This window comes from Lyngbya sp. PCC 8106, assembly GCF_000169095.1.
In the GTDB taxonomy this organism is placed as follows: domain Bacteria; phylum Cyanobacteriota; class Cyanobacteriia; order Cyanobacteriales; family Microcoleaceae; genus Capilliphycus.
Window position 1 is genome coordinate 1 of record NZ_AAVU01000043.1, and the last position, 57,671, is coordinate 57,671.

Annotated in this window: 47 protein-coding genes (1 of these 47 running past the window's edge); 30 read left to right on the top strand and 17 right to left on the bottom strand. The window is 41.2% G+C overall.

What is annotated here, in order from left to right; all coding sequences use genetic code 11:
• The 4 genes from L8106_RS33180 to yidD all read left to right on the top strand — a co-directional run.
• On the top strand, positions 1-970 hold a 970-nt coding region (locus L8106_RS33180), incomplete at its 5' end, for an HMA2 domain-containing protein (protein ID WP_009786892.1).
• Between the two features lie 48 nt (positions 971-1,018).
• Positions 1,019-1,297, top strand: a complete 279-nt coding sequence (locus tag L8106_RS23080; protein WP_009786893.1) for a DUF5132 domain-containing protein — start codon at positions 1,019-1,021, stop codon at positions 1,295-1,297.
• Between the two features lie 168 nt (positions 1,298-1,465).
• Positions 1,466-2,683 (top strand): M20 family metallopeptidase, encoded by a 1,218-nt coding sequence (locus tag L8106_RS23085; RefSeq protein ID WP_009786894.1) that lies wholly within the window; start codon positions 1,466-1,468, stop codon positions 2,681-2,683.
• Entirely contained in the window at positions 2,680-2,919 is a 240-nt protein-coding gene (gene yidD / locus L8106_RS23090) for a membrane protein insertion efficiency factor YidD (RefSeq protein WP_009786895.1), read from the top strand. Before L8106_RS23085 ends, yidD begins: the two co-directional genes overlap by 4 nt.
• A 71-nt stretch (positions 2,920-2,990) precedes the next feature.
• Here yidD and L8106_RS23095 read toward each other — a convergent pair whose 3' ends face one another.
• Entirely contained in the window at positions 2,991-3,233 is a 243-nt protein-coding gene (locus L8106_RS23095; RefSeq protein ID WP_039897032.1) for a type II toxin-antitoxin system Phd/YefM family antitoxin, read from the bottom strand.
• Between the two features lie 329 nt (positions 3,234-3,562).
• Here L8106_RS23095 and L8106_RS23100 point away from each other — a divergent pair, with 329 nt between their 5' ends.
• The 4 genes from L8106_RS23100 to L8106_RS23115 all read left to right on the top strand — a co-directional run bounded on the left by L8106_RS23100 (position 3,563) and on the right by L8106_RS23115 (position 8,382).
• Positions 3,563-4,105 carry a lecithin retinol acyltransferase family protein gene (locus L8106_RS23100; RefSeq protein ID WP_009786897.1) on the top strand — a complete coding sequence of 181 codons (543 nt, stop codon included), beginning with the start codon at positions 3,563-3,565 and terminating at the stop codon, positions 4,103-4,105.
• 383 nt (positions 4,106-4,488) lie between these two features.
• Positions 4,489-5,139, top strand: coding sequence for a hypothetical protein (locus L8106_RS23105; RefSeq protein ID WP_009786899.1), 651 nt, complete (start codon positions 4,489-4,491; stop codon positions 5,137-5,139).
• A 100-nt stretch (positions 5,140-5,239) separates the two neighbouring features.
• Positions 5,240-6,298 (top strand): M23 family metallopeptidase, encoded by a 1,059-nt coding sequence (locus tag L8106_RS23110; RefSeq protein ID WP_009786900.1) that lies wholly within the window; start codon positions 5,240-5,242, stop codon positions 6,296-6,298.
• Positions 6,299-6,537: 239 nt separating this feature from the next.
• Positions 6,538-8,382 (top strand): alpha-amylase family glycosyl hydrolase, encoded by a 1,845-nt coding sequence (locus L8106_RS23115; RefSeq protein WP_232228560.1) that lies wholly within the window; start codon positions 6,538-6,540, stop codon positions 8,380-8,382.
• Positions 8,383-8,491: 109 nt separating this feature from the next.
• On the opposite strand, the gene L8106_RS23120 is transcribed toward L8106_RS23115, so the two are convergent.
• The gene (locus L8106_RS23120) at positions 8,492-9,220 is read right to left on the bottom strand and encodes a hypothetical protein (protein WP_156803795.1); all 729 of its coding nucleotides are present in this window, start codon (positions 9,218-9,220) and stop codon (positions 8,492-8,494) included.
• Positions 9,221-9,653: 433 nt separating this feature from the next.
• Here L8106_RS23120 and L8106_RS23125 point away from each other — a divergent pair, with 433 nt between their 5' ends.
• The 3 genes from L8106_RS23125 to L8106_RS34595 all read left to right on the top strand — a co-directional run bounded on the left by L8106_RS23125 (position 9,654) and on the right by L8106_RS34595 (position 12,479).
• Positions 9,654-11,078, top strand: coding sequence for an NADP-dependent isocitrate dehydrogenase (locus tag L8106_RS23125; protein ID WP_009786903.1), 1,425 nt, complete (start codon positions 9,654-9,656; stop codon positions 11,076-11,078).
• A gap of 164 nt (positions 11,079-11,242) precedes the next feature.
• Complete coding sequence (locus L8106_RS23130) at positions 11,243-12,073, top strand: RNA-guided endonuclease TnpB family protein (RefSeq protein WP_009786904.1); 831 nt, start codon at positions 11,243-11,245, stop codon at positions 12,071-12,073.
• A 10-nt stretch (positions 12,074-12,083) separates the two neighbouring features.
• Positions 12,084-12,479 carry a zinc ribbon domain-containing protein gene (locus L8106_RS34595; protein WP_009786797.1) on the top strand — a complete coding sequence of 132 codons (396 nt, stop codon included), beginning with the start codon at positions 12,084-12,086 and terminating at the stop codon, positions 12,477-12,479.
• Between the two features lie 50 nt (positions 12,480-12,529).
• On the opposite strand, the gene L8106_RS23135 is transcribed toward L8106_RS34595, so the two are convergent.
• Complete coding sequence (locus L8106_RS23135) at positions 12,530-14,404, bottom strand: GGDEF domain-containing phosphodiesterase (protein ID WP_009786905.1); 1,875 nt, start codon at positions 14,402-14,404, stop codon at positions 12,530-12,532.
• A 638-nt stretch (positions 14,405-15,042) separates the two neighbouring features.
• On the opposite strand from L8106_RS23135, the gene mgtE reads away from it, so the two are divergent.
• Together mgtE and L8106_RS23145 are read left to right on the top strand one after the other, a co-directional pair.
• The gene (gene mgtE, locus L8106_RS23140) at positions 15,043-16,407 is read left to right on the top strand and encodes a magnesium transporter (protein ID WP_009786906.1); all 1,365 of its coding nucleotides are present in this window, start codon (positions 15,043-15,045) and stop codon (positions 16,405-16,407) included.
• 8 nt (positions 16,408-16,415) lie between these two features.
• Complete coding sequence (locus L8106_RS23145) at positions 16,416-17,114, top strand: hypothetical protein (protein WP_009786907.1); 699 nt, start codon at positions 16,416-16,418, stop codon at positions 17,112-17,114.
• A 367-nt stretch (positions 17,115-17,481) separates the two neighbouring features.
• Here the strand turns inward: L8106_RS23145 and cas12k are convergent, their stop codons facing one another.
• Positions 17,482-18,306: a type V CRISPR-associated protein Cas12k gene (gene cas12k / locus L8106_RS23150; protein WP_156803796.1), complete on the bottom strand. Its 825-nt coding sequence runs from the start codon at positions 18,304-18,306 to the stop codon at positions 17,482-17,484.
• Between the two features lie 55 nt (positions 18,307-18,361).
• On the opposite strand from cas12k, the gene L8106_RS23155 reads away from it, so the two are divergent.
• On the top strand, positions 18,362-18,790 hold the full coding sequence (locus tag L8106_RS23155; protein ID WP_039897039.1) for a MerR family transcriptional regulator: 429 nt from the start codon (positions 18,362-18,364) through the stop codon (positions 18,788-18,790).
• Positions 18,791-18,842: 52 nt separating this feature from the next.
• Here L8106_RS23155 and L8106_RS23160 read toward each other — a convergent pair whose 3' ends face one another.
• From L8106_RS23160 to L8106_RS23185, 6 genes are all read right to left on the bottom strand, one after another.
• A complete protein-coding gene (locus tag L8106_RS23160) occupies positions 18,843-21,827 on the bottom strand; it encodes a type I restriction endonuclease subunit R (RefSeq protein ID WP_009786910.1) in 2,985 nt (994 codons plus the stop codon).
• A gap of 1 nt (position 21,828) precedes the next feature.
• On the bottom strand, positions 21,829-22,818 hold the full coding sequence (locus tag L8106_RS23165; protein WP_009786911.1) for a hypothetical protein: 990 nt from the start codon (positions 22,816-22,818) through the stop codon (positions 21,829-21,831).
• Positions 22,819-22,820: 2 nt separating this feature from the next.
• Positions 22,821-24,122, bottom strand: a complete 1,302-nt coding sequence (locus L8106_RS23170; RefSeq protein WP_009786912.1) for a restriction endonuclease subunit S — start codon at positions 24,120-24,122, stop codon at positions 22,821-22,823.
• Entirely contained in the window at positions 24,119-26,203 is a 2,085-nt protein-coding gene (locus L8106_RS23175) for a class I SAM-dependent DNA methyltransferase (protein ID WP_009786913.1), read from the bottom strand. The genes L8106_RS23170 and L8106_RS23175 overlap by 4 nt, the downstream gene beginning before the upstream one ends.
• 128 nt (positions 26,204-26,331) lie before the next feature.
• The gene (locus L8106_RS33190; protein WP_009786914.1) at positions 26,332-26,544 is read right to left on the bottom strand and encodes a hypothetical protein; all 213 of its coding nucleotides are present in this window, start codon (positions 26,542-26,544) and stop codon (positions 26,332-26,334) included.
• A gap of 431 nt (positions 26,545-26,975) precedes the next feature.
• Positions 26,976-28,757: a succinate dehydrogenase/fumarate reductase flavoprotein subunit gene (locus L8106_RS23185; protein WP_009786915.1), complete on the bottom strand. Its 1,782-nt coding sequence runs from the start codon at positions 28,755-28,757 to the stop codon at positions 26,976-26,978.
• A 273-nt stretch (positions 28,758-29,030) separates the two neighbouring features.
• Between L8106_RS23185 and L8106_RS34600 the strand changes: the two genes are divergently transcribed.
• Complete coding sequence (locus tag L8106_RS34600; protein WP_369749496.1) at positions 29,031-29,255, top strand: helix-turn-helix domain-containing protein; 225 nt, start codon at positions 29,031-29,033, stop codon at positions 29,253-29,255.
• 7 nt (positions 29,256-29,262) lie between these two features.
• On the top strand, positions 29,263-30,261 hold the full coding sequence (locus L8106_RS23190; protein ID WP_009786917.1) for an RNA-guided endonuclease TnpB family protein: 999 nt from the start codon (positions 29,263-29,265) through the stop codon (positions 30,259-30,261).
• A 128-nt stretch (positions 30,262-30,389) separates the two neighbouring features.
• Here L8106_RS23190 and L8106_RS23195 read toward each other — a convergent pair whose 3' ends face one another.
• The gene (locus L8106_RS23195; RefSeq protein WP_009786918.1) at positions 30,390-30,701 is read right to left on the bottom strand and encodes a hypothetical protein; all 312 of its coding nucleotides are present in this window, start codon (positions 30,699-30,701) and stop codon (positions 30,390-30,392) included.
• 446 nt (positions 30,702-31,147) lie between these two features.
• Positions 31,148-31,912 (bottom strand): CorA family divalent cation transporter, encoded by a 765-nt coding sequence (locus tag L8106_RS23200; RefSeq protein WP_009786919.1) that lies wholly within the window; start codon positions 31,910-31,912, stop codon positions 31,148-31,150.
• Between the two features lie 153 nt (positions 31,913-32,065).
• Here L8106_RS23200 and L8106_RS23205 point away from each other — a divergent pair, with 153 nt between their 5' ends.
• The 8 genes from L8106_RS23205 (at position 32,066) to L8106_RS23240 (ending at position 43,397) form a co-directional block, all read left to right on the top strand.
• Positions 32,066-32,311: a hypothetical protein gene (locus L8106_RS23205; protein WP_009786920.1), complete on the top strand. Its 246-nt coding sequence runs from the start codon at positions 32,066-32,068 to the stop codon at positions 32,309-32,311.
• Positions 32,312-32,782: 471 nt separating this feature from the next.
• On the top strand, positions 32,783-35,083 hold the full coding sequence (locus L8106_RS23210; protein ID WP_009786921.1) for an ATP-binding protein: 2,301 nt from the start codon (positions 32,783-32,785) through the stop codon (positions 35,081-35,083).
• Positions 35,037-35,483 carry a response regulator gene (locus L8106_RS23215; protein WP_009786922.1) on the top strand — a complete coding sequence of 149 codons (447 nt, stop codon included), beginning with the start codon at positions 35,037-35,039 and terminating at the stop codon, positions 35,481-35,483. The genes L8106_RS23210 and L8106_RS23215 overlap by 47 nt, the downstream gene beginning before the upstream one ends.
• 164 nt (positions 35,484-35,647) lie before the next feature.
• Entirely contained in the window at positions 35,648-36,841 is a 1,194-nt protein-coding gene (locus L8106_RS23220) for a hybrid sensor histidine kinase/response regulator (protein ID WP_009786923.1), read from the top strand.
• A 19-nt stretch (positions 36,842-36,860) separates the two neighbouring features.
• Positions 36,861-38,513: an apolipoprotein N-acyltransferase gene (gene lnt, locus L8106_RS23225; protein WP_009786924.1), complete on the top strand. Its 1,653-nt coding sequence runs from the start codon at positions 36,861-36,863 to the stop codon at positions 38,511-38,513.
• A gap of 61 nt (positions 38,514-38,574) precedes the next feature.
• Entirely contained in the window at positions 38,575-39,972 is a 1,398-nt protein-coding gene (locus L8106_RS23230; RefSeq protein WP_009786925.1) for an ABC transporter substrate-binding protein, read from the top strand.
• Positions 39,969-41,348, top strand: coding sequence for an ABC transporter substrate-binding protein (locus tag L8106_RS23235; protein WP_009786926.1), 1,380 nt, complete (start codon positions 39,969-39,971; stop codon positions 41,346-41,348). Before L8106_RS23230 ends, L8106_RS23235 begins: the two co-directional genes overlap by 4 nt.
• 18 nt (positions 41,349-41,366) lie before the next feature.
• The gene (locus L8106_RS23240) at positions 41,367-43,397 is read left to right on the top strand and encodes an ATP-binding protein (RefSeq protein ID WP_009786927.1); all 2,031 of its coding nucleotides are present in this window, start codon (positions 41,367-41,369) and stop codon (positions 43,395-43,397) included.
• A gap of 15 nt (positions 43,398-43,412) precedes the next feature.
• On the opposite strand, the gene L8106_RS23245 is transcribed toward L8106_RS23240, so the two are convergent.
• A complete protein-coding gene (locus L8106_RS23245; protein ID WP_009786928.1) occupies positions 43,413-43,826 on the bottom strand; it encodes a hypothetical protein in 414 nt (137 codons plus the stop codon).
• A gap of 231 nt (positions 43,827-44,057) precedes the next feature.
• Between L8106_RS23245 and L8106_RS23250 the strand changes: the two genes are divergently transcribed.
• The 4 genes from L8106_RS23250 to L8106_RS23265 all read left to right on the top strand — a co-directional run bounded on the left by L8106_RS23250 (position 44,058) and on the right by L8106_RS23265 (position 49,375).
• A complete protein-coding gene (locus tag L8106_RS23250; protein WP_009786929.1) occupies positions 44,058-45,506 on the top strand; it encodes a sensor histidine kinase in 1,449 nt (482 codons plus the stop codon).
• 58 nt (positions 45,507-45,564) lie between these two features.
• A complete protein-coding gene (locus L8106_RS23255) occupies positions 45,565-46,194 on the top strand; it encodes a class I SAM-dependent methyltransferase (protein ID WP_009786930.1) in 630 nt (209 codons plus the stop codon).
• Between the two features lie 16 nt (positions 46,195-46,210).
• The gene (locus L8106_RS23260) at positions 46,211-46,534 is read left to right on the top strand and encodes a cupin domain-containing protein (RefSeq protein WP_009786931.1); all 324 of its coding nucleotides are present in this window, start codon (positions 46,211-46,213) and stop codon (positions 46,532-46,534) included.
• A gap of 174 nt (positions 46,535-46,708) precedes the next feature.
• Positions 46,709-49,375, top strand: coding sequence for a tetratricopeptide repeat protein (locus tag L8106_RS23265; RefSeq protein ID WP_156803797.1), 2,667 nt, complete (start codon positions 46,709-46,711; stop codon positions 49,373-49,375).
• A 66-nt stretch (positions 49,376-49,441) separates the two neighbouring features.
• Here the strand turns inward: L8106_RS23265 and L8106_RS23270 are convergent, their stop codons facing one another.
• From L8106_RS23270 to L8106_RS23280, 3 genes are all read right to left on the bottom strand, one after another.
• Positions 49,442-51,991 carry an adenylate/guanylate cyclase domain-containing protein gene (locus L8106_RS23270; RefSeq protein WP_009786933.1) on the bottom strand — a complete coding sequence of 850 codons (2,550 nt, stop codon included), beginning with the start codon at positions 51,989-51,991 and terminating at the stop codon, positions 49,442-49,444.
• Between the two features lie 285 nt (positions 51,992-52,276).
• Positions 52,277-53,410 carry a glycosyltransferase gene (locus tag L8106_RS23275; protein WP_009786934.1) on the bottom strand — a complete coding sequence of 378 codons (1,134 nt, stop codon included), beginning with the start codon at positions 53,408-53,410 and terminating at the stop codon, positions 52,277-52,279.
• Between the two features lie 142 nt (positions 53,411-53,552).
• Positions 53,553-54,413, bottom strand: a complete 861-nt coding sequence (locus L8106_RS23280; protein WP_039897046.1) for a prohibitin family protein — start codon at positions 54,411-54,413, stop codon at positions 53,553-53,555.
• A 328-nt stretch (positions 54,414-54,741) separates the two neighbouring features.
• Here L8106_RS23280 and L8106_RS23285 point away from each other — a divergent pair, with 328 nt between their 5' ends.
• Together L8106_RS23285 and recF are read left to right on the top strand one after the other, a co-directional pair.
• The gene (locus L8106_RS23285; RefSeq protein ID WP_009786936.1) at positions 54,742-55,944 is read left to right on the top strand and encodes an RNA-guided endonuclease TnpB family protein; all 1,203 of its coding nucleotides are present in this window, start codon (positions 54,742-54,744) and stop codon (positions 55,942-55,944) included.
• 450 nt (positions 55,945-56,394) lie between these two features.
• Positions 56,395-57,567 carry a DNA replication/repair protein RecF gene (recF, locus tag L8106_RS23290; RefSeq protein WP_009786937.1) on the top strand — a complete coding sequence of 391 codons (1,173 nt, stop codon included), beginning with the start codon at positions 56,395-56,397 and terminating at the stop codon, positions 57,565-57,567.
• Positions 57,568-57,591: 24 nt separating this feature from the next.
• Here recF and L8106_RS23295 read toward each other — a convergent pair whose 3' ends face one another.
• Positions 57,592-57,671, bottom strand: partial view of a CHASE2 domain-containing protein gene (locus L8106_RS23295; protein WP_009786938.1) — the 3' end only. 1,840 nt of this gene lie beyond the right edge of the window; only the last 80 of its 1,920 coding nucleotides appear in the window; its start codon lies off the right edge, out of view; it ends in the stop codon at positions 57,592-57,594.

A 57,671-nucleotide genomic window follows, 5' to 3' on the forward strand; every position in this document is an offset into this window, starting at 1 on the left:
AGCGAGGAGTCACAAAGAAACAGTCGCCCAAAACCTGCGACAAATAGAAGGAGTCTACAGCGTTATTTTACATCCCAACACCGAGAGTTTGGTGTTAAAATTTGACACGCGAAAACTCTCGCTATCTCAACTTTTAGCACAGTTAACCGTTTCTCACTGTGCATTAGAAAATCAATTCAAAAATCAATCAGAAAGTCAGCACCTTTCTCCCGATGAAGCGGTTAAATTGACCTCAACATCCGAACCCTCAACAGAAGTGATTGAAACCTTAATTAGGATGATTGCAGCGATGCTATTAAACCGACATTTAGGACTTAGCGGTTGGGTATCGCTTCCAGTTTCCTACGCAACCAGTCAAGCCACAGCAAAAGTCATCAACGGCGTCAAACCCCAACTCAAAAATGCTGCATTATTAACCGCCAATTTGAATCCCAAAAATTCTAGCAATCTTCAAGACAAAAACTTAGAAATCAGCGTCATTCATTCAACACCCGGACGAATTCGGCTGAGAGTTCCGCAAGTCAGAGAAGATTCCCGTTACGCCAAACGCCTAGAAAGATTCGCCGAACAAAATTCGGGAATTCAAAAAATTAATATTAATCCCACAACCGCTTCGGTGACAATCATTCATCAATTTAATAGTGTTGTCAAACTGGAAAGTGAGTTAAACCGTTTATTTGAGAAAGTTGCAGAAAGCCAACCCAATCTTTCTGAAATATTAACCACTCCCGCAACGACTTCCGAAATACAAGTCGCCCCATCCATTGAAGAACCCCAACCGGAAGCCAGGGTTGAAAATCATGTTAAAAATGCGGCTAATCAAAAAGTAAAAACCGTTTCAGAAACCGCCGTCAATTCAACCCCAAACATTCCGGAGAAAAAAGGAAAATTTTCAGAATTTAAGTCTTCCATGCTGTCAATGTTTTTAAACTTTATGGCAGGTCGTCCCGCACCTCAGACGGTCGGCTAGTTCAACGCAAAACCTTTTCACCCTTTGAATAAAGCGAGGAAATTTATCATGGCACACCTTCATTTATTGAGAACCTTCAAACAAACATCAGTGACAACCGCAGCGGTTGGAGTCGGTGCATTAATCTTAGTTCCCTTACTGGTTCCCGTTGCCAAAACTGTCGCCAAAGCCAGTATTAAAAGCGGCGTTAAACTTTATCATAACGGACAAAAAGCGCTCGCCGAAGTCGGAGAACTTTGGGAAGATACAGTCGCCGAAGCCGAAGCCGAATTAGCCGCAGAAAATCCCGGTAAACAAACCGTCGATATTCAAGCTTCTGCCAACTAATTTACTCATTAGTGATTGTATGAATTCCCCCTTTCATTTCCGCAGAGGGAGTTGGGGGAAAGATTCAACAATTTGACAACAATACAACCCCCCGGCTTTTATTTGGGGTGTGAGAACAGTTATAATAAGAGATCATGTAATTAGAAAATTCCTAATCCCTAAAACTCTATGGTTTCAACTGTTCCTGCCCTCAACACCGATAACCTCTCTCAACTGCGACTAGAAATTCGTAATTTACAACCCCAATTAGTCGAATGGCGTCGCCGACTTCATCAACGTCCTGAATTGGGGTTTAAAGAACAGTTAACCGCAGAATTTATTTCAGAGAAATTAAAAGCTTGGGGAATCAAACATCAAACCCAAATTGCCAAAACCGGAATTGTCGCCACCATAGAAGGTCATCAGCCTGGGCCAGTTTTAGGCATTCGGGCGGATATAGATGCCTTACCCATTCAAGAAGAAAATCAAGTCTCTTACAAGTCCCAACATGACGGGATAATGCACGCTTGCGGACATGACGGACACACCGCCATTGCATTAGGAACTGCTTATTATTTAGCCAATCATCGTCAAGATTTTCAAGGAACAGTTAAAATCATCTTTCAACCCGCAGAAGAAGGCCCGGGCGGCGCTCAACCCATGATTGAAGCAGGAGTGTTAAAAAATCCTGATGTTGATGCGATAATCGGGCTACATTTATGGAATAATTTAAAGTTAGGAACAGTTGGGGTGAGAAGTGGGGCATTAATGGCGGCCGTAGAGTTGTTTGAATGCACCATTCAAGGCAAAGGCGGACACGGTGCGATGCCCAATCAAACCGTTGATTCTATTGTGGTTGCAGCCCAAATTGTTAATGCTCTACAAACCATTGTCGCTCGTAATGTTGACCCGTTAGAATCTGCGGTAGTAACAGTCGGTTCGCTTCATGCCGGACACGCCAATAACGTGATTGCAGACTCAGCCAAAATGACCGGAACAGTGCGATATTTTAACCCCGGTTATGCAGGCTTTTTTGGCAAACGTACCGAAGATATTATCGCTGGAATTTGTCAGGGTCAAGGGGCGAGTTATGATTTGAACTATTACTCGTTTTATCCCCCAGTTATTAACGATAGTCGCATAGCAGAGTTGGTCAGAAGTGTCGCGGAAACGGTGATAGAAACCCCCGTCGGAATTGTGCCAGAATGTCAAACAATGGGTGGCGAAGATATGTCTTACTTCCTGCAAGAAGTTCCCGGTTGTTATTTCTTTTTGGGTTCAGCCAATGCGGAAAAAGATTTAGCCTATCCCCATCATCATCCTCGGTTTGATTTCGATGAAACAGCGTTGGGAATGGGCGTAGAAATGTTTGTTCGTTGTGTCGAAAAGTTTAGTTCTGAGCAATGATCAAGAAAATTGTGGTAACATTAATTAAGGGATATAAAATGTTGATCTCTCCCTTATTACCCCCCAGTTGTCGATATCAACCCACCTGTTCAACCTACGCAATAGAAGCGGTTGAACGGTTTGGAGTTCTTCAAGGGGGATGGTTGGCAATTAAAAGAATACTCCGTTGTCATCCCTTTCATCCGGGCGGATATGACCCCGTTCCTCATAAACATTCCCCAAAACGTAAGAAGTAGCCGTTACATTTGAGTGGAAGTTGGGGTTAATTCAGTTTTGGGCGCCTTCAAGAGCGTCCCTACGTTTCATTTTAAAATGATGCCAAAATATCTTCGGGTAAAGGCTGATTAAAGTCTTCTGGTACAATAAATTTGCCTCGATCTCGCCCCAAACTTGCTCGTCGATTGGATGTGGGACGAAGCGGAACTAACTTGGCGATCGCAACACCTTGATTTGAAATAATGATCTCTTCTCCAAGTTCTACACGGGACAATAACTCAGAAAGGCTCATTTTGAAGTCGTGGGATAGGTTTTCAATCTGAAGTGTAGTCATCACCATTTCACAAATCACTTGATTGATTATATCAATATTTACTGACTTGTAAGTTTAAAAGGATAGAGTCTGATTGAAATTAGACCAAATTTAGTTTAGTTATAAGTGTTACCGTAACAACCAAATTCACTATCAAGTATCAATCTGATGTTATAACTAAAAGTAGTTTAATCCGTAAAAACACCGAATAAATTTTTGAGTTTATGGCTTGTAAGCTTTGACAAAATGTCAACAATAAATATCACAATTAGATATGATAATGGTCACAATCATCAACAGCCAAACCCCAATATAATCAGCGATAAGCAACATTATTTCAGGTGACAGCTATGGCTAAAGGCGACCATATTTATGTTGATAAGGGCTTGTTTGACCATCATGGAATAGACTGTGGTGATGGTACAGTTATTCACTATTCAGGCTCTATTAAGGGAGGTATGAATAAAATAATTAGAGTCTCTAAAAGTACGTTCGCTAAAGGAAAGCAAATTAGAACCAAGATTTATCAGAAAAAATATTCTCCTGATGAAATCGTTAACAGGGCAGAAAGAAGATTGAAAAAATATCATACCGAGGGATATGATGTTTTGTTTAACAATTGTGAACACTTTGCATACGACTGTACAACAGGTGAACCTGATAGTTGGCAAGTTATTAACGCAGGTGCAGGTGTTGCGGGTGCCGGTGTTGTAGTTGCTGCTTTAGGGACTGCAACTACACAAGTAGCTGCTGGTGGTATTTTAGGGCTTGTCGGATTTACCACTACAGTCGCAGCTTTTCCACTTGCAGCAGTTTTAGGTGGTGCTGCTGCTACAGGTCTAGCAGTTTACAAAGTAGCTAAATGGATAGACAATTCCGACTCAAAATCATAGGATGAGTAGCTTCAATTCAAACTTGAGGTAAAACAACGAAATAGTTAATAAATAATCCCCTATACTACTACTTACCATGAGTATAAGGGATTTTTATGACCTAGCTAATATTTCTACTTATAGTAGAGGGGTTAGGAATGAAATTAAGATGAATTAAATTATGAATTATGAATTATGAATTTTCCCTGTTCTCTGAAAACAGAAAAAACGGGTGACTGATCACTGATAACTGTTTTGAAGCCATCTCCTACAGGATTTCCCACAGAAAAATCAGGTGTTAACAACCGAGAATGTTATGCTAACACCTGGAAAAGTGAACCAATTTGAACAACTCTACGTCTTGAGAATTAAACAAATCGACTCGCATGAAGGACGCTCCGATCATGTTCACCTCTAAACTTGGCCGTTCCGGAACATCTCTATTAATTGCATTGGGGTTAACCGTTAGTGTGGCAACACCGATCATTTTCAGCCCAAACCCCGCCGTCGCCCAACGTTTCCCCGGTTCTCTCCGACGTGATGGGATTACCGCCGGCACCCTGATTCCGATTGAATACGAAACCGCCGAGAAAATAGTCCTTACCCCCGAGGAAACCGTCCCTGTAAGCTTCAAAGTCTCAAAAGAGGTTCGGACTACCTACGGACAAGTTTGGCTTCCCCAGGGGTCAGAAATTAACGGAGAATTGCGCCCAGCCTCTGGCGGTTCCCAATTTATTGCCGATGAAGTCATCCTTGCAAATGGTACACGCTATCGCCTCAACGCCAACTCTCAAGTCGTGACTCGCACCGAAACTATTCGTAAAGGGGCATCTGCGGGTGATATCCTCAAAGGGGCTGCAATTGGGGCAGCGGCGGCTACTGCTATTGCAGGAATTGTCGGAGATCAAGCCATCGCCACTGAAGAAGTCTTAGGGGGGGCCGGACTCGGTGCGATCGCGGGTGTATTCTTAGGACGGGAGAAAGTCGAAGTTCTGGTGATTCGTCCAGAAGAAGACCTTGATTTAAGATTACAATCAGATCTCGTTTTTCGTTAATCTCAAATCAGTAGACACTTAGAAACAAGTTGAGGGCGCAGCATTCGCGCCCCTAGAAATATTGAACAACATATCTAATAAAATATCTAATAAAATTCCTATGATTTTACGGTTTAAAAAATATCTCACTTTATTTAGTCTAATTCTAAGCTTAACAGTTATTATTAACGTTCTCAATCCCCAACTGGGTTTAACAGTCGAAACCTGGATCGCCCAAACCATACCGAGTCCTCGCTTTTCTCCCCCAATTCTTTGTAACATTGGTGAAGATTGTTTTATCTTACTGTATCCTGATCGCGATCCCTCGACCGCGGCCGTTGATTTTGGGTGCGGACGACAAACCTATAATGGTCATAAAGGAACTGATTTTGCCATATCAGATGCAGGAATAATGGCCTACGGTGTACCCGTTTTAGCCTCTGCCCCCGGAAAAGTTTTGCGTGTGCGAGATGGAGTCGAAGATCGTCGGGTTCAAGATGAATTTGACCGAAATGCTGTCGAAGGAAGTGAATGTGGGAACGGCGTTGTCATTGATCACAGTATCATTTCCAATGGTGTCGGCTGGGAAACTCAATATTGTCATCTCCGCCAGGGGAGTATTGAAGTGCAGCCCGGAGATATCGTAGACACGGGAAATGTTTTGGGACTGGTCGGGGCTTCCGGTTTGGCTTCATTTCCCCATGTTCATCTGAGTGTCCGGTATCAAGGTCAAGTGGTTGATCCATTTGTGGGGCCAAATGCGTCATCCGGTTGTAATGTCAGACAAAATTCCCTTTGGGATCGACCCCTTCCCTACACCCCAACCGGGTTAATTCGGGCTGGGTTTGCAACAGAAACCCCGAACTTAGATCAACTTTGGGATGGAGAATTTACCGAAACTCTATTTTATACTGACGATCCGGCTATTTTATTTTGGATACAAGCTTATGGTACACTCTCCGGCGATCGCGTCGAATATCAGCTTGATGATCCGCGAGGTCGAACTGTGGTTGAACACCAAGAACAGCTTGACTCTCCTAGTCGGACTTGGCTCGGTTATATTGGCAAGAGAAACAATCCTCAACAGCCTTTGATTCCTGGAACTTGGCATGGAAAATATCGCTTAATTCGGGATGGAAAAATCCTCATTGATGTCAACAGAGACGTTCAATTACAATAATCTGTTTTTTGGAACAAAATCTATCTTAGGGTGAGTTAACAAATCCTTTGTGTATCTTCTAGTATTAACTTTTATAAGGAAATTAACGAACTGACTTGATCCTAAACAAATTATGGTCTTAAATTATCTGAAGCAGACCATTACCCGAATCCCCTTGGCACTGGGGAACTTAACTTGGCAGTTTGAAGCATATTTCTTATATTACAGCTAGAACTTTAAACGTCTTCTAGCTGACAGAGATGAATATTAACCGTTTTTTTAAAGGCTTAAAAGCTATGTTACTAGATTCTCCTAGAAAGGCTCAGATTTATTCAGGAATGGGTGCTATTGTTCATTCCCAAGGGGTCGCATTTCGGGTCTGGGCGCCCAACGCCTCAAAGGTTTATGTTATGGGTAGTTTTAACAACTGGTCAGAGACAGCCGATCCCTTAGACAGTGAAGAAAATGGGTATTGGTATGGGGATTTTAAAGAAGTCAAAGTGGGTGACGAATATCGCTACATTATCGTTAATAAAGACACAGACGAAACTTATAAACGCAAAGACCCCTACTCTAGAGAAGTTACAAATTCCAATGGAAATTCAGTTGTTGTTTCTCCTGATTTTTCCTGGGCAGATGATGATTTTTCCCCTCCGAATTGGAATGAGTTAGTCATCTATGAAATGCACATCGGTACTTTCGCTGAGAAATCGGGTGATAGACCTGGAACATTTAGTAGTGCAACTCGGGCATTACCCTATTTACAAGAACTGGGTATTAATGCCATTGAAGTGATGCCCAGTGCCGAATTTGCAACCGATTATTCCTGGGGTTATAATCCTTCCGATATTTTTGCCGTTGAAAGTGCTTATGGTGGGATTCAAGCCTTTAAAGAATTTGTCAACGCCGCTCATCAAAATGGCATGACGGTGATTTTAGATGTGGTTTATAATCACTTTGGCCCCAGTGATTTAGATTTATGGCAATTTGATGGTTGGAGTGAAAATGAAGGCGGCGGAATATACTTCTATAATGACTGGCGAGCGAAAACAGCGTGGGGAGATACTCGTCCTGATTATGGTCGTCCTGAAGTGCGTCAATTCTTGCGTGATAATGTCTTAATGTGGTTGACAGAATATCACATTGATGGACTGCGTTGGGATTCAACTCTAAATATTCGCTCTATGGAGGAGGATGGAACAGAAATTCCCGAAGGTTGGAGTTTGATGCAGTGGATTAATGAGGAAGTTAAGAGTCGTTTTCCGAAGAAGATTAATATTGCAGAAGACCTCAGAAATCACGAATGGATTACGAAGGAGACAGGTACAGGTGGAGCCGGATTTGATGCTCAATGGGACCCACAATTTATTTATCCAGTTCGGAGTGCAATTAAAGCTTCTGATGATCATTCTCGTGATTTGAATGCGATTCGAGATGCTATTGATCATCAGTATAATTTTGATGTCTTTGAGCGGGTGATTTTTCTGGAAGCTCACGATGAGCCTCGACTTCCCGAAGAAATTTGGCCAGGAAATGCTGACAGTTGGTCTGCTCGTAAACGTTCAACGTTAGGTGCAGTTTTAGTTCTAACCTCTCCCGGTATTCCGATGATTTTTCAGGGTCAAGAATTACTGGAATGTAACGGGTTTAAAGACACTGATCCGTTAGATATGAAGGGCAGAGAAACCTTTGCGGGAATTTTTACTCTTTACCGTGATTTAATTAGTTTACGGCGAAATGTAGAGGGTTATACCTGTGGCTTACAAGGTCAAAATGTCAATGTTCATCATGTTAACAACACCGATAAACTTCTTGCCTTTCATCGTTGGCAAACAGGCGGTATCAAAGATGATGTCGTGATTGTGGTCAATATGGCTGACCGCAGCTATGATAGCTACAATTTAGGGTTTCCGAAAGCGGGTGGCTGGCGAGTACGCTTTAATAGTGACTCACAAGATTATAGTTCTGACTTTGGTAATTTTGGGGGGCATGATATGATTGCTGAAGAAGGTGAAAAAGATGGATTAGAGTATAACGGAAATATTGCCATCGGTCCCTACAGTGCGTTAATCTTATCTCAAGATCCTGAAGATGTTAATGATTAATCTCTCAGTTTTCAGGATTAGAAGTCAAGTTATTTTATTAGCTTTGTAAAAGATGAACCCCCTCACTTTCTAGACGAGGGGGAGCTTTTTTTAATCCAATTTAATCCGATTAAGGCATGGAAATGGGTTGAATAAACTGCTTATTCGCCCGCACATAACAACCTTGATTTGTTAACAACCAAGGACTCTTTCCAGGGCTTAACTCAAAAACATTAGCCCGGTCTTTGTTGACTTCAATTTGATCAACATTCATCTGATAAACCCGTTTAATTTTACCATTAGGTTTATCTCGACAATTGAGTTCACCATCACTCGATGTAACTTTCCATTTCGGCCATGTAGAATACCGCAAGGGTTGAGAAAGCCAAGTCCCGGAATTATTCCAGTTAAAATCTCCTTTTTTATCGGGAGAAGGTAGAGCTTCAACTAAGTCTAACACATAGGTTTTACCCACAGAAGTACAAGTCGGCCCACCCTTAACTTTCCAGGTGACTTTTGCACCCATTTTCCCAGAACGGTCAATCTGACGACGAAGGATGGTAATATCACCAATACATTCTCCTTTGCCATCTAAACCGCGATCAGAAAATGTACCTTGATAAATGTAAGAACCGGGAACGCCTTCCCCTGTGATAATGCGGATATCTCCGACAATTCTACGACTCTTAACCCTCGTGGAATAATGGCCGACAAATGGGCGGCTAGCATCCGGTTTCACCACTAGAGTTGTTGTTTTGTTGGTGGTTTTGTAAGTCGAAGCTAACGCCGGACTAGACATTAATAAAAAGCCAGCGGCTACGGATAATAAACTTAGCACTTTGAATTTAATATTTTTCATGGTTTGCTTCCCTGGTAAAGACATCTATAATAAGTCTCCCTTTCCTTTACAAACACCTAACCAATAATTCAGTACAGTTTGAAAAAATTTCACTAATCTGTACAGTAAGCATTTTCTATCTGACTCTCATTCACCTTCAATTCATCCCTTTGCTTTTTCATCCATGACGATTAATTTTTTAGAAAGATTGATTAACCCGTCTGGAGTTTATTGAAAATTATCTTAAAATTAGTGAATTTTGTATAACAAGATTCGGTAAACCCATCCGATTATATGTCTTGATTTTAACTGGATGCGCTCAACAATTCTAAAGAAATTGTAGATTTCTTGCCTATTCGTTGCAGTCGTCGTCAAAAATCGTGAAAAAGGTGAAACCGGATCAAAATTATAGGATCGGTTTTGCCCGGTAAATTTGATGTGATAGGATAACTCAATGTACGAAAAAATCACCCCTCCAACCACAGGCGAAAAAGTAACCTTCAACAGTGGTGAACCCGTTGTCCCCGATAATCCGATTATCCCCTTTATTCGCGGAGATGGAACGGGTATTGACCTGTGGCCAGCGAGTCAGCTAGTGTTAGATGCCGCAGTCGAAGCCGCTTATGGTGGTCAACGGAAAATCAGTTGGTTCAAGGTGTACGCCGGAGATGAAGCGTGTGAACAGTATGGTACCTACCAGTATCTCCCCCAAGATACCCTCACCGCTATCCAAGAATACGGAGTTGCCATTAAAGGCCCTCTAACAACCCCCATTGGTGGCGGAATTCGTTCGTTAAACGTCGCACTCCGTCAAATTAACGACCTTTACGCCTGTGTTCGTCCTTGTAAATATTATGCGGGTACGCCCTCCCCTCACAAAACCCCGGAAAAATTAGATGTGATTATCTACCGGGAAAATACAGAAGATATTTACTTGGGAATTGAATGGAAAGAAGGCAGTGAAATTGCTCAAAAACTGATTCATATCCTCAATAGTGACTTAATTCCAGCGACACCCGAACATGGTAAAAAAGAAATTCGCCTCGACTCGGGGATTGGCATAAAACCAATTAGTAAAACCGGTTCTCAACGGTTAGTGCGTCGGGCAATGCAACACGCTTTAAGGTTGCCCAAAGCTAAACAAATGGTGACTCTAGTGCATAAAGGGAATATTATGAAATATACCGAAGGTGCATTTAGAGACTGGGGTTATGAACTGGCAACGAGTGAGTTTCGCAACGACTGTATTACCGAGCGAGAATCTTGGATTTTGGGTAATAAAGAAGATAATCCTAATATTTCTAACGAAGATAATGCTCGAAAAGTTGAACCCGGATATGATGGGTTGACGCCGGAAAAACGCCAGGAAATTGTGCAGGAAGTCGCGCAAGTTTTAGAGGCAATTTGGGAAACCCATGGCAATGGCAAATGGAAAGAAAAAGTCATGGTCAATGACCGAATTGCGGATAGTATTTTCCAACAGATTCAAACTCGACCTGCGGAATATTCTATCCTGGCGACAATGAACTTGAACGGCGATTATTTATCCGATGCGGCTGCGGCAATGGTAGGCGGTTTAGGAATGGGGCCAGGTGCAAATATTGGCGATCAATGTGCGATTTTTGAAGCGACTCACGGCACCGCTCCCAAACACGCAGGTTTAGATCGAGTTAACCCTGGATCGTTAATTCTTTCCGGGGTGATGATGTTAGAATATATGGGATGGCAAGAAGCAGCAGACTTGATCAAAAAAGGATTAGGTGCTGCTATTTCAAACCAGGAAGTCACCTATGATTTAGCTCGGTTAATGGAACCTCCCGCCCCGGAGTTGAAGTGTTCTGAATTTGCGGAAGCTATTATCAAACATTTCCAGGATTAAGAATCAAGGGTAGGGTGGGCAATGCCCATCCGACTCTATCGTAATGGAGCAAGAGGACTGCGACCAACAAAAAAGACTCGGTTTTGGGAAGCCCGACTGAAGTTCTCCTGTACAAAAGTCTAACGGGTTAGCATAACGGGATAGAATTGTGGTAAAATTCCAGTATGTTAACACTAACCTACGAATTTAAGTTAATCCCCTCTCAAGAACAGATTACCATCATTGAGAATATGTTGGTGGTCTGTAGAAAGGTGTGGAATTACGCCTTGAGAGAGCGAAAAGACTGGATAAACAGTAGAAAGTGTGCGATTAATTATTGTTCATTGCAACAAGAATACATCATCTCAGCAGATGCCCATTACCCCAACTACAACGTACAAGCTGCAAACTTAACAAAAGCGAAGAAAACCAACCCGGAAATCAAGAAAGTGAATGCTCAAGTTTTACAACAAGTTTTGAAAACTTTAGAAAGAGCATTTAACAGCATGAAAGAAAAGGGTTACGGCTTTCCTCGCTTGAAAAACAAATATCGAATGCGGTCGTTTGTCTTCCCTCAGTTCAAGACAAATCCAATCTCTAATGACTGGATAAAACTACCTCAGATTGGATTAGTTCGGATGAGATTATCTCGCCCAATGACCGAGGGATTTAAGCTCAAGCAGGTGCGGGTAGTTAGACGAGCAAGTGGGTATTTTGCGATGCTGTCATTGCAGAGCAATGTAAATATCCCAGACACTCCGGCTTCGGGGTATCCGCTCGGGATTGATATTGGACTCGATAAGTTTTTGGCAACTTCTGATGGTGAATTGATTGAACGTCCAAAGTTCTTGGCTCAACTACATGGCGAGCTGAAATTGCTGCAACGTAGATTCAAGTCAAAAAAACCAGGTTCAGTCAATCGACATAAACTTAATCAGAAGTCTTCAAGAATTCATCAAAAAATCTCGGACACTCGAAAAGATTTTCACGCTCTCACTAGCCCATCATTTGTGTGACCAAGCTGGAATGATATTTGTTGAAGACTTGGATTTTAGAACTTGGGCGAAAGGGATGTTGGGTAAACATACTCTTGACGCGGGATTCGGTCAATTCTTCAATATTTTAACTTGGGTCTGTTGGAAACGAGGGGTTTATTTTGGCAAAGTTGACCACAGATATACCAGTCAAATTTGCCCAAATTGTGGGACGCATACAGGCAAATTTGATTTGTCAGAGCGTATCCACAAATGCCCTGAATGCAATTACGAATGTAATCGTGATGTTGCAGCAGCAAAAGTCATTTGTCAACGAGGTATTGCTGCGGTCGGGCAGATCGTGGTTCAAGAAATTGACTGTGGAGATGGTCTGACGGGGACTGGTAACGGTCTAGTTAAGAATCAAAGATGCAGTAAATCCAAATAGCGATGTTTGGGAATCCCTCTCTATAATCTCTGATTTAGAGAGGGAGGATGTCAATGCCAACAAGGAGAGGAAGCTAATAATGCTTCAGTATCTTGACTATTCTCAGGTTTAGCCCAATGATAACCTTGAGCCAGTTGACAGCCCCAACTCCGCAATATTGTCAACTGTTGTTCTGTTTCTACGCCTTCTGCAATCACTTCGAGTCCTAAACTATGAGCTAAGTTTATAATCGCAGAAGCAATTTTTGCGGTTCCATTCGATTGACTAATCGCCGCGACAAAAGACCGATCTACTTTCAAGGTTGTAATCGGAAAATAATATAACCGACTTAAGGAAGAATAACCCGTGCCAAAATCATCAATACACAACTGAATTCCTAATGCAGTCAGTTGTTCTAAAATGGGAATCACAGTCTCAGCTTTTTGAGCGATCGCACTTTCGGTAATTTCCAATTTCAAATAACGCGGATCACAGCCAGTTTCCGTTAAAATATCACTAACTATTTCTACTAAATTGGGATAGGTCAGTTGGTGAATAGAAAGATTAACACTCATAAATAAAGACGGAGATTGAGGAAACGTCAACTGCCAAAGTTTAGCCCTCTGACAGGCTTCTCTAAGAACCCATTGACCAATCACTTGAATCAGTCCTGTTTCTTCGGCAATTGGAATAAAATAATTAGGCGGAATCATCCCCCGTTCAGGATGGTACCAACGTAACAAGGCTTCAAACCCCGTAATTCGCCCCGTATCCATCGCGATAATCGGTTGATAATGAACTTGCAGTTGGTGATGATCAATCGCTCGTCTTAAGTCATTTTCAAGCTGAAGCCGTTCAAGAGCATGACGGTGCATCGTTTGGTCAAAGACCGTATAACAAGCCTTACCGCCCGCTTTTGCCTGCTGTAGAGCAGTATCGGCATCTCGGATTATATCTTCCGGGTGATCATAGCTGGGACTACTAAGGACAATTCCCAGGCTAGCGCTGATAAAGACCTCTTGATTTTTCAGAGTTAGCGGTTTGTTGAGATATTGTTGAATACGTTCGGCTACCTGAGAAACTTTGAGCAAATCTCGAACCTGATCGAGCAAAATGACAAACTGATCGCCTCCGAGTCGCGCAACCATATCTGTTGGACGAATACAGCTTTCTAGACGTTGACCAATCGTTGTGAGAAGGTGATCACCGGCTTGATGACCTAAACTATCGTTAATCAGCTTAAATCGGTCTAAATCTAACAACAAAACAGCAAACAAATAATCGGGATGCTGTTGAGCCTGATCAATCGATTGTTGTAGCCTTTGCAGAAGCAGACTACGATTTGCTAAACCCGTTAGCGGATCAAGATTGTTTCTCGTTGAAAATTGAGTCTGAACGGGGTTTTGGGGGATAATTTCTCGGTGAATCGATAAATAATAAATAATTTGTCCCTGGTTGTTAAAAATCGGTTCAATGTAACAGTGGTTCTGAAATTCGCTACCATCTTGGCGATAATTGATCGCTTCTCCTTCAAACACTTGTCCTCGGGTTAAGGCTTGCTTGAGGCGTTTGAGGACATGATAATCTGTTCTTGGGCCTTGGAGAATTTGAGGAGTCTGACCCATAATTTCTGGGGAGGAGTAACCGGTAAGCTTTGTAAAAGCTGCATTGATATAAACAATTTCGGGTTCACGAGAATAAATATGACTCGTGGTGATCATGACTGCATCTGTCGTGATTTGTAAGGCTTTGGCAAAGACATGATGCTGACACAGGTGTTTTGAAGCCAGAGATGAAAGTTCGTTACCGTTTGGGGAAAGTGTTTCCAGATTGTCTTCTGGATAAAAAAACGAATGGTTGTGTTGTCTGGGTTCTGTGGGATAGCAGCAACATATTTCCTCTTTTTCAATTCGAGCAGCAAACTGATTAAAGTTATTTACACCCATAAGGAACTTTCCGCTACTTTAAATCTTCTTTTTTGATATCAGGAGTTGGGATCACAGCTCAACCGATGCAAGCCGAGCCAAACCGATGACATGACAGACCTTCACTCGATTGAGTGACGGGGCTGACTGATTTCGGCAAAATTATAGAAACAATGTTAAACGTTCTGAGCAAATAATACTAATGTGCATTCCCAAATGGCAATCTCCAGCAACGAAGGGTTGTACCCCTTGATTGCCAGATCCTTACCGTTTCGTTGAAATTGTGACGGATCTTTGGGGAAAAGAGAACCCCAAACTCAACCCCAGGAAAACACAATTTCTCCTCAAGGAAGCTACAGAATCTTCTGGGCAATTGAAAGTTTGTGCGATACTACAGAAGATCCTGTAGCTAAATATTGCACCACAGGCGATGAGTCGCTGTTGAATTGCACAATGCCATTAAAGGTTCTGACCATTTCTAGACTTTTGATCCGCTGTATCCAGCATCAGACGATTAAACTGACAATTTGAAGTTCTGAACCGACCTGTCAATTGTGAAGGTGTACATTAGAGATGTCACTTTGCTTCTAGACTGGACGCAGAACTCGTGATTAGGAGGGCTGTCATTGACTGAGGAGAATAAATCAACTCTGACAACGATGTCGCGTAAAGAGTTACGGGAGTTAGTCCGCTCGCAACTGCAAGTTTTATTAGAACGAGGAGATTTGCAAGCGGCTAAAACGATTCTCGTCCCCGTACAACCGGCCGATATTGCTGAAGCCATTGAAGGTTTACCCGAAACGATGCAGGTGATTGCTTTTCGTCTATTATCCAAAGACGAGGCGATTGAAGTCTACGAACAACTTGACTCTAGTGTTCAGCAGTCTTTGTGCGAAAAATTCAAACGCCAGGAAGTGATTGACATTGTTGATAAAATGTCACCCGATGATCGCGCCAGGCTGTTTGAGGAGCTACCTGCGGCCGTTGTTCGTCGGTTGGTGTCTCAACTCAGTCCCACTGAACGTCAAACCACAGCGTTGTTACTGGGGTATGAAGCCGGAACTGCCGGACGAATTATGACCCCAGAGTATATCTCTTTGAAGGAGCATTACACGGTTGGTCAAAGTTTGGAGCGAATTCGCAGTTTAGCCAATGTCACCGAAACGATTTATTCGCTTTATGTGACTGACTCGGATCGAAAATTAACCGGAATTCTTTCCTTGCGAGATTTAGTGACGGCTCAACTTGATCAAACTATTGGTGAAATTCTCAACCGGGATTTGGTTTGTGTACAGACGGATACGGATCAAGAAGAAGTGGTTCGCATTATCCAACGTTATGATTTTCTAGCGATTCCGGTGGTTGATAGTGAACAGCGACTGGTGGGGATTATCACCGTTGATGATGTGCTAGATATCTTGCAAGAAGAAACCACTGAAGATATTTATGCGCTCAGTGGGGTGCAATCTGAGGGAGATAATTATTTCCAAGCGAGTTTGTTAACGGTGGCTCGCCGACGGGTGATTTGGTTATTGATTTTGTTACTAACTAATAGTGTTACTGGCGCTATTCTCAAAATGCAGCAAGATCTCCTGCAACAAGTTGTGGCGTTGTCGTTCTTTATTCCGTTATTAACGGGAACTGGGGGAAATGTCGGCGCTCAGTCTTCTACCGTTGTGATTCGCGGGATGAATACCGATGAAATTCGGGCGATGGGGCCATTACAAGTGATTTGGCGGGAAGGTTTAGCAGGTGCTTTACTCGGGACAATTTTAGGGGTTTTAGCAACCGTTTGGGCAACTGTATTTATTGTTGAGGGGAATGTATCTATTGCTTTGTCTGTTGGGATTAGCTTAGTAGCGATTTCGATTTTGGCATCGGTGGCGGGTTCAGCTTTGCCGTTTTTATTTCGCACTTTGGGGTTAGATCCGGCGTTAATGTCGGCTCCGTTTATTACAACGGTAGTTGATGTTCTCGGTGTTTTGATTTACTTCAATTTAGCTCGATTGATTTTGCAACTCTAACTAAGGTTATGAAAATTCACAGTGGGCTAGCAATTGTTGAGTCGGCTTTTCTTGCCCTTGCTATTATTGGGATTGTGGCGGTGACTATTGGGGGGTTTTCCCTGATTATTGCTGTCATTCCTTTGACTTTTTCTTTAATATTTAACCAAATTAATCGATATCATTTCGCCCAACAGCAGCACAAAAGTACCGCTCACTTGAAAAAATTGTTTGATCATGATCGGGTAATATTAACGGAATTGATTGAACAGTTAAAAACGCTTCAGTCTTCTTCCCCATCCTGGGTTTTAGAGCAATGGCATCCCAATCATTCACCCGAAATGACTCAACCGGGTGTTGAAACTGAGACTAATCATTCCCTATTTCCCAGTCTGCTCGAACGACAAGTGCTTCTAGAACAAACGGTTCAAAAGGTACAACAAGAGATTGAGATGGTTGTGGTTAACTTTCAACGCCGACCTGAATTAGAACAAATTGAGCATCTCACTAGCGTGATTGTTGATTTACAACAGTTTATCAATCAATTGCCTCAATGGGGTCGATTACAACAGCAGCAGTTGACAGAACTTCGCGATCGCGTTGAGTCAGCGTTAAATGAGTTGTCCCAGGAAATGGCCGAAATTCCCCCAAGGGTAGAACGAGTACACCCACATTCAGCTCCTCGGACTGCTTCTCCAGAGCCGAACCCTAGCGATCGCGATTCTTGACTATCTGGAGAGTCAAAAAATTAGATAGAGTTAAGATATCTATAACTCCTACACAGCTTGGGTTTGAAGATAACGTTGTCGGTCGTTCTCCGTATTTTCACGGATTGTTAAAATTAACTGCTCCCAAAAGATCAGTATAATCAACATTTTCAACAGGGGTAGGTTCTCGATATTATAGTCTTGGTAGATGTGAAGCTCGTTTTCTCTCCCCGGCCCCAGAAGTCGGGGTTTTTGTTGTTGTACATTGCCACATTATTTGTCATCGGTAACAAATTCGTGTCGTCTTAACAAATTAGGTGTCGTCGAACTGCCAGTGACAAATTATTGTCATCGGAGCGAAACGAGCTTCACATCCTTTCAATCCACCTTAATAATAACTCTTCGCCTCTGGGTTATCTTTGGGAACTGTCGTTGTGGCTGTTATTAATGTTTCTAGCCATTTCTGTCCCGTTAAATCTCTGCCTTGGGGAAGGCGACCTTCTAGTTGCTCTTTGAGTCGTTGGATTTCAATTTCCTTTTTTCGATAACGCTGAGAAAATTTTTCTATTTCTTCGGGTTTTTCACTCATTTTTAGACGATTTTTCAGAAGATAACAAATCGCACTTCGGCTGAGAATATCTTCGGTTTTGTTGTAAGTCTCAAACAAAATATCTGTCGGAGATTGACTCCCTTTATTTTTCTTTATTTTGCCTTTTCGGGGGCTTTTTCGGGGGCTTTTTTTAGGTGAAGGTTGGTTCTTTTGAGTTTCTACGGAACTCAGAATTTCAGTGGCGTAAGCGCGAATTTCTTCGAGGGTATGGTTACTTTCAGCTACCAACTCTTCATCGCTCTTGAGCATGGACAACCAATGAATTTTTCTATCCAGTTTTCGCTGTAGTCGTTGCTGTACCGCAAGCCAAGATTTAAAAATATAATCCACTAACGAGATCGCACTGGTGTAAAACCGTCCGGGTTGACCCTCGAAACGTGGATCGCTTCTGAGGGGTTCACAGAGTTTTTTGACTATCCCTGCGGGAATTTTGCCTTTTCGTCGCCAGGTTTCAAAGTCGGGATGCTGACTAATTTGAGCGATCAGTTCGTTAACCAAAGGTGTATTGCGATCGCTCATCAACTTCCACAGTTGTTGACGGACGTTTTGAGGTGCAACGAGGCGACAGTGGACGGTAATGATGCTCATGCCCCAATTAAACATTTTAGTTCAATACAAACATAAATGTATTATAGCGGCTTGCTATAGACTTGTGTGTATGGCAGAACAGTTTTTTACCAGCAAACAAGCGGCTGAAATTACAGGTTGTAGTCTCCGTCAGTTGCAGTATTGGCGGGAGAAGGGGGTTGTTGTGCCAAGTATTAGCGCAACGGGAACGGGGCGAAGTATTTATTACTCCCGTTCGGAGTTGGTGGAGTTGGCAGCGATGCAATATTGCTTATCGGTGGGGTTGAGTTTTGATGCGGCAGCGACGACTGTGAAGCGGTTGGAGGAAAAGCAACCAGAGTTTACGAACCCAAGTTCGCAAGAGCGGTTTATGCTGTACTGGGATAAGCAAGAGCGATCGCTTCAACTGGTAGACTTTGATATGGATAAGGCGATCGCATCACTGAAAGCGGGTCAGCCTGTGATTCCGATATGCTTGGATCGGATTCACGATACCATAGCTAATAAATTAGGCAATTGAGAGTGGTTAAATTATTAGCAAGCATTAACAAATAGAATGAAACTAAACTTAATTATCTTAATCTCATTTTCTTTATAATTTCTTGATACACTTGCCCAAATATCTTTTCACGCACTAATCTTCCAAACTCTTCATTATCATTAATACGCTTGAACATTTCAAAATTGCTATCAATCATCGTTTGAAGCACGGCATCAAATAATGCGTCGTGAAAAAGCTGAACATTCTCACGGGTGTTAACTCTTGCACTAGCTTGTAAGCTTTGATTAGCAGCAAGCCGAGTTTTTAATTCTGCAAAAAAAATCAGATCGCCTTCAGTAAAATCTGTGCCAAAGCGTCGATTAATGTCGGCAATAATTTCGGAGAGAGCCACTTTCTCTGGGTCAGTTAATTCAGTAGGTTCTAACTCTGCAAATGGATCTAGCTGACTAGCTCCAGATTTGGGTGAAATTTTGCCGCTAAAAGATTTTTGAATGCGGTAGCTTTCCAAATCAGCATACTCAGCAACGTTTAGAGATGATTTCTGGCTTTCAGAAGGTAATGCTCGTAATAGAAGACGTGCAAACAAATACAACCTTTCTAAGTCGGCATCTTTGAAGGTGATAACCTGAGACAGAAATGCGTATAGCTGGATGAACGATCGCAATCTATGTTTAAATTCCATACGCTTTTCCAGGTCTGGTATGTAGGCGTATCGACCGACAATTACTCGGAGGAGAGGTTGGAGTTTAGCAGCTTTTTCACCTTGACGTAGATAAAGTTCAGCAATCTCCGCCACTTGCTCAGTAGTGTAAAGGTTAAAAGTTTCTAGCACTGCCTGTAAATCGTAGAGCTTGTTAGGGTCAGTACCTTTGCTGAGAATGGTTGCCTCAAAATAGGGTTTAAAGGCGCTTTGGATATCATCAACATGATTGGCGAAATCTAGCACCATTGTTTCAGTTTTGTGAGGATGGGTACGATTAAGCCTACTGAGGGTTTGGACAGCTGCAACACTACTCAAGATTTTATCGACATACATCGTGTGTAAAAGGGGTTGATCGAAGCCAGTTTGAAATTTTTCTGCCACGATCAAAAAGCGGTACTCTGGCTTTTTAAATTGTTCTGCGGTTTGTTTGTCGGAAAAGCCATTCATCTGAGCTTCGGTATAGTCCAGATTGTTGTAATTCACTATGCCAGAAAAGGCAACTAATGCTTTGATAGGATAACTCTGCTGTTTCAGATAATCGTCAAATGCTTGTTTGTAGAAAACGGCATGGAGGCGACTACGAGTAACAATCATGGCTTTTGCTTGTCCGTTTCCGCTTTCATCTGGTATCTGGTGGCGGGTATTTTCCCAAAAATGTTCCACCATGAGGGCAGTTTTACGGGCAATTGTGTACTGATGTAATTCCACATAGCGACGCAGTAAACTGATGGCTTTGCCTTTTTCGTAGCGAGGATCGTCGGCAGCGATTTTGAGTAAATTGAAATACGTTTCAAAAGTGGTGTAATTTTGCAAAACGTCTAGGATGAAGCCTTCCTCAATCGCCTGCTGCATCGTGTAGAGATGAAAAGGTTGGAAACTGCCATCAGGTTGAGGTTGTCCGAAAATTTCTAGAGTTTTCTGTTTAGGCGTAGCTGTGAAGGCAAAAAAGCTCAAATTAGGCTGTTTCTGCCTTGCTTCGAGGCTCTGGTTAATTAAGTCTTCTCCTGTTTGGGATGCTTCCGCTTCTAGCTGTTCAGCTTCCTCTAAACTTTGAGCGCGTAACACTTCTTTTAGACTCTTGCTGGCTTCACCAGATTGAGATGAGTGAGCTTCATCAACAATAATGGCAAAATGTCGCCCAGTGAGTTGATTTACTTTCTTAACAATTACGGGAAACTTTTGCAAGGTACAGACGATAATTGCAGAGCCAATGGTGAGGGCTTCGACTAATTGATCGCTGTGTTTATCAATAACTACAACAGAACCAGGAGATTGCTCGAATTGACGGACAGTAGTTTGCAGTTGGCGATCGAGTACCCGCCGATCAGTAATCACAATCACCGAATCAAATATGCGCTGATTTTCGGTGTTATGCAGAAATGCTAAACGGTGCGCTAACCACGCGATCGTATTACTTTTACCACTTCCAGCACTGTGCTGAATCAAGTAGTGCTGTCCAGTTCCATATTCGCGAGCATGAGCCGCTAATTTCTTAACTGTATCGCGCTGGTGGTAGCGAGGAAATATCAGTTGTTCGCGCCGCGTACCATTTCGATCTTCAACGGCTAGATGAATGAAATTACCGATGAGATCCAATACGCTATCGGGAGAGAAAACATCTTCCCATAGGTAAGCACTAGCATAACCATTGGGGTTAGGTGGGTTGCCTGCTGCGCCATTATAACCTCGGTTGAAGGGCAAAAAGTAGGTGCTTTTTCCTTCTAGGCGAGTAGTCATCCATACTTCGTCATCGTCTACGGCAAAGTGGGCGAGGGAGCGTTTGAATTGTAGTAAAGGTTCGTGTTTGGGGTCGCGATCGCGCTTATACTGTTCGCGGGCATTTTCTACAGTTTGTCTGGTCTGTTTGTTCTTCAGTTCAATAGTGAAGATGGGTAAACCATTGAGAAACAGCACCAGATCGATCGCATCTTTGGTTTCAATTGCACTGTAATGGCACTGGCGCACAGCACTGAGAATATTTTTGCGGTAGAGTGCCTGATGTTCGGAATTGAGGGTACTGACAGGAGCAAAATAGGCAAGCTGGAAATAGCAGCCATAGTCTTTGATACCGCGTCGAAGAACGTCAAGAGTGCCACGCCGATCAATTTCACGATTCAGTCGGTTAAGAAATTTCTGTCTAACAGTCGCTTGTCCGTGTTGTTCTGTTAGTTTTTCCCAAGTGTCAGGTTGAGTAGCGGTGATAAATTCAAGTAGCAATTCCCAATCCAGGCAGAGATTTTTATCGTAATGAGAATCTTTACCTTTTGATTTAGAGGTACGAAAGCGATAACTATGTACATTACATAGATAATCTTCAATATAGGCTTCAAAGGCTTTTTCGGAGATATCCATACTAAGGAGCGCCTAGCAGGGCGTTAATTTGGTCTAACTGTTTTTGCAGAATTTGAATTAATTTTTCTTTGTCATTTTTTTCATCAATATGGTCTTGTTTTGGACGTGCCATAGTATCAATTTTGTTGATCCGCACCTGAAGTTTTGCAATTGTATTTTTGAATTGTTCGCGTAACGAGCCGAAAAAACGATCGCTAACAGTATGAACAAGGCTGTGTTCTACTGAACGCCTTTCAAAATCATATTTATGCCCTTTCTTAAGAAGTTGTAGAGCTGCCTCATAAGGCTGGCTGAGTTCTCGATGTCCAAGTGACGCAGTTTGCTTGAGGCGCAGTACCCCTATTTGACAGCGGACTGTATGTTTACTCTTCACTTCATCCGAGAAAGTGGGAAATAAATGGTCTACCAAATCGAACATCGCACATAATGCACTCAAGCATTTTTCATCATTAATATCTAATCCACTTAAATTTTGATCGTGATAGAATTTATTACGAGTTTTATGCCGTATTAATGCTTCATCAAGCAAGTTGGTTGCAGGATTAGGAGGAGTACCAACAGGAGCAGTTGTAGGAAGTGCGAAAAATGGTTTTACATCATCAATGACTCGATCAAAAGTATGGCGGGCATTAGGATCGTTGGCACTCCAGTGACGTATTAAAGGAAAAGATACTAAATGATTTTGCAGAATGGGAACACCTGTTGTACCACGCCCCAATTCATTACTAAGTTCGTCAATGTTTAGTTTTTCTTCAAAGTAACGACGCAAGCTGTCCTTATGATTTCTAGAAGTTACTAAACTGGCACTTTCTAAATCTATTTGGCAATTTACCCGTTGCTCATAAACTTTTTCTTGTAGGAATACCTTAAGAGATAGTTCTATGATATCATCTACCAAAATATAGGCAGTTCGCACCCGCCCAGGTGCAGTGATGAAGTAGACTTCATTAGTCGTTTGAATAAGTTCGATAATGTCATCCAGTCTAGACATATTTATGCTGCACCTCGTTCTACTTCTTCACGCACATCAATTTTGCCTGTAACAGCAGCAGTTATCAAAGATTGACGATATTTTGTAAGTTCTGAAATACTGGTAGCCGTTTTATCAATTAGTTCATCTATTCGGATGTTTACTTTGTCTAAGTAAGTTGCAATTTGTTTTTGAATTGCTATGGGAGGACAAATACTAAACAAACCACCAATACGCTCAATATTAAGATTCATCTGCGTATTCAAAGTGGCAGTTTTTACCATCTCTGATTTCATAGCTGTTAAATTATAGTAAAGGAAATCTAAACAGTAGTTTCTAGGCAAAAAGCCTACAATACTATCTGGGAAGCAAGCAGGAAAATCTAGAATGGCTAAATCTCCAATATTAGCAGCAATAGTCATAACGAGAGTCCCTTTAGGAAACTCCTTACTGACGGATAAACCTAGCTCATTTAATGTTTGTTGATAGCTAGTAATATATTTGTTAGCTGCTGAAATATCTCCCGTTTGTATAAATGGGTAATTACCATCATAAAATCTTGGATCGTTGCGAGGTCTATGAGTAAATTTTCCTCTTACTATTTGAGCGATATATTTAAGTTTTTTGACCTCCCAGTTCCTTGGAACTTTTCCTAACCACTCAACGCCTGAATCTTTCATTGGGAGTTCAGGCTCAAGTCCTTTAGTTACAGCATTGGTAATGATAGCAGTACGTTTTTTTTCGAGTAAGTTGATTAGTTCACATTTTTTGGTGATGAGAGTGTCGATGCGGGTGGTTTCGCGATCGAGAAAAGTAGCGATTAATTTTTGTTCTTTAAGAGGGGGTGTTAGACACTGCAAATTTGCCACTTGATTAACAGTAACAGCATCATATATACTTCCTGTAGCTCCAGAAACAAGCTCAACTTTACCTATCTCCAAAAAGTAGCGAGTGAAAGTTTTATTGAATACATTTATTTTTGGTCTAATTGCACAAAGACCGCGCCCAATTCCATAAACTTGATCGGCAACATTAATTTCTCCGACTGGTGCGCGTACAGATAAAAGTAAATCATCTTTTCTTGCGTACTTCTTGGCACTTTCACAAGACAAGCGAGGATTGGGATTTATTATTCCAAATTCAGCAGTTCCTTGTAGAAAGGGTACTCCAATTTCTTCATAATTGTAATCAGTGGAATCTGGGGATTGTCCCATAATCAAATCAGCTATAAATTTCAACTTTCTTAATTCCCAATGTTCGGGAATATTGCCTAACCATTCCACACCCGAAGGCTTATCAGTTGAATAGGATTTGTACTTCTTCATACTCGCACCTTCAATAATGCAGCGATTTCCTCTTCCAGCTTGAGTATTTTTTCCTCAATTACTTCTAGCGGTTCTGGTGGCTGATATTTATAGAAATAACGGTTAAAACTAATTTCATAGCCTATTAAACCCGTTTTTCCATCCTTTTCATCCTTAAATTTCTCATCAATCCACGCATCCGATATATATGGCTTCACCTCACGGGCAAAGTAATCGTACACATTCTCTTTAAGGGGTACATTCTCGTCATAGATAGACGGTGCCCATTGCAGAGGTACGTTTTCATAATCCCTTAATTCTGGATCGGGTTCATAACCCTCACCCTTTTTCGCTGGCACGGGTTCAGCATTCTCATCCCGTTCCGTCAAAGCCTTAAGAATGGCATTTTTAACAGATTCTTTTAACTTGAAAGGTTTTAGAGTTTTGTCCAGTAGCGGTAAAAACTGTTTCGGATCGGTAGTCACCTTTACTGGTAATTGCTTTAGTGCATTAATAATCCTTTCCTGCCAATCTTTACCAGCTTCAATATCTGCTTTTTGATCTTCCTCTTTCTTCTTCTTGCTTTCTGCCAATGCTGCAAAACCAGACTGTTCCGGCAAACGGGCAAGTCTTTCTGGCGCAGCACTAAAATTCAATCGCAGAGGACGTTCTACTTTAATACGCCGATAACCAAAGTCCTCATTATCAAAAATCAGGCAATTATCACCCGTTGAAAAGGCATGATAGATGTTAGCAATCTCGTTATACTGTTCTTCCGTAATTTCGTTGCGCTTGTTGCCCAAGCTTTTCCGCATTTTTTGATAAAAATTAACCGCATTTACAAGCTGAATCTTCCCTTTCCGCTTGTTACTCTTACGGTTATTAAGTACCCAAAGATAGGTACTGATGCCCGTGTTGTAAAACAACTGATCCGGCAAGGCGACAATACCCTCTAACCAATCATTTTCAATAATCCAGCGACGAATATTGCTCTCTCCACTCCCAGCATCACCTGTGAATAAAGGCGAACCATTAAAGACAATTACCGTGCGACTGGGTTCTTCCTTCGCTCTCTTACTCAAGATATGCTGAAGAAACAGTAGCGAGCCATCATTAATACGCGGTAAACCTGCCCCAAAGCGACCATCAAAACCCTGAGTTTCGTACTCTCGCTTGATGATGTATTGTACCTTCTTCCAATCCACACCGAAAGGCGGGTTTGAGAGCATATAGCGAAAACGGCGTTCAGGATACCCATCCTCACTAAAACTGTTTCCAAAAGTAATTCGGCGAGGGTCTTCACCTTTCAACAAAAAATCTGATTTAGCTACCGCAAAAGCAGTCGGGTTAATTTCCTGTCCAAAAAGATGAACCTGCCCAATTTTCTGATACTTTCTTGTCTGGATATCGTGAATGTATTCCTTTGCCTCAGTCAACATTCCACCAGTTCCACAGGCAGGGTCGTAAATTGTCAGAATGTTATCAGGATGAAGCGTAGGGTCGTCTTCAGGAAACAGCAACCTTACCATCAATCGGATTACTTCACGGGGAGTAAAATGTTCTCCTGCTGTTTCGTTGTTGTCTTGATTGAAGCGATAAATCAGGTGTTCAAAAATACGCCCCATTTCCAGGTTGTCAACTCCAGTACCGTCCTCTCTCGGCGGGTGTAGATCGATCTTAGTAAATTCATCAAACAGAATGGGCAGCAGATTTGCTGTGTTTAAACGAGACACTTGACGGCGGAAATCGAACTTTTCAATAATGTCCAGCACATCTGGACTGAAGCCATTCAGGTAGTTAATCAAGTTTTGTGCTAGGTTAGGGCGATCGTCAAGTAATCGCCTCCAGTAATATTCCGATGTGTTGTAGACAGGCGAATCTCCAGCAGCAGCCCTCAGCAGTGGATCTAAATTCTCCAGCTTGCCATGATACTTATTCCATTCGTCGCGTACCGCTTGGCGGGTGTTCTCCATTGCCTGATCGAGCCGACGCAGAACTACCATCGGCAGAATTACGTCAGGGTATTCCCGCCGCTGATAATTCCCTCTTAGGAGGTCAGCGATTTTCCAGATAAAGTCGGCTGTTGCTTGGAAGTTGCTCACGGGTCTTGGTTCTCGATCAGGGCTTCAATTGACAACACGAGATTGACCAACTTGAAGCCTATTGCATTGATACATCTAATACTATTTAACAGCTTATTGGGTAAGTTTTTGCATATTTAGCCATTTCTTCAAACTCCATAAAGCAACGCTGACACCATCCATTGACGGGCCGCCTCTTCGAGCTTTGCACCGTAGGTTTTGCGATCGCAGGGTTCGCTCAAACTCTCGATGATTTCTAATTTAAGTTTTGCTTCATCAGAAAGCTCTGATGGGAAGACCTGAGTTTCCCCAGAGGATTCACTCTCAGAATGCGGATCATTTCCCTCTACAGAAGTTGCCACTTTTATTTCTCTAGTTTGTACAGAAATGTTTAATTGGAACACATACGTTCATTATAATGCCAATGACAGTCAATGTGTTAACAAGATACAAAAACCCAGAAAATAACATTTTCCGGGAAATGACATTTAATTTGTTAAAAACCTGGGAAATGACATCTAATTTGTTAAACTGTAGCGATCGCCTACGAAGGCGTAAAATGCAGAAAAAAATCGCTGTAATCGTTATTGTAGGGAGATTACAGCGATTTAATATTTCGACGACACTAATTTGTCATTGAATGGCCAGTGAAAAATTTTGTCATCCATTTACTGAAAGAGGTGTACCTTGAGCCTACAGAGGGGTTTGGGGTGTTGTTGCAGTTGCTCTAATCAATCAAAAAAGAAGGGTAATTTATGAATTACCCCTAAATAAATGACTGCTACTTCAATTTTTAATACTTGCGTTCTTGGGGTTCAAACCGAGTAATACTCACCGGACGATAAGACAAATCAATGCCAGCAGGAGAATAATAGGCTAGGGTATGCTTCAAGAAATTAGGATCATCGCGTTTCGGATAATCCTCTCGACTGTGCGCCCCTCGACTTTCTAAACGGTTTAATGCTGACGTCAAAATCATCTGACCGACAATCATAATACTCCGCAATTCCAACGCTTCAATAATCTCTGTATTCCAAACATTATCTTGGTCATCGAGATAAATCTGTTGATATTTCTCTTGTAATTGCTGAATTTTAGTTAATCCCTCTTGCATGATTTCTTGAGTTCTAAACACCCCACAATGTTCGGTCATTGCATCTTGGAATTCTTGACGAATTTCCGCAATCCGATAACCGCCTCGTCGGTCTAATAACGCTTGAATTTGTTCTTTGGCATCCTGAAGATAACGCTGTTCATCGACATCCGGTAACTTTCGACCCTCAACAAATCGAGCAATAGCCGCCCCGGTTCGTTTTCCATAAACCACACATTCAAGTAACGAATTACTCCCCAAACGGTTAGCGCCATGAACCGATACACAAGCCGCTTCTCCGGCTGCAAAAAAACCATCGACAAGATTATTACAGGGATTAACAGACTTGTCTTTGGGGTCAAACTTAAAATCAACAGGCAACCCCGGCCCAATAATCACCTGACCATCGGTATTTGTCGGAATTCCGCCCATAGAATAGTGAACCGTCGGACGAACAGGCATCGGTTCATCGACTGCATCTACTCCCACAAGTCGATGCGCTTCCTCCCAACAAAATGGAATCCGACTCATAATTTTTTCTCGTCCCATGTGGCGCAAATCCAGATAGATAAACGGCCCACCCGGACTCCCATCTCGATGAATTCCTCGTCCGGCGCGAATTTCTAGGGTAATGGCTCTCGAAGTAATATCACGGGGCGCCAACTCCATTTTACTGGGGGCATAATTGGCCATAAAGCGTTCCCCTTCGCTGTTAATCAGATAGGCACCTTCACCGCGAACCGCTTCGGAAATCAGCACCCCCACTGGATACAACCCTGTCGGATGAAACTGCACAAATTCCATATCTTGCAATGGAACTCCCGCCAACGCCGACATCGCTAACCCGTCGCCTGTAGAGGCATAATCATTAGATGTGGTGTTAAACGCTCGTCCATAACCGCCTGTGGCAAACATCACCACTTTTGCTCGCATGACGACAACTTCACCATTCTCGATGTTGTACATCACTACGCCTTTGGCTTGAGCGTCTTCTAAAATTAAACGCATGATGTACCATTCATCGTAGATTTGTACCCCGTAGCGCCGTAAATTATTCACCAGTTCGTGGAGAATGGCGTGACCTGTTTTATCGGCTGCGTAACAGGTGCGGTTATGAGTATGACCTCCAAAAGCCCGTTGAGCGATGCGACCATCTTCTAGGCGGGAAAATAGCACGCCCATGTGTTCGAGGTCGATAATCACATTTGGGGCTTCTTGGGCGAGAATTTCCACCGCATCTTGGTCAGCGAGGTAGTCTGAACCTTTAACGGTATCGAAAGCGTGAGCTTCCCAAGTATCGGCAGAGTCAACATTTTTTAGGCTGGCTGCGATTCCCCCTTGAGCCGCAACGGAGTGGGAACGAATGGGATGGGTTTTGGCAACCATCGCAATGTTGAGACTGGGGTTCATACGAGCCATTTCTACCGCAGCTCGACTTCCTGCTAAACCCCCACCGACAATTATGACATCATGTTCTAGCATAGTTTGTGAATCGTGAATAGAGTTCTCCTCGTTCTTCTATGTTGACCGAAATAAAAGCGGGATACAAGCCCCGTCCTTTAGGACGGTTAACCTAGATTGATTCACAGTTATTTAGGTGTACGTTGATTAGCTACATATCTAGGCTTTCACTTGTTAATATTTGTTTCCGGTACTTGACTACACAGACGAGCGTGAATCTTGAGGTCTGTAATGCTGTGTCTTCCTTTCCTTAACTCCATTGTCGTTGTTGCAGACCAATGGTACAATTATACCATGAAATCAAGATACCAGTACCGAATCTACCCAACAACTGAGCAACAAACCAAATTGGCTAAACTTTTTGGTTGTTGTCGGGTTGTATGGAATGATGCCTTAGCGCATTGTATTGAACTCTATAAGTCTGGAGAGAAGAAACTGAGCAATTCTCAACTCCAGAAAAAGTTCATCACCCAAGCCAAGAAAATGGTAGAACGGGAGTGGTTGCGCATAGGTTTCTAACATCCCTTTGCAGCAATCGCTTAACGATTTAGAGCAAGCTTATAATAACTTTTTTAAGTCGTGCAAAGGTAAGCGGAAGGGAAAGAAAGTTAGACCACCTAAGTTTAAAAAAAGAAACACTAAACAATCAGCTAGATTTAGAGTTGGTGGTTTCAAATTGAAGGAAGACAAGATATCTTTATCCAAAATTGGTAAACTAAAGATTATCTGGTCAAGACCAAAGCCCAATCCTCCTTCATCGGTTACTGTAATTAAAGATGCAGCCAACAGATACTTTCTTAGTTTTGTTGTTGAAATCAATCAACAACTATTGCCTGAGTCACCCAATAATGTAGGAATTGATTTAGGAATCAAGACGTTTGCTGTACTAAGCACCGGAGAAAAAATAGACGCACCAAAACCCTTAAAGTCTAAAATTAAACGGCTTAGAAAACTTAACCGCAATCTATCTCGAAAACAGAAAGGTTCCAATCGGTACGAACGAGCAAGAGTCAGGAAAGCCAAGCTCTATGCTCGGATGAAAGACACCCGTAAAGACTTCCTGCACAAATTGTCAACCCGAATAATTCACGAAAACCAAGTGATTGTTTTGGAGGATTTAAACGTTGCAGGGATGGTCAAGAATCGCAAGCTATCTAAGGCTATTAGCGATTTAGGATGGAGACAGTTTAGAACTTTTCTTGAGGGTAAGGCTGAAAAATATGGTCGTGATTTTCGAGTAATTAGCCGTTGGGAACCCACAAGTCAAAAGTGTTCGTATTGCGGTTTTGTTGGTGGCAAGAAGTTAGACCTTTCCATCCGCGAATGGACTTGTTTAAATTGCGGAACAGTTCACGACAGAGATAGTAACGCAGCAGTTAATATTTTGGTCGCCGGAGGACATTCGGAGACTCTAAATGGACGTGGAGGCAAGCGTCAGACTTTTGTTAAAGAAGCGGCAGCCGTTGAAGCGTCAACCCACCTAGAAAAACCTGTCCAGTTATCAATATTTGATATTTTGCAGTAGGTTTTCTGTTAGGAATCCTCTTCGTTCACGGAGAGGAGGATGTCAATCACAGAAAAACCTCCCTATCCAAAAACAGGGAAGTTTTAACAAAAAAATAAAGATTGGTCGTTAGAAATTAGGGCTTCACTCTAGCCTGCGGCTTCTGCGGGTCGTGGGGTAATCATATCGTTAGCATCGGAGAATTCGTCTTCGGTCGAATCAATCGGGGTCATTTCGATATGGTTGAGTAGAGTGGTGACAAATGCAAATAGCAGGAACGGTAAAGAGAGTACCACGATTAAACCGACTGTTGCTAAGGCGTAGATTTGGCGAGAGGTACTCCACAATGCTAAAGCAGATGCAAGAGTGAGAAAGATGACAATCAGCCAAATCATGATTTGACCGTAAATATCACCAAAGCTTAGGGTGCAACTAAAACGATATTTTTGCAGGTTATTCATTAGAACTTCCTCGTTAAGATTCTTTCCCCCCCTGAGTTGGGAATGGGGAGTTTGGACAAGTTAGTTTTGTTTGTTGAGTCTATCGAGTTGTTGCTGGCATTTAGCAAACGGCTTTCAAGACTACAGACGACAGCTTCTTAGTTAGTTTAAGAAGTTGGACTGAAATTTTTGACAACATTGCTTTAAATTTTAAGGTTAAAGCGATACACAGGGGGAGAGCCAATTCTAAACATTTTAATAAGACTTGTTACTAAACTTTACAGAAAACCCGGCGAAAAGTGAGCGAACTTGAAGTTATTCAGTTACAATTTATACAAAATATCAATAATATTAGGCATTTGCGATCGCCATTTCACAACACTAAGGAATCTTAAAAAGTGGATCGAGAGCAGTCATTAAGAATCGAGTTTTATTGGGTTTGATATTATATTTAGATGAAACAAATCTCAACGCTTTTGGATGGTTTTAGGATCATAATTTTGCCGAGATAATTTGCCTGTTACTACCCAATTTCGCACGATCAATCCCAGAAAAATACCCGAAATAAACACCATCCAAAATAGAGTCGGTGATTGTGTCTCTAGTCCGGAGGGTAAATTCATCCCAAAGACACAAGAAATAGCCGTTAATGGAAAGAAAATTGCAGCTAAGAGATTTAATCGATGAGCTGAACGAACTGATTCTAAACTTAATTTTGTTTGTTCTTCTGACTTCTTTGCCATCGCAAAATCAAGGGCAGCTTTAGTATTTTGATAGAGTAAATTTAAGGTTCTTTCGATATCATAAGCTTCATCTCGAAAGTCAATTAAATCTCGATCTGTCGGAATCGCTTCTCGGGCGGACTGTAATGTTGAGTGTAAATTTTGGGTCGCGAGTTGCAGAGGGGCTAGATTTTCTAAGATCTGAAAATAATCTTTAGAAGTTTTGGCTTGAAAGTATTGCTGTGTTAAATTTTCTTCGGCTAAATTGTAGGCTTTGATCTGCTGAATTAAGAGTTTAAAACCGACACCTGTTTGACTCGCTTGCCAACGACCATCCGGTTGACGCCAGAAAAAAACAGCTTCTCGTTGACGATTACCCGGTTGAGGGGCTTGATGCAAAACTAAGAGTAAATGACCATCAGCCACCATCGCCCGTTGTTTTCCTGCACTCTTTTGGCCAAATCGATCGCGAATTTGATCGGGAATAGCCCAAGTGGACGGAAGTTGCATGAGATGTTCCTCTCTATACACCGATATTCTACTTGAAATTTTTAACAAAAATCACAAAAATTCTGGGGATTGCTAACTTAATTGAGGGCAAAAATGGTAAAATTCTCTCAAAAGTTCACAAAGAGCAATAGATTTTAGGTAAATTTTAGTCTAATGAAAGATTTATTTCTCACTTGGTTAAATCGTCTGTTAGTGTTTGATGTTTTTCTGGTTTTATTCAGCTTTTTTTGGTTAGTGGTTGCCGTTATTGGTCGTTCTCTCGATCTTTCCTTGGGTCTAGACCTGTGGTACAAGCTCTGGGAACCTGTTTTTACTCCCGCTTTGGGGATTTTGATGGGGGGAGCGATTTTAAGCGGTATTATCAGTCAAATTTCTAAGCGACTCAACAAGCAACTCTAAGCAATAAACAATTACCAGTAGACAGTTAACCGTGTTCAGGTCAAAATTAGAACTTCTGTTTTCTGTCTGCTCATTTTTTCACTTTGACTTTAGCACAGCAATTGCTAAATTCAGTCCATAGAGTTGTAAACTTTGATTAAAAAAAATTATTTTAATTAATAAGAGTTTATTTATCTCAGTTTTAATTTAAAGTTTTCTTTGTTAAGCCTTTCTTCAAGAGTTGACCTTCCCCTCAAAAGAGAAGACTGTGATATACTCATAATTAGTCAGGGAATTAGGAAAAAGTGAATGCCAACCTATTTTTGATCAAGAGTAAATCCCGGCGGATAAAGATTAGAGAAAATTAGAAATTCTTGAGTAATTATGCGGATCAATCTTCCGATCTGTTCTCAGAGTTTTAACACATTAAATTTTTAGAAATCTATAATTAAAGTTCAATATTTTATTTTCAATTAATGGGATCAAAAAATCATGAAAAATATCGATGTTGAACTGAAAGCCCGTAATCTCATTCATTTAGATCAAGAACCGATTCAAATCTCCGGTCAAGTACAGCCGCATGGCATTCTTCTAGTGTTGGAAGAACCCAGTTTAAAAATCTTACAAGTTAGTAAAAATACTCAATCTGTTTTTGGAATTTCTCCGGAACAGATGCTCGAAAAAACCTTAGAAGATTTGCTTGATCCCTTTCAAATCGAACGCATTCAAACGGGATTATTCCAAGACAACCTAGACTATCTCAATCCTACTAAAATTTGGATCAGAATCAGAGGCGACGAATATGTTGTCTTTGATGGAGTCTTTCATCGCAATAGTGATCATTTTTTAATTCTTGAGTTGGAACCTGCAACCTCTCAAGAAAATATTCCTTTTTTGAGCTTCTATCACTTAGCTCGAATGTCAATTAACCAACTGGAAGAAACCGCCAGTTTGCATGAATTTTGTCAAATTATCGTCCAGGAAGTCCGAAAAGTCACCGCATTTGACCGAGTAATGCTTTACAAATTTGATGAAGAAGGGCATGGAGTGGTCATCGCTGAAGACAAAATAGAGGAGTTAGAACCCTATCTCGGACTGCATTATCCTGAGTCTGATATTCCCAAACCTGCTCGGAAACTTTTAACGGAAAATTGGATTAGAATTATTCCAGATGCCCAAGCCCAAGCCGTCGCCTTATTTCCTGATAAAAACCCCCTGATCGAACGTCCCTTAGATCTCACCCATTCCACGCTGCGAAGTGCATCTTCTTGCCATTTACAGTATCTCAAGAATATGGGAGTCGGCGCTTCTTTAACCATCTCCCTAATTCAAGACGGACAACTTTGGGGTTTGATAGCTTGTCATCATCGTACCCCCAAATATGTCTCCTATGAATTGCGGAAAGCGTGTGAATTCTTAGGTCGAGTCATCTTCTCTGAACTGTCTTCCCGCGAAGAAACCGAAGACCATGACTATCAAATAAAACTGACCTACATTCGGTCTGCTTTAATTAATTTCATGTCTCGAGATAAAAACTTTATCGAAAGTTTAATTCGCTATCAACCCAATCTTCTCGAGGTCACAAATGCTCAGGGTGCTGCCATTTACTTTGCTGGAAAGTGGACAACTCTGGGCGCAACTCCCAAAGAAGAAGATCTCAACTTTTTAGTGCAGTGGTTGAAGAAAAATACCGAAAAAGAAGTCTTTTCAACGAACTGTTTACCGCGCCTTTATTCTGATGCCGAACGGTTTAAAGAAGTCGCCAGTGGTTTACTTGCGATTACCATTTCCGAACGCAATTATGTCTTGTGGTTCCGTCCAGAAGTGATTCAAACAGTGAACTGGGGGGGTGATCCGACAAAAGCCATTGAAACCACCCATTGCGAAGGCGTGGTACAGTTATCACCTCGTAAATCCTTTGAACTGTGGAAAGAAACGGTTAAACTCCAATCTCTACCCTGGAAACCCGTTGAAATTAATGCGGCTTTAGAACTGCGAAAAGCAATTGTTAATATTGTCCTGCGTCAAGCCGATGAACTAGCCCAACTCGCTCATGATCTCGAACGTTCCAATGGTGAATTGAAAAAGTTTGCTTATGTCGCTTCTCACGACTTACAAGAACCCCTCAACCAGGTGGCAAACTATGTACAATTGTTAGAGATGCGCTATCAAGAAGAACTCGACGAAGATGCCAAAGAGTTCATCGAATTTGCGGTTGAGGGAGTCAGTCTGATGCAAACCCTGATCGATGATATCTTAGCCTACTCCAAAGTCGATATCCAAGGAGTTGAATTTGAACTCACCTCCGTCGGAACAGCTCTCGAACGAGCGTTGAGTAGCCTCCGAAGCCGCATCAGTGAAACTCGTGCTATTATTACTTCTGAACCCATGCCAACGGTGATGGCTGATAGTACCCAATTGATGCAATTATTTCAAAACTTAATTGGTAATGCTATCAAGTTTCGCAGTTGTGAACCTCCGGAAATCTATATCGGAGCGCAACGACTCGAAGATGCTTGGCTATTTTCAGTCAAAGACAATGGGATTGGTATCGACCCTCAATTTGCTGAACGTATTTTTATTATCTTTCAGCGCTTGCATACCCGTGATGAATATGCAGGTACTGGGATGGGTTTAGCAATTTGTAAAAAAATTGTTGAATGTCATCGAGGTCGAATCTGGGTTGAGTCTGAACTTGGTCAAGGTACAACACTCTATTTTACGATTCCAGTCGGAGGACAAGCGCGTGATCGGCGAAGCCCAGGAAAGAACCAAAATCATCTTTTTAGTTGAGGATAATCGAGGCGACATTCGCTTGATTCAAGAAGCCCTAAAACGGAGTACCATCCAACACGAAGTTGTGACGGTGAGAAATGGGATGGATGCGATGTCTTTTCTACATCGGGAAGGGGAGTATAGCGAAGCTCCCCGACCAGATTTAATCCTATTGGATTTGAATTTGCCTCGCAAAGACGGACGGGAAGTTTTAGCCGAAATTAAAGCAGACCCGGACTTAAAACGGATTCCTGTTGTCGTTTTAACCACCTCTAAAAATGATGATGACATTTCCCAAAGTTACAACTTACACGTCAACTGCTACATTACTAAATCTCGTAACCTGAGTCAGTTGTTTGAGATTGTCAAGGGGATTGAGGAATTTTGGCTAAAAATTGCCACTCTCCCCACAGAATAGAGTATTTTAAATAAAATCAAGTATGAGGAGGTGAAAAAATAGAAATTAAACTTTTCCCATTTGTTTTTTTGAACAGCACCAGAAACCGAAAGTCAATCTCAGAACGTCAGTTGATGATGTGTTCTATCCGTGTTATGGAGCCGTATGAGGGGAAAAGCAAGGAAATGATGTCCGCAAGTTCGGTAAATATTCTATTGATAGAAGATAGCTTGGCTGAAGCCCGCTTCCTGCAAGAATTGCTCAAAGGTTCCAAGCTAGAACCCTGTAATCTTATCCATGTCAAACGACTGACTGAAGCCGTCCATCTACTCACCGACGAACAAGCCCTTGTCTATGATGTGATCTTACTGGATTTAACTCTCCCCGACAGTCAGGGACTCGAATCAATGAAGCCCCTTTTGCAATTTGCTCCGAGTGTTCCAATTGTCGTTTTAACGAATACTAATGATGATGAACTCGCTCTCGAAGCCGTTCGACAAGGAGCGCAAGATTATCTGGTGAAACGACAAGTGAATGTCGAAACATTGGTTCGTTCTCTGCGTTATGCAATTGAACGCAAACAAGCAATGGAATCTTTGCGGGAAGTTAATCAAACCTTATCTCATCGGGTCAAAGAACAGACGGTAGAGTTGGTGAAAGCCAAAGAACAACATCAACTCACCTCAGAATTTGTTTCGATGATGTCTCACGATTTTCGCAATCCCTTAAGTACGATTTTATTGTCAACCGAATTATTGCGAGATTGGGAACAAAGTTTAAGCAAAGAGCAAAAAAGTTCGATCTTTCAACGCATTCGTTCTGCGGGTAAAAGTTTAGTTCAATTATTAGATGAAGTGATTTTAGTCGGTCAAGCCGATGTTGAGCGCTTAGAATGTTTACCGACTCCTCTCGATTTAGAATCTTTTTGTCAACAATTAGTCGAAGAAGCCAGACTTGAAGCCAGTTCTCAGCATCAAGTCGAATTAAAGATGCAAGGAGAATTTGCAGAAACATTATGGGATGAAAGCCTGTTACGACATATTTTTAGTAATTTATTCGCCAATGCGATTAAATATTCTCCTCAAGGCGGTATCATTCGGTTAGAAGTGATGGCTCAAGATAATATTGCCATTTTTGATCTGATTGATCACGGGATTGGCATTCCACCCCATGATCTTGTAAAATTATTTCAAGCTTTTCATCGCGCCAGTAACGTCGGTAAAATTTCGGGTACAGGCTTAGGATTAGCGATTGTTCAGCGCTGTGTTGAGGCTCATGGGGGTGAGATTTCAGTTGAAAGTGAAGTCGGGGTTAGTACCACTTTTTCAGTACAATTACCTTTAGTCTATTCTAGTTCTATAAGTTTACCAGAACTGTGATCAATTTTTGCTTATCTTAATGAAAACTCAAGCTCATCAAGTTCAACCCAAAACCTTTAAACCTTCTCACATTCTACCATTAATTTTAGATTATTTTCAACGAAATTACAAACTCGGATTGGTTTTATTTGCAGGTGTATTAATGGGGCTAGCCGCAGAGCCTATAGGCTTTTGGCTATTAGCATGGGTGGCTTTAGTTCCCTTATGGCTTGTTGTTCTTCAGTCAAAAACTAGCAAGACTTCTACTTTACCATTTGCAATAGCTTGGGGAATGGGCTATCACGGCACCGTTTTATTTTGGATCACGGGAGTTCACCCCATGACTTGGTTAGGTGTTCCTTGGTTAGCGAGTTTAGCCATTGCACTGTTTTGTTGGATTTTTATTACCTTTTGGGGCGTTGGATTAGTCATAACTTGGGCGAAAATATTATCCATTGTCAGCCGCCAAATTCCCAGTCAAAATCTCAATCATCTCTTAACTCGTGTATTAGTTGGAACAGCCCTTTGGTGTGGTTTAGAATGGTTTTGGAGTCAAGGTTCTCTGTGGTGGTCATCCCTCTCTCTCACTCAAAGTTTTGGGAATTTAGTGATTCTCCATCTGGGTCGAATTTCTGGCCCTAATACCGTCACAGCGGCTTTAGTTGCGGTTAATGGATTAATCGCAGAAGCATGGCTAATTAACCGAACAAAAAACAAAATAGAAACCCGAACAAAAACAATAATTTATTCACTCCCAATTTTATGTTTTTCCCTCGCCCATTTAGTCGGATTTTATCTCTATATCCAACCCTTAAAAACCAACCCAGAAACCGCATTAAAAATTGGGATTATTCAAGGTAATATTCCCAACAAAATTAAACTCTATTCCGAAGGATGGCGTCAAGCATTACAAGGCTACACAACCGGATACAGAACCCTAGCCGATCAAGGAGTAGATGCGGTACTCACTCCTGAAACTGCACTTCCTTTTTTGTGGAAAACACCCGCTCGTTATCAAAGTTCATTTTATCAAGCCATTTTAGAGAAAAAAGTTGTCGCTTGGGTGGGAAGTTATGGTCAAGAAGGGAATCGGATCAGCAACAGTTTATTTACCGTAGATGGTGAGGGAAATATCATCAGTCAATATAATAAAGTGAACCTTGTTCCTTTAGGAGAATATATTCCCTTTGAATCTATTTTAGGTCGCTTTATTAATCGATTATCTCCCTTAGATTCTCATCTGGTTAAAGGAGATCCCAGTCAACAATTTAAAACGACCTGGGGTCAAGCCATTGTCGGGATTTGTTATGATTCAACTTTTGCTCGACATTTTCGGCGTCAAGCCAAAACTGGAGGAGAATTTATATTAACCGCTTCTAATAATTCCCATTATTCAGCAGGAATGTTAGCGCAACATCATGCTCAAGATGTAATGCGAGCAATAGAAACAGATCGTTGGGCGATCAGAGCAACAAATACAGGTTATTCTGGGGTGGTTGATCCCCATGGAAAAACCCTTTGGAGATCACAAATGGATACCTATGAACTTCATATTGGAACAATTCAACCCCAACAAACCCAAACCTTGTATGTTCGTTGGGGAGATTGGTTCACCCTCGTTTTACTAATTTTAAGTATCATCGCAATTGCTATTAATTTAGTTTTCAAAACAATATTTGGGGTTTCAGATTGAAAATTGCAGGTTATAACGGAAGAGTAATGTTAGACCCTCTGAGTTAGAGCCTATTTCTAGAATGAAGTTTAAACTGACTCTCATTTTATGTTTTCTGCTGAGTTTAGTCTTGGTCACTTGTTCTCAGTCAACTCCCGACAATTCCGTACCCCTTTCTACAAATAACAATACACCGATTAGTCTTTGGTGGACGAATGGATATTATCCAGAAGAAGATGAAGCCATTCAGCAAATTGTTCGTGAATGGGAAAATGAAAGCGGTTTTCAAGCAGAACTGAATTTTTCGGCTGAAGAAGTCAATCTCCAACGCATCCAAGCCGCCCTAGAAAGCAATAATCCACCCGATATTGTCTACAATCAAAAAGCAGAATTTGCACTGAATCCTCGTGTTGCTTGGGAAGGAAAAGGGAGTGAAGTTTCAGCCGTCATAGAACCGATTCAAGATCGCTATACTTCGAGTGCAATTCGTTCGACCTATTTATATAATACTCTCACTAAAAAATCAGGGTATTATGCCGTTCCAATTCATCAACAAACTTTACATATTCACTACTGGCGAGACTTGTTAAATGATGCTGGATTTACGGATAGCGATATTCCTCAAGAATGGGATAAGTTTTGGAGCTTTTGGCAACAAGTTCAAGATAAATTGCGCGAACAAGGACAAGCAGATATTTATGGAATTGGTTTGAATTTTTCAGCCGAAGCTAATGATACTTTTTATGAATTTGAACAGGTTTTAGCTGCCTATGGGGTGAAATTATTGGATAATCAGGGTCAATTGCAAGTTAAAAATCCTCAAGTTCGTCAAGATTTAATTCAAGTGTTAGAGTGGTTTACAGACTTCTACAAAAAGGGATATGTTCCTGAAGATTCTGTTGACTGGCTTCCGGCAGATAATAACGTTAATTTCCTCAATCGCCGACTGGTTATGACATTAAATCCAACCCTCTCAATTCCCGCTTCTCAACATTCCGATGAACTCGTTTATCGGGATAAAATTGTGACTCTAGAATTCCCTAAAAATCCTGACGGGAGTTCACCCGAATACCTCGTTTCTGTTAAACAGGTTTTGAGTTTTTCCGCCTCTCCTCATCCACAGGAAGCTAAAAGTTTTCTGTCTTTTTTCGTTAAACCTGAAGTAATAAATGAATATCTAAAACAATCAGCAGGGCGTTATTTTCCTGTTATGCCTGAACTGCTTGCTGATCCCTTTTGGAATAACTTAGATGATCCTCATATTTCAGTTGCTCGTCAACAATTTGCTTCGACTCGTCCACTCAACTCTATATTATATCCTGCTTATGCTCAACTTTTTGCAGAAAATATTTGGGGTCAAGCCTTAGAAAAAATTGTCGTTGAAGGAGTCTCAGCAGAAGCCACAGCCGATCAGATCATTCAACAAATACAAACTATCTTTGCTGAATGGGAACAGTTAAAATTTGGAGAAAAAATATGAAGCATAAATTTATTGTCATCTTACTTTTTTTATTCAGTTTAATTTTATCCACTTGTAGCGGAGAAATGCCCTCAAAAAATACTTCGACAAACATCAGTGATCGCCCTTTAACAATTTGGTGGAATCGAGGCTATTATCCCCAACAAGATGAAGCAATAGAACAACTTGTTTCTGACTGGCAAAAGCAAACTAAAAACTCTGTAGAATTATTATTTTTTGGTGAAGAGGAAACCCTTTCTAAAGCAATTCAAGCGATAGAGAATGGAAAACCACCCGATATTTTGTTTTCAGAAAGAGCAGAATATACTCTGATTCCGATTTGGGCAAAAAATGGAAAATTAGCTGATGTTTCACCCGTGATTGCATCCGTAAAAACCCAATATACTCCGGTTGCCTTACAATCCGCTCTACTCTATAATAATGTCACCAATAAAAGTTCTTATTATGCTGTTCCTTTAATGCAGCAAAGTCTTCATATTCACTATTGGAAAGATTTAGTTAAACAAATCGGTTTACCAGACTCAATTCCTCAAGATTGGCAAGGGTTTTGGAGTTATTGGAAACAAGCTCAAGAAACTTTATTACTGCAAGGACGAAGCGATATTTATGCGATGGGTATACCGATGTCTGTGGCTTCTTCTGATACTTATTGGGTATTTGAACAGATTCTCGAAGCTTATGATGTTCAACTGATTGATTCTCAGGGTGAACTTCAGATCGATAAACCCCAAGTCCAAGCCGGAATTATCGAAGCGTTAACATGGCTAACTAATCTTTATAAAGCCGGATATATTCCGCCTAATTCTATTAACTGGTTAAATGCAGATAATAACACCACTTTCCTCAATAAAATGACCCTAATGACCTTAAATGTGAGTTTATCTATTCCGGGTTCACAACAACAAGATGAAGATATTTATCTCAATCAAATGGCAACAGTAGCATTTCCGAATAAACCGAGTGGAGAACCGATGAAATCCCTAACTTCAATTAAACAAGCTTTGATTTTTACCGCCTCTCCCAATCAAACCCTAGCCCAAGAATTTCTCACTTATTTAGTCCAACCTGATCATTTAGAACAATATATTAAAGGAGCCGCAGGACGATATTTTCCAGTTATGCCTAAGCTATTTTCTGATCCATTTTGGAATAATCCAAATAATCCTCATGTTTATGAAGCCGCGAAACAATTACGCCAGGGTGAAACTCGTTCTTTATATCAAGTTTTAAATCCCGCTTATGCTCAAGTCTCTGCTGAAAATGTTTGGGGTGAAGCCCTTCAGCAAGTTGTTGTCAATGATGTCTCGCCAAGTGTTGCTGTTGATCAAGCAATTGAGCGGATTAAAGAAATTTTTACTCAATGGAAAACTACTTAAATAGGAATTAACTTAAGAATGAAATCCTGGAAAAAAAGTCTATTGATACAGCTTGTAGGCTCATTTTTATTGCTTTCATTAGTGATTGTTTCTTTAGTGGGTTCTGTGGCTTTTTATCAAGCTAAAACCTCTTTAAAGCAATCCGTTTTTGATCGCCTGAGTTCAGCTGCCTCTCTGAAAGAACAAGAGTTGAATCGTTGGGCAAGAGATCAAAGCCTAACGGTATTATCATTGGCTCAGTTGCCCGAAATCCGCAGTCAAGCCGAAGCTCTTTTAAGCAACTCTGATGTGGAATCTAATCAAAGTTTATTACAGGAGAGTTTAACGGCTTTTATTAAGCATCAAACTGGGTTAAAAGAGATTTTTATTGTCTCCCGATCAGGTCGAGTTCTAGCTTCAACTGATCCGACTCAAATTGGCTTATATAAACCTTTAGTTCAATATAGTTTAGTCACGCCAGACTCAACAGAGGGATTTATTTCTAATTTTTATCGCTCACCGGAGACTGGACAGCCTAAAATTACCTTTGCAATTCCGCTTTTAAATGCTGAAAATAAACAACAGGGAATTCTTGCGGCTCATTTAAACTTAGATCGAATTGATCAAATTATTCGTCAAAGTACAGGCTTAGGAAGTACAGGAGAAACCTATTTAGTTGGCAATGTAGGGAGCAGTTTATCCAGTCGTTATGTTTTTATATCGAGTAAACAATCGAATTTAAAAGAATTTTCTGAAGGCATCGAAAGTTGGTCAATTAAAGAAGCGATGCAAGGAAAAAATGGTCGCGGATTTTATCGCAATTATCGGGATACACCTGTGATTGGAGTTTATTATGCTTTACCCGGACAAGATTTAGCTTTAATTGCAGAACAAACTGAAGCAGAAGCATTTAATCCTGCTCGAAAACTAGCCATTTCAATTTTAATCAGTGGTTTATTTTTATCGAGTCTGATGGCAGTGGGAATGTTAATATTAGGTCGGCAAATTGTTAAACCAATTAAAGCAATTGCTCAAACCGCTCGTTTAGTGAGTACAGGAGATTTGAATCAAACAGCACCTGTACTGAGTAATAATGAAATTGGAGCGCTAGCTTGTACATTTAACCAGATGATCAAACAGTTGAGATTATCCTATCAACAGTTAGCCGATTATAGTCATACTTTAGAAGAAAATGTTGAGCAAAGAACGCAGGAAATTCGTTATAAAAATCAAGATTTAGAAGCGACCTTAAAAGAACTTAAAAAAGCTCAAACTAAACTGGTTCAACAAGAAAAAATGGCAAGTTTAGGTCAGCTTGTTGCTGGAATTGCCCATGAGATTAATAATCCTGTTAACTTTATTTATGGAAATGTAGAACCTGCTTATGAATATGCTCAGGATTTGTTAAACTTAATCCGGCTTTATCAACAACACTATCCTCACCCCTCTCAAGAAATTATTGATGAGATTGATGAAATTGACTTAGCATTTATTCAAGAAGACTTTATGCAGTTATTAAATTCTATGAAGGACGGATCTGAACGGATTAAAGATATTGTTTTATCTCTGCGAAATTTTTCTCGACTAGATGAATCTGAACAAAAACAAGTCGATATTCATCAAGGAATTGATAGTAGTCTTAGACTTTTACAAAATCGTCTCAAAGCTCAATCTGGTCAGGTCGAAATTAAAGTTAATAAACAATATAGCCAGCTTCCTTTGATTAACTGCTATCCGAGTCAACTTAATCAAGTTTATATGAATCTTCTCAGTAATGCAATTGATGCTTTACAACAAGATGATCAAGTGATCAATCCTGAAATTAATATCTGTACAACGGTGATCAATAATCACATTGAAATTAGAATTGCGGATAATGGTTCAGGGATTAAACCAGAAATATTAGAGCAAATTTTTGATCCATTTTTCACAACAAAACCCGTTGGCAAAGGAACGGGTCTAGGTTTATCAATTAGTTATCAAATTATTGTAGAAAAGCACAAAGGACAGCTTCTCTGTTATTCTAAACGGGGAAAAGGAACAGAGTTTAGGATTAAACTACCGATTTAAACTCCGTAAATTAGATTAAGTTGAAGCCGCAATTGCCGCAATTATACCCAGAACAAATAAGATAGCGAAGAACACTAAAGCAATAATCACTAACCAGTATTGCAAGGTGTAAAGTTTGCGAAGTTCGCCCAAAGCGATCATTAAATTCTCAATATCTGTTCCCGCAGTTGTGACAATTTGTTTGAATGCTTTTGCTGCATTTCTTGTCCAGGTACCAATCAGTAATGAGAAAAATCCTTGAATTAAATTATTCAGAACAATCACTGTTTTTTCAGAAGCCGCGAGACCTGTAAATAGATTCACAACTCCCACTACAATTCCCAAAATCCCAATTACAATTAATAGAATCGCCACAAAATTCATTTTTTTGGCTAAATCCCCGATTAGCTCGTTCTGACTGGTGCTAAACTCATACCCCGATGGTGTCATGGCATCATTCTCCGATTTGTTCTAGCTCTATCATCATTGCAGAGAGTGCCACAGCGAGCAACAGAAATTAATGTAATGTAAAAGTTTAAGCTTTAGTTAAGCAGAGATTAATCTTGGAAACCTTTTGTACAAGGATTCCCGTCTTTACTTAAAATAAAAGAGAGTCCGTATATTTCGGGTGGATCTGCACAGCTAACTTTAACAAAATCTTTAACTTTAATCAACTAACCCATGCTAAATACCTACTCCCCCGATCACTCTCACATCATCGAGTTCAACCGTTCTGCTCAAAATCTCCATCTAGAGTCAACTTTAGAAGATCTTTCTTTGTTTGAAATTCAAGTTGATATTAATCAAAGAGGAGTGATTGTTACTCAACTTTTTGAGTCAGACTCTACCATTCCCGGTGTGATTTTGATGGATGGAAAAAAGTTCATCGGAATGATTTCTCAACGGCGATTTTTTGAACGGATGAGTCGCCCCTATGCCCGAGAATTATTTTTAGGGCGATCGCTTCATATTTTCTACAATTTTGCTCAAACCGATTTATTATTATTATCAGGAGATACCCCGGTTGTGGAAGCTGCCCAACAAGCTATCCGTCGTTCTCCCCATCTTCTTTATGAACCGATTGTCGTCAAACTTTCCTCTGATGAATATCGATTGCTAGAAGTGCAACAACTTCTCATCGCTCAATCTTGTATTCATCAACTGGCGACTGAACTCCTCCGTCAAAAAACTCAAGCCCAACTCATTCAAACTGAAAAGTTAGCAACTTTAGGTCAAATGTTAGCAGGGGTTTCTCACGAAATTCGGAATCCTGTTGCCTGTATTTTAGGTAATCTTCAGTGTCTTTCTCATTATTATCAAGATCTTATGGGTTTAGCCGAAACCTATGAACAAGAATTTCCGCAACCTTCCCAAGCTATCAAAGACTATAAAAACGAAATTGATTTTGAATTTACTCAACAAGACTTACCCGAAGTTTTAGACAGCATCAAAATTTCTTCTGAACGACTCACTCATCTTGTTAATAGTCTCCGAGGTTTTTCCCGAATTGATAGTTATAAACCTGAAAAAGTAGAGATCAACTATTGTCTAGAAAACACCCTACTGATTTTAAAAAACCGCTTCAAACCCGGAACAAACCTGATCAAAAAATACGGAAAAATTCCCCCAATCTACGGCTACCCCAATCAACTAAGTCAAGTTTTTCTCAATATCATTTCCAACGCAATTGATGCGCTAGAAGATATTAGCCAAGACCATCCACATCTAGCAAAAATAACGATTAAAACAGAAGTTCGAGAATGTTCTGAGATCGAAAAGCAGACGCTTAAAATTCCTTCTCATTCCCCAATGGACGCATTATTACACTATCCCGAATATTTTGATCATTCCAGTTCACCAAATTCTAATTGTGACTGTCAAACACAACCCTCTAATCACTTACCTTGCTGCATTTCAATTCGGATCAGTGATAATGGCCCTGGAATTCCAGCCAGCATTTTAGACCGTATTTTTGAAACCTTTTTTACCACAAAATCTCCCGAAAAAGGTACGGGTTTAGGCTTGTCTATCAGCCATCAAATTATTACTGAAAAACACCGAGGAAAATTAAATGTGACCTCCCAAGTGGGACGAGGTACAGAATTTGAAATTTTGTTACCTATTCTGTAAAATTAATTAGCTTACTGAGTTCTAAAATCTCAGGATCTAATTGAAGGAGATGTAGGGAATGGGTTTCTATAGTCGAGTGATTTTACCTCGTTTGCTGGATTGGACAATGGCTGATCCAGCTTTTACCCAATATCGTCAACAAGTGCTAGCTAATGTTGAAGGAGACGTGCTAGAAATCGGCTTTGGGACAGGACTCAACCTATCCTATTATCCCCATCATATCGAAAAAATTACCACAATAGATCCCAACTCCGGTATGAACAAACTCGCCCAAAAGCGAATAGAAGCTTCAAAAATAAAGGTGGAAAATCGGATACTGAATAGTGAAAACTTACCGATGGCGGACTCGACTTTTGATAGCGTGGTTAGCACCTGGACACTCTGTAGTATTGCCCAAGTTGAAACAGCGTTACAAGAAATTTATCGAGTTCTTAAACCGGGTGGAAAATTTTTCTTTATTGAACATGGACTCAGCGATCAACCGAATATTCAAGTTTGGCAAAATCGCCTGACTCCCCTCCAAAAAATTATCGCTGATGGTTGTCATCTCAACCGCAATATTCAGCGTTTAGTTGAACAACAATTTAATGAAATCACCTTAGATAAATTTGAAATTGAGAACTTTCCTAAAGTTGGTAGTTATACTTATCTAGGAGTCGCAACAAAAACCAAATCAACTAACCTTTAGATCAAGAAAAAATAAAATGAAAAATATCTACACCCTACCCGAACCCCTCCCCAACTCAGAACAATTTGAACCCATCATTCAAAATCCATCTCTATTAATAGAACGAATTATTTCCACCGGACAAAAAACCCCCGAGGGCGAGTGGTACAATCAAGAACAGGATGAATGGGTTATGCTTTTGCAGGGAGAAGCCACCCTTTCTGATTCCGAGGGTTCACAAATTCAACTCAAAGCGGGCGACTATTTACTGATTAGCGCCCATCAAAAGCATCGAGTCGAATATACCAGCACGAACCCCCCTTGTATTTGGTTAGCCATTCACGGAAATTTACAGTCTTGAGAGATTTCCGCTACAATTGAAAAACCCCAAATACTCCTTTATCTTGAGATTTGAGGGATCAAGTGCGGAATTCTACCCCAAAGAAAGCATATTTTTCACGACCGTCATTCGGTAAACTAGAAAAAATCGAGATTGCAACCGTCATCAAACAAGACTGGCGAGGCAAAATCGACCTTGGCACATCCATTACGGGCAAAAGGAGTTGCGATGAACCGTCAAAATCAAGCAGTTTTAACCCTAGCGTACAGAAGCGGTATTTTGCTCTCAACCATTTTACTATTAGTGGGTGTTGCCAATCGTCCCTCTTTTTCCCAGTCTCCCGCACCGACCGGCGATACAGAAGCGGAAACCGAAGTCCTCACCCCAGAGCAAGAATTGGAACAGTTGCGACGAGAACAAGAAATTCAACAGGGTGTCCAAGCCGAGGCGAACCGCATTTTTAGCCGCACAATGACGTTGTTTAACCTGTTGTTGGGGGTTTTGGTGGTGTTATTGGGGGTGGGTTTAGCGGCGTTGTGGGTGTTGCGACGTTCGGTTATCCATGAAGTGACGGGAATTGTCGAAACTCATCTCAACGAACTGGGAGACTTAGAAAATCGCATTTCCAGTGCAAATCGTAAAATTCAAAGTGTTCTGCGCGATACGGATACCCACATCAATGATTTGTATCAACATTCCGATGAATTTCAAAAAGAACTGGAGTTAGAACGTCAAAAAGTTGATGAAATGCGTTCTCATCTCTCTCATTCTCAACAACAAACTATCGCCGAATTAGAACATCAAGTTAAGCAAGCCATCCAAGAGCGTAAACAGTTAGAAAGTAAATTTGCCTCCCAACTTGGTGAACTCAACCAACAAGCCCGACATCAACAAGATGAGATTTTACAAAACTTAGAACGTTCCAGTCAAGGCGTTATCTCTGAGTTTTCACAACTCCAAAATGAAGTTCAAACTCGTCAAGACGAAACCGTTAAGAATTTAAAATCACGCGAAACTGAATTTTCAACCCAACTTTCTGAACTGAAGCAAAAAGCCCAACAACAACGGGATTTAGTCATCAAAAATATCGATCAGTTGGGGATAGATTTGTCAGAAAAGCTATTGAGTTATGAAGCTGATATTCAAACTCAAAAAGACGGAACAATTCAAAACTTCAAGCAAGCCGAAACTGAATTTTCAACTCAGTTATCCCAACTGCAAAATTCAGCCCAAAGTCAGCAAGATTCTCTCCTGCAAAACTTACGCCAGTTAGAGTCAGATTTTGAACCGCAATTCTCAGAAATTCGTACGCAAGCCGAACAAAAAGCAAAACAACAGACTGATGAAATGCTGGCTAATTTTGAGAACTATGGCGGAGAATTAGAAGCGCAACTCTCAGAAGCCCAAGGGAAAATACAAGAACGAGTTCGAGAAAAATATAATACCCTTAAACAACTAGAAGCTGAATTTATTGAACAGGTTAAACAAGCACAGTCCGGTGTTGAAACTCAAAAAAATCAACAAATACAAAATTTCCAACAATTAACAACAGAGTTTGTCGAACAACTCTCCCAGTCAAAATCAGGAGTCGAAACCGAAAAAGAACAGCAACTTCAAAATTTACGACAATCTTCTTCTGAATTCATAGAAGAATTATCCCAAGCAAAATCAACAACTCAAACCGAGAAAGAACAGCTTATCAAACAATTTGAGTCCTCTGGAAATGAACTGGAAAGTGAACTTTCTGCCTTTAAGTCTGATGTTCGTACCCGGCGAGATGCAACCTTTGAGCGATTAGATCGCTTTGAAACTACTCTTGCTCAACAAGTAGAAGAAATCAAAGCCGACGCTCAAACCGAGAAAGACAAAATTTTCCAACAATTGTCTCAATTGCCCGGAAATATTCAAGCCGAACAGGAAAAAGTTCTCAAACAATTATCAGAATTACAAGCCAATGCAGAGGCAGAAAAAGCTAAAATCCTTAAGCAGTTAGCGGATATTTCTCCTGCGTCCATTGCAGAAGGTGCAGTGGCAGAAATGCTAGAAAAAATCAAAGCCCTTTCTGAACAGCTTGAACGTCTCAAATCTAATCAACCTGAGTTGTTCTTAAGTGCAGAAGACTTTGAAAACCAAGGAATCAGTTTGATAGCAGAAGGGCAATTTGAACAAGCTTTTGCAATGTTTGATAAAGCCGTTCAAATCCAACCCAATCGTCACACCGCTTGGTTAAATCGGGGGATGAGTTTGCGACGAATGAAACGTTTTCAAGAAGCCGTCGCTTCCTATGATCGGGCGTTAGAAATTGAGCCGAATTATCGTCAAGCTTGGGTAGATCGAGGTGTTGCTTTAGGGATTTTACAGGAACATCAACAAGCCTATGAATCTTTTGATCGGGCGTTGCAAATTAAAGCCGATGATCCGGTGGCTTGGTTAAACCGAGGGATGGCTTTACAGGTGTTAGAACAGTATGAAGAAGCCGCGATTTCCTTTGAGAAAGCCACAGAACTTGATCCCAATTCGGCGAAGGCTTGGAACTATAAAGGCTATACATTAATGAAGTTAAAACGGGATTTAGAAGCTTTAGAAAGTTTGAATCAAGCGATGAAACTTCAACCCAAATATGCTGATGTTTATTACAATACGGCGAGTTGTTATGCAGTTCAAGGAAAGTTAGATTTAGCAATGGAACATTTAGAACAGGCGATTAAACTCAATCCCCGTTATCGAGAAGAAGCGATGAGCGATCGTAATTTAGAACAGGTTATAAAGCGTTTACGATATCGGAATGCAGACAATAATCGCAATTCAAATAATGGTCAGCCTTCTGATCGGATTAATATGACGGCTCGCAGAATTGAATAAATAAGGATTTAAAAACGTTAGATTCAGACTCGGCGATCGCAAACGAGACACTTTCACGCTCTGTGTTCACTTCGTTGTCATGGTTTGAATTCCATCCCAATCTTCAGGGGGATGATTTTCCAAATATTGCAGCGATCGCATAATATAAATCTGTACGACTTGATCCGATTTTTGAAGATCTTGAGCCGCTTCAAAATATTGGATCGCTTGTTTGAAATCACGTTGAAGATAAGCTTTTCTACCGCGATTATAAGCCTCTAAAAACTGTTCAGTTTCCGCCGTCAAAGGGTCAGAACGTGCATCAATCAACTCATAAATATTAACAGCTTGATTTTTCCCTTTTACCCGAACTTTATCTAACTCTCGTACCCAAATTTTATCACCACAGAGCTGATAAGTCATCTCACTCAAAATAATATCACAACCGTAAGTTTTAGTCAGTTGTTCTAGACGAGAACTTAAATTCACGCCATCACCAATCACAGTATAATCCATCCGTTTTTGTGAACCAATATTTCCTGAAACCACCTCACCCGAACTCATCCCAATTCCAATTCTAATTTGGGGTTCATTCGGACGAGAATGATTAAATTCTTTCAAACGCCGACGCATATCTAAAGCTGATTTTACCGCCATCCAAGCATGATTTTGTCGTAAAGGAAGCGGCGCCCCAAATACCGCCATCAACGCATCGCCAATAAACTTATCAAGTGTTCCTTCATGGTGAAAAACCGCTTCAACCATCGTTTCAAAATATTGATTGAGTAACGCAACCACATCAGACGCATCGAGATTTTCGGTAATCGTTGTATAGCCCCGAATGTCCGAAAATAATATCGTCACCTCCTTGCGTTCACCCTTCATTAATCCATCTTCACCCAACGCCATTACCTGTTCAGCGACACCGGGCGTCATATACCGATACATGGTCGTTTTCATCCGTTTTTCGCGGCTAATATCTTCAAGAACAACCAACCCCCCTCGTACTCCCCCTTCTGGGTTTGTTAAAGGATTAACGGTTAAATTAATTCCCCGTTCAATCGGTTGAATTTGTTCAAGATCAAAACTATGATTATTATCCAATTCTCCCCAGATAAAATAAGCAGTTGAATCAAGATTATTTGGAACAACTAAAACTGGAATTTCATCATCATTTTGCCATGCTTTTTCTTGTTTTTTAACCAAGCCAACGGTTAGATTTTGTTCAGGAACAAAATGACGAGAACCATGACTTAAACTACTTTCTAACCAAACCTTTAAATTTTCAATCGGAACCACTTCCCAAATTAATCGACCTTTGAGTTTGTATTCCCAAAACTCCCTAATTTCTCGATTTTCAGGTTTCCGTCTCGGACACCCTAACAGTTCCAAAGCCGCATCATTAATCGTGACAATTCTCCCTTGCATATCTGTAGAAATAACGACATCAGAAAGACTTTGAAGAATATCCTTCTGATATTGTTTTTCGACCATCACATTCTCAAACAGTTGAGCATTTTGTAATGCAATCCCGGCTTGAGCATTAAAAGCTCGTAAAAACTCCTCATCAGAGTTAATAAAACTCCCTTTATGTTTATTAATTAACTGTGTTACTCCGATCAACTCTCCCGAAGAATTGTAAACAGGCATACAAAGAATATTACGAGTTCGATAACCCGTTTGTTGATCAATCGAAGGATCGAAACGAGGATCAGTATAAGCATCCGTAATATTGAGAACTTGACCTGTCGAAGCCACAAAACCGACAATTCCACGATTGGCTGGAATACGGAGATCCACCATCGTTTTCCCATCCGCTTTAGCTACTTTTGTCCACAGTTCATTGCTTTCTTGATTGTACAAAAATATCGTACTGCGATCAGCGTGCATCAACCGACGAGCTTGTTCCATCACCGAGAGCAACGTATCTTCTAAATCTAAACTTCGACCTAAAGTATTTGTTGCTTCTAGTAACGCTGCAACACCCCGTTGATTTCGAGCCGCAATGTAAAAGGATTGACAACTTTCTAAAATAATCCCAATCGAATCAGCAAAGGTGCGAAATTGTTGTTCATCCTCCTCATTAAAAGCCCCTTCTGATTTATTCAAAAGACGCACAACAGCAACAATTTCCTCTGTATTGTGAGAGCTAAAAATTGGCATACAGAGAATATTTTCAACCGCGTAATTTAGAGGTTGATCAACCTCCGGATCAAACATCGAATTTGTATTAATTTCCGCCACATTTATCGTTTCGCCAGTATTCGCGACATGACCGATAATTCCTACATTCATCGGAAAGCGAATTTCTTGAGTTTCACCTGTTTCTTCTTGAACAGTTTTGTACCAGAGTTGATTTTTACTGCGATTAATTAAGAAAATCGTCGTGCGATCAGCTTGAATAATTTGACCAATTTTGAGAGTAAACGCATCTAGGAGTTGTTCGAGGAGTATTTCAAGTGCTTCATTATTAATGAGATCAATCGCTCGAAGAAATTGTTGAAACTCTGCGGTGATAAAATCTAATATACATATAAACTCCCCAATTGGCATATTCTTGACACGATCTGCCAACAAACCCATGCGATCAACTTGAGTCAGTGTAGCGAGGATGCTACCAGCATTAGAAAAGGTCATGGGAGGGATAGTTGTTCAACGAAGATAGCAAATCAGAGATCTGCTTTGGGGGAAACAGAAACCCGTTAACAGAGAACAGAGAACAGGAAAAAGGAAACAGCTTAGGAGTAGATTTTGAGGAAATATTCACGCTTAAATTGATATTCACCTGATCCATTTACCCCTCTAATACTGGTAATCGAGATCTGAAAATAAGTGATCAGTCCCTGATAACTGTTAACTGACAACGGGCTACTGATCACAACTGCCATTTTCTCTGTCTTCAGTCTAAGCGTCCAGACCAAACTAAGCAACTGATGGCAGAATATGACGGCTTAAAACCGCGCTATAGTAGCGTCGCAACTGTTGAGTCGCTGCGGCCCATCCCCAACGTTCCGCTTCTAGACGGGCGTTTTGACGTAAGGTTTCCCGTTCAAGCTGGTGAGACAGTAACCGTTGAGTCGCAGAAATCGCCCCATTTTCATCAGTCGGATCAAAGAGATAACCATTTACCCCATCCGTGACAATATCGGGAATCCCCCCGGAACGAGCCGCGACCACAGGAGTTCCCGCCGCCATCGCCTCTAGCAACACTAACCCTAAAGTTTCCGTCCGAGAAGGGAAAATAAACGCATCAGCGCAAGCATAAGCATCTGCTAGTTCCTGTCCGCGTAAATACCCCACAAAATAAGTTGGAGTTCCAGCAAAATGTTCTTCTAGAGTTTGGCGGTTCGGGCCATCACCCACCAACGCCAGACGCGCATTAGGAATAGCTTCTAAAACAGGCTTGATGCGATCAATTTCTTTTTCCGCACCCAAACGCCCCACATAAAGTAATAATGTACAATCCGGATGACCTTGGGTTAAGCGATCGCGCATTTTTGCCGTTGCTTGATGGGGTTGAAACATTTCAGTATCAACGCCCCGTTGCCACAAATCAACCCGCTCAATACCATGAGAGGATAATTCCTCAACCATCGCCGTTGAAGTACAAAGGTTTAAATCTGCCTGATTGTGAGCCGAACGCAGCAGCCCCCACAATACCTCCTCCAACATCCCCAAACCGTAGTGATGTAGGTATTGAGGTAAGTGAGTATGGTAAGACGCCACCAAAGGCAAATCCAACTTTTTCGCATAATACAACCCACCCAACCCCAAAACCGCAGGATTAGCAACATGGATCAGATCCGGTCGAAAAGCCTCTAACTTGCTACCCACACCCGGATGAGGAATAGCAATCTTTAACTCAGGATACATGGGTAAGGGAAAACCCTCCACCCCAAAAATTTGACATCCCTTGTACTCTTTGATTCCTCCTTCTGGAGAAACAATGAGAACTTGGTCACCAGCCCGACGTAAATGGTCAACAGTGTGACATAGCCGTGTGACAATGCCATCAATCTTCGGTAAAAAAGTTTCAGTAAAAAGAGCGACTCGCATAGAAAGTAGCTTCTGAGTTGAGAATCGATAATATTCGCCCTATCATCATCTCAGAATTTGGGACAGGATAACATACCGTGATCAATCACCCGTCAATGGAGGGATAATTGATCAATTATCCCCCGCCCGATCTCAATCCAACTTAGTTAGCCATTGCATTTTCTGATAACTCACTCAAATTAAACAAGAACGGCACACTACTGTTAGAATCTCCATCGAGAATCAAAACATTAGGCATCTGAGATCCGCCCTGTCTCCAAGCTTCAATCGCTTCTTTTTGCAGAACTAACTGGCCCCCTTGATTTTTTAAGGTTTCCGCTAACAGACGTTGAGCTTCTGCTCTACCCTTGGCTCGGTTAATATCAGCTTGCGCTTGTTGTTCGGCTTCTCGTGCCACATAAACCGCCCGTCGCGCCCGTTGTTCGGCAATTTGTTTTTCTTCGACGGCTCGGGCAAACTCAGGCGAAAACGCTAGATCAACGACACTGGTATCCAATACCACAATGCCATACTTATCTAGTCGGCTATTGAGTGCTTCATCAAAGTCGGCTTTGAGGTTATCGCGCTTGGTGATCGCTTCTTCAATCGTTCGTTTAGCCGCAGCAATTTTAAACGATTCTTGAGTTTGAGGGGCGATCACCTTAGACACTACATTTTGCAACGTTCCCTGTTCTCGCCGAATTCTCACCACTTGTACGGGATCTAGACGGAAGTTAATCGCAAAACTCGCCGACAACTCTTGTAGATCCTTGGTGGAACTCTGAGCCGGAACTTCAAACTTTTGTACGGTAACATCATAAATATCAACCGCAGAAACCAGAGGGGGCTTAAAGTGAAGACCCTCTAATAGACTGCCATCTTGGGCTTTCCCTAAGATACTCAATACTCCCGCTTGACCCGGATTAATGATCACAAATGAGTTGAGTCCGATTAAAAGAGCCGCTGCGAGAATAATACCTAAGATAATTGCAGGAAGACCCTGCTGGGGTGCTGCACTTTTCAATGTTGGAACTCCTTTTTCAAACAACGGTTTGAACAACCTGCGATTCGCGATCGCAATCCACAAACCTTTCACAAACCTATTTAGTGTAGCTGATGCTACGATTAGTCTCTCTTTGATCTTAAAGGTTTCAGGGTCAGATGTCGGGTGTAGAGTGTTAAAACTTCGCTAAGTGTAGAGAGGTTGGATTCAAGCTCCTGAGCATTGATCAGGGAGTTTAATCCCGCTTCTTTTACATTTGTTTACCAAAAAAAGCGGGTCAAAAGCCCCGTCGTTCACGACGGATTATGTTTGTGCTACGATGGCTTATCGTCAGCGACGACGACAAATTATGCTCGTATATGAAATGAAGCTGCAAGGAACAGAAAGTCAGTACCGAAGCTTGGATGAAGCCATTCGGACAGGTCTATTTGTTCGCAACAGCGTCATCAGGGCATGGTTAGATGGTCAAGTTAAAAGCCGCAACGATGCCTACAAGCACTGCAAACTGTTGTCAGACAACCCAGAATTTCCCTGGGCATCAAGGTTAAACTCAATGGCACGACAAGCACACGCAGAAAGAGCTTGGGCATCAATTGAAAGATTTTATCGGAATTGTAAGCAGAAAACACCAGGCAAGAAGCGGTGCGACCTCGCGGCTTTGCAAGCCGCTAGAGGAAGCGCACCAAGAAAGGGGTTCCCAAAGTTTAAAAAGTATCAAGTCAGAGCATCTGTTGAATACAAGACATCAGGATGGAAACTTTCGGGAGACAGACGTTATTTAACGTTTACTGACAAGTTTCAAGCGGGTACGTTTAAGCTTTGGGGAAGTCGGAACCTGCACTTTCATCAACTCGAACAAATCAAACGAGTGAGGGTAATTAGAAGACATGACGGGTATTATGCTCAATTTCTGATAGACCATGAACGAGAGGAGAAAAAAGAACTAACAGGAAAACAAACAGGATTAGATGTAGGTTTAAACTATTTCTACACAGATTGTTCTGGTAATCAAATAGACAATCCTCGGTTTTTGAGAAAAGATGAACGCAAGCTGAAAAAGCTGCAACGTCGATTATCTCGAACTCAAAAAGGAAGTCAAAACCGCAAAAAAGCCAGAAACAAATTAGGTAGAGCGCATCTCAAGGTTTCACGCAGGCGTAATGATTGGGTCTGTAAACAGGCTCAACACGTCATCGGGTCTAACGACTTGGTAGCGGTTGAAAACCTACGGATTCGCAACATGGTTAAAAATCATCATCTAGCCAAATCAATTAGCGATGCAGCTTGGTACAGGTTTCGAGAATGGTTAGAATATATGGCGCGGGTTTATGGGGTTCCAGTTATTGCTGTTGAACCCGCATATACTTCTCAAAACTGTTCAAATTGTGGCGAGAAAGTTGTAAAAACTCTCAGTACGAGAACCCATGAATGCCCTCACTGCGGGTATATTGCTGACCGAGATGAAAATGCCGCCAGAAACATATTGAAATCTGCATTAAAACAACTATCAAATAAAGAAACGGATAAGAAATCGATTAACGGATTAATTTAACTGCGAGTATCAGAGATTTATGCTGTCCTACAGATAACTTAATCCGTTCTTCCGCTTAATATCTGTTTTTAAAATACCGTCGGGCAGACGGAAGTTAACGCCTCCCGAGAGAATGCCCTCTGCTTTGTTGGGGAAACTCAACCTAGTAAGTCAGCTCGTGGAAAGAGGAAGCCCAGACAGTGATGTTTGGAATCTCCGTTGTTTACGACGGAGAGGATGTCAAATCACAGACAGAAAATAATGCTACACATCTTTTTCCTAAACTCCCACCTCCCCACCTCCCTATCGCTCATCTGTCGCCAATATTGAAAGATTTGATTGACATTGACCGGGGTTTGACTCGACAAGTTCATCCTCTCCGGGAAACCTGCGGATAGATTGTCAAATCTGATCCATTGAGTGTATCATTCAACACTTATTATTTGATCTTGACTTTTGGCTTGATTTGCTATGTATCTTAAAACGCTACACCTCAAACAATTTCGGAACTATAGGGATCAAAAAGTAGCGTTTGATGCTCCTAAAACCATCCTTGTCGGTGATAACGCTCAAGGAAAATCTAATCTTTTAGAAGCAGTTGAGTTGCTCTCCACCTTAAAAAGTCATCGAGTTAGTCGCGATCGCGAACTGATTTTAGACACTCAAGACAACGGACAAATTACCGGAAATCTAGAACGAGAAACTGGACACATAGAACTTGGTCTCATCTTACGAAGTAAAGGACGACGTACTGTGTTGTTAAATCGTCAGTCTCTCCGTCGTCAACTCGACTTTCTGAGTATTCTCAATGTAGTACAATTTTCAAGTTTAGACTTAGAATTAGTACGGGGAAGTCCAGAACGCCGTCGCAGTTGGATTGATCGATTATTAGTCCAAATTGAACCCGTTTATGCCTATATTTTACAACAATATTATCAAGTTTTACGACAACGAAATGCTTTACTGAAAAAAGCTCGTTCTCAATCCCATTCACCCGGAGAAGAACAACCCCAAAAACAAATTTTAAACTCAGAATTAGCAGTTTGGGATGCTCAACTCGCCGTCTCAGGGGCGCGTGTAATTCGACGACGAGATCGAGTATTAGAACGGTTAATTCCCCTGGCTCAAACCTGGCATCATCTCATTAGTGGAAGTACCGAGAATTTACAACTCACCTATCAACCCAATGTTCAGGTTATTGCAGCAGAAAATACTCGTTTATCCGCTCTATCTCCCCAAGACGTTCAGCAAGCTTTTCTCCAAAAAATATCCACCCGGACTCTAGCAGAACACCAGCAAGGAACAACTCTAGTCGGCCCTCATCGAGATGATATTATCTTTACCATTAACCAAACACCCGCGCGTCAATATGGGTCTTCCGGTCAACAAAGAACTCTCGTTTTAGCCTTAAAATTAGCAGAACTACAATTAATTGAAGCCGTGATTGGTGAACCCCCTTTATTGCTATTAGATGATGTTTTAGCCGAACTCGATCTCAGCCGTCAAAATCAACTTTTAGAAGCCATTGGCGATCGCTTTCAAACCTTAATTACAACAACTCATCTCGGTGCTTTTGATTCCCAGTGGTTGCAGCAGACTCAAATCCTATCTGTACAAGCCGGAAAAATCGGTCAATATTTTTAATATCAATAGGAATCCAATCTTTTTCTACAATTTACGAATCACCCGATAAACATCAACCATTTGCTGTTTTCCTTTTAACGGCATCAACCCCCAAGATTCTACTT

What these genes read in the sequence shown, in the direction of transcription:
- L8106_RS23235 (WP_009786926.1), top strand. Translation starts at nt 39,969, where the DNA reads ATGAAGCATAAATTTATTGTCATCTTACTTTTTTTATTCAGTTTAATT.
- mgtE (WP_009786906.1), top strand. Translation starts at nt 15,043, where the DNA reads ATGTCGCGTAAAGAGTTACGGGAGTTAGTCCGCTCGCAACTGCAAGTT.
- L8106_RS23105 (WP_009786899.1), top strand. Translation starts at nt 4,489, where the DNA reads ATGTTCACCTCTAAACTTGGCCGTTCCGGAACATCTCTATTAATTGCA.
- yidD (WP_009786895.1), top strand. Translation starts at nt 2,680, where the DNA reads ATGATCAAGAAAATTGTGGTAACATTAATTAAGGGATATAAAATGTTG.
- L8106_RS23220 (WP_009786923.1), top strand. Translation starts at nt 35,648, where the DNA reads ATGATGTCCGCAAGTTCGGTAAATATTCTATTGATAGAAGATAGCTTG.
- L8106_RS34600 (WP_369749496.1), top strand. Translation starts at nt 29,031, where the DNA reads ATGAAATCAAGATACCAGTACCGAATCTACCCAACAACTGAGCAACAA.
- L8106_RS23165 (WP_009786911.1), bottom strand. Translation starts at nt 22,818, where the DNA reads ATGTCTAGACTGGATGACATTATCGAACTTATTCAAACGACTAATGAA.
- L8106_RS23275 (WP_009786934.1), bottom strand. Translation starts at nt 53,410, where the DNA reads ATGCGAGTCGCTCTTTTTACTGAAACTTTTTTACCGAAGATTGATGGC.
- L8106_RS23200 (WP_009786919.1), bottom strand. Translation starts at nt 31,912, where the DNA reads ATGCAACTTCCGTCCACTTGGGCTATTCCCGATCAAATTCGCGATCGA.
- L8106_RS34595 (WP_009786797.1), top strand. Translation starts at nt 12,084, where the DNA reads ATGATATTTGTTGAAGACTTGGATTTTAGAACTTGGGCGAAAGGGATG.
- L8106_RS23245 (WP_009786928.1), bottom strand. Translation starts at nt 43,826, where the DNA reads ATGACACCATCGGGGTATGAGTTTAGCACCAGTCAGAACGAGCTAATC.
- L8106_RS23095 (WP_039897032.1), bottom strand. Translation starts at nt 3,233, where the DNA reads ATGACTACACTTCAGATTGAAAACCTATCCCACGACTTCAAAATGAGC.
- L8106_RS23270 (WP_009786933.1), bottom strand. Translation starts at nt 51,991, where the DNA reads ATGACCTTTTCTAATGCTGGTAGCATCCTCGCTACACTGACTCAAGTT.
- L8106_RS23155 (WP_039897039.1), top strand. Translation starts at nt 18,362, where the DNA reads ATGGCAGAACAGTTTTTTACCAGCAAACAAGCGGCTGAAATTACAGGT.
- L8106_RS23195 (WP_009786918.1), bottom strand. Translation starts at nt 30,701, where the DNA reads ATGAATAACCTGCAAAAATATCGTTTTAGTTGCACCCTAAGCTTTGGT.
- L8106_RS23170 (WP_009786912.1), bottom strand. Translation starts at nt 24,122, where the DNA reads ATGAAGAAGTACAAATCCTATTCAACTGATAAGCCTTCGGGTGTGGAA.
- L8106_RS23125 (WP_009786903.1), top strand. Translation starts at nt 9,654, where the DNA reads ATGTACGAAAAAATCACCCCTCCAACCACAGGCGAAAAAGTAACCTTC.
- L8106_RS23135 (WP_009786905.1), bottom strand. Translation starts at nt 14,404, where the DNA reads ATGGGTGTAAATAACTTTAATCAGTTTGCTGCTCGAATTGAAAAAGAG.
- L8106_RS23115 (WP_232228560.1), top strand. Translation starts at nt 6,538, where the DNA reads ATGAATATTAACCGTTTTTTTAAAGGCTTAAAAGCTATGTTACTAGAT.
- cas12k (WP_156803796.1), bottom strand. Translation starts at nt 18,306, where the DNA reads ATGTTTAATTGGGGCATGAGCATCATTACCGTCCACTGTCGCCTCGTT.
- L8106_RS23210 (WP_009786921.1), top strand. Translation starts at nt 32,783, where the DNA reads ATGAAAAATATCGATGTTGAACTGAAAGCCCGTAATCTCATTCATTTA.
- recF (WP_009786937.1), top strand. Translation starts at nt 56,395, where the DNA reads ATGTATCTTAAAACGCTACACCTCAAACAATTTCGGAACTATAGGGAT.
- L8106_RS23145 (WP_009786907.1), top strand. Translation starts at nt 16,416, where the DNA reads ATGAAAATTCACAGTGGGCTAGCAATTGTTGAGTCGGCTTTTCTTGCC.
- L8106_RS23260 (WP_009786931.1), top strand. Translation starts at nt 46,211, where the DNA reads ATGAAAAATATCTACACCCTACCCGAACCCCTCCCCAACTCAGAACAA.
- L8106_RS23285 (WP_009786936.1), top strand. Translation starts at nt 54,742, where the DNA reads ATGCTCGTATATGAAATGAAGCTGCAAGGAACAGAAAGTCAGTACCGA.
- L8106_RS23250 (WP_009786929.1), top strand. Translation starts at nt 44,058, where the DNA reads ATGCTAAATACCTACTCCCCCGATCACTCTCACATCATCGAGTTCAAC.
- L8106_RS23085 (WP_009786894.1), top strand. Translation starts at nt 1,466, where the DNA reads ATGGTTTCAACTGTTCCTGCCCTCAACACCGATAACCTCTCTCAACTG.
- L8106_RS23080 (WP_009786893.1), top strand. Translation starts at nt 1,019, where the DNA reads ATGGCACACCTTCATTTATTGAGAACCTTCAAACAAACATCAGTGACA.
- L8106_RS23205 (WP_009786920.1), top strand. Translation starts at nt 32,066, where the DNA reads ATGAAAGATTTATTTCTCACTTGGTTAAATCGTCTGTTAGTGTTTGAT.
- L8106_RS23255 (WP_009786930.1), top strand. Translation starts at nt 45,565, where the DNA reads ATGGGTTTCTATAGTCGAGTGATTTTACCTCGTTTGCTGGATTGGACA.
- L8106_RS23185 (WP_009786915.1), bottom strand. Translation starts at nt 28,757, where the DNA reads ATGCTAGAACATGATGTCATAATTGTCGGTGGGGGTTTAGCAGGAAGT.
- L8106_RS23110 (WP_009786900.1), top strand. Translation starts at nt 5,240, where the DNA reads ATGATTTTACGGTTTAAAAAATATCTCACTTTATTTAGTCTAATTCTA.
- lnt (WP_009786924.1), top strand. Translation starts at nt 36,861, where the DNA reads ATGAAAACTCAAGCTCATCAAGTTCAACCCAAAACCTTTAAACCTTCT.
- L8106_RS23230 (WP_009786925.1), top strand. Translation starts at nt 38,575, where the DNA reads ATGAAGTTTAAACTGACTCTCATTTTATGTTTTCTGCTGAGTTTAGTC.
- L8106_RS23160 (WP_009786910.1), bottom strand. Translation starts at nt 21,827, where the DNA reads ATGGATATCTCCGAAAAAGCCTTTGAAGCCTATATTGAAGATTATCTA.
- L8106_RS23120 (WP_156803795.1), bottom strand. Translation starts at nt 9,220, where the DNA reads ATGAAAAATATTAAATTCAAAGTGCTAAGTTTATTATCCGTAGCCGCT.
- L8106_RS23130 (WP_009786904.1), top strand. Translation starts at nt 11,243, where the DNA reads ATGTTAACACTAACCTACGAATTTAAGTTAATCCCCTCTCAAGAACAG.
- L8106_RS23240 (WP_009786927.1), top strand. Translation starts at nt 41,367, where the DNA reads ATGAAATCCTGGAAAAAAAGTCTATTGATACAGCTTGTAGGCTCATTT.
- L8106_RS23100 (WP_009786897.1), top strand. Translation starts at nt 3,563, where the DNA reads ATGGCTAAAGGCGACCATATTTATGTTGATAAGGGCTTGTTTGACCAT.